This window comes from Paraburkholderia tropica (assembly GCF_900109265.1).
Lineage (GTDB): Bacteria > Pseudomonadota > Gammaproteobacteria > Burkholderiales > Burkholderiaceae > Paraburkholderia > Paraburkholderia tropica.
This window is the reverse complement of sequence record NZ_FNZM01000021.1, coordinates 115,010-167,740: the sequence shown is the minus strand read 5'-3', so window position 1 is coordinate 167,740 and position 52,731 is coordinate 115,010. Positions and strand designations below refer to the sequence as shown.

At 63.4% G+C, this 52,731-nt stretch carries 37 protein-coding genes (1 of these 37 running past the window's edge); 24 read left to right on the top strand and 13 right to left on the bottom strand.

What is annotated here, in order from left to right:
* On the bottom strand, nucleotides 1-229 hold a 229-nt coding region (locus tag BMY06_RS30600; RefSeq protein WP_143064445.1), incomplete at its 3' end, for a transposase.
* A gap of 151 nt (nucleotides 230-380) precedes the next feature.
* On the opposite strand from BMY06_RS30600, the gene BMY06_RS39060 reads away from it, so the two are divergent.
* The 3 genes from BMY06_RS39060 to BMY06_RS30595 all read left to right on the top strand — a co-directional run bounded on the left by BMY06_RS39060 (nucleotide 381) and on the right by BMY06_RS30595 (nucleotide 2,975).
* Entirely contained in the window at nucleotides 381-752 is a 372-nt protein-coding gene (locus BMY06_RS39060; protein WP_143808245.1) for a hypothetical protein, read from the top strand.
* 10 nt (nucleotides 753-762) lie between these two features.
* A complete protein-coding gene (locus BMY06_RS39055) occupies nucleotides 763-1,191 on the top strand; it encodes a hypothetical protein (protein WP_124261934.1) in 429 nt (142 codons plus the stop codon).
* A gap of 95 nt (nucleotides 1,192-1,286) precedes the next feature.
* The gene (locus tag BMY06_RS30595) at nucleotides 1,287-2,975 is read left to right on the top strand and encodes a ShlB/FhaC/HecB family hemolysin secretion/activation protein (protein WP_074986878.1); all 1,689 of its coding nucleotides are present in this window, start codon (nucleotides 1,287-1,289) and stop codon (nucleotides 2,973-2,975) included.
* A 325-nt stretch (nucleotides 2,976-3,300) separates the two neighbouring features.
* Here BMY06_RS30595 and BMY06_RS30590 read toward each other — a convergent pair whose 3' ends face one another.
* Nucleotides 3,301-4,095, bottom strand: a complete 795-nt coding sequence (locus BMY06_RS30590; protein WP_065062944.1) for an AraC family transcriptional regulator — start codon at nucleotides 4,093-4,095, stop codon at nucleotides 3,301-3,303.
* 188 nt (nucleotides 4,096-4,283) lie between these two features.
* Between BMY06_RS30590 and BMY06_RS30585 the strand changes: the two genes are divergently transcribed.
* The 6 genes from BMY06_RS30585 (at nucleotide 4,284) to BMY06_RS30560 (ending at nucleotide 12,960) form a co-directional block, all read left to right on the top strand.
* Entirely contained in the window at nucleotides 4,284-6,449 is a 2,166-nt protein-coding gene (locus BMY06_RS30585) for a TonB-dependent siderophore receptor (RefSeq protein WP_080180399.1), read from the top strand.
* Nucleotides 6,450-6,453: 4 nt separating this feature from the next.
* Nucleotides 6,454-7,455: an iron-siderophore ABC transporter substrate-binding protein gene (locus tag BMY06_RS30580; RefSeq protein WP_244144431.1), complete on the top strand. Its 1,002-nt coding sequence runs from the start codon at nucleotides 6,454-6,456 to the stop codon at nucleotides 7,453-7,455.
* Nucleotides 7,452-9,470 carry a Fe(3+)-hydroxamate ABC transporter permease FhuB gene (gene fhuB, locus BMY06_RS30575; RefSeq protein ID WP_080180400.1) on the top strand — a complete coding sequence of 673 codons (2,019 nt, stop codon included), beginning with the start codon at nucleotides 7,452-7,454 and terminating at the stop codon, nucleotides 9,468-9,470. Before BMY06_RS30580 ends, fhuB begins: the two co-directional genes overlap by 4 nt.
* 131 nt (nucleotides 9,471-9,601) lie before the next feature.
* Nucleotides 9,602-11,284: a cyclic peptide export ABC transporter gene (locus BMY06_RS30570; protein ID WP_065062946.1), complete on the top strand. Its 1,683-nt coding sequence runs from the start codon at nucleotides 9,602-9,604 to the stop codon at nucleotides 11,282-11,284.
* Nucleotides 11,285-11,312: 28 nt separating this feature from the next.
* Complete coding sequence (locus tag BMY06_RS30565; protein ID WP_074986884.1) at nucleotides 11,313-12,143, top strand: ATP-binding cassette domain-containing protein; 831 nt, start codon at nucleotides 11,313-11,315, stop codon at nucleotides 12,141-12,143.
* Between the two features lie 265 nt (nucleotides 12,144-12,408).
* Entirely contained in the window at nucleotides 12,409-12,960 is a 552-nt protein-coding gene (locus BMY06_RS30560; RefSeq protein WP_197520371.1) for a VapA/VapB family virulence-associated protein, read from the top strand.
* 27 nt (nucleotides 12,961-12,987) lie between these two features.
* Here the strand turns inward: BMY06_RS30560 and BMY06_RS30555 are convergent, their stop codons facing one another.
* Entirely contained in the window at nucleotides 12,988-14,847 is a 1,860-nt protein-coding gene (locus BMY06_RS30555) for a sensor histidine kinase (protein ID WP_161495556.1), read from the bottom strand.
* A gap of 20 nt (nucleotides 14,848-14,867) precedes the next feature.
* Nucleotides 14,868-15,551: a response regulator transcription factor gene (locus BMY06_RS30550; RefSeq protein ID WP_065063053.1), complete on the bottom strand. Its 684-nt coding sequence runs from the start codon at nucleotides 15,549-15,551 to the stop codon at nucleotides 14,868-14,870.
* A 421-nt stretch (nucleotides 15,552-15,972) separates the two neighbouring features.
* Between BMY06_RS30550 and BMY06_RS30545 the strand changes: the two genes are divergently transcribed.
* Both BMY06_RS30545 and BMY06_RS30540 read left to right on the top strand, forming a co-directional pair.
* A complete protein-coding gene (locus BMY06_RS30545; protein WP_074986875.1) occupies nucleotides 15,973-19,602 on the top strand; it encodes an autotransporter domain-containing protein in 3,630 nt (1,209 codons plus the stop codon).
* Between the two features lie 918 nt (nucleotides 19,603-20,520).
* Nucleotides 20,521-21,342, top strand: coding sequence for an alpha/beta fold hydrolase (locus BMY06_RS30540; protein WP_065062953.1), 822 nt, complete (start codon nucleotides 20,521-20,523; stop codon nucleotides 21,340-21,342).
* A 120-nt stretch (nucleotides 21,343-21,462) separates the two neighbouring features.
* Here BMY06_RS30540 and BMY06_RS30535 read toward each other — a convergent pair whose 3' ends face one another.
* The gene (locus tag BMY06_RS30535) at nucleotides 21,463-26,499 is read right to left on the bottom strand and encodes an AAA family ATPase (protein ID WP_425199340.1); all 5,037 of its coding nucleotides are present in this window, start codon (nucleotides 26,497-26,499) and stop codon (nucleotides 21,463-21,465) included.
* On the opposite strand from BMY06_RS30535, the gene BMY06_RS40295 reads away from it, so the two are divergent.
* The 3 genes from BMY06_RS40295 (at nucleotide 26,461) to BMY06_RS30525 (ending at nucleotide 28,656) form a co-directional block, all read left to right on the top strand.
* The gene (locus tag BMY06_RS40295; RefSeq protein ID WP_234775262.1) at nucleotides 26,461-26,709 is read left to right on the top strand and encodes a hypothetical protein; all 249 of its coding nucleotides are present in this window, start codon (nucleotides 26,461-26,463) and stop codon (nucleotides 26,707-26,709) included. The genes BMY06_RS30535 and BMY06_RS40295 overlap by 39 nt on opposite strands.
* A 486-nt stretch (nucleotides 26,710-27,195) precedes the next feature.
* Nucleotides 27,196-28,137, top strand: a complete 942-nt coding sequence (locus BMY06_RS30530) for a LysR family transcriptional regulator (protein WP_161495557.1) — start codon at nucleotides 27,196-27,198, stop codon at nucleotides 28,135-28,137.
* 138 nt (nucleotides 28,138-28,275) lie between these two features.
* Nucleotides 28,276-28,656, top strand: a complete 381-nt coding sequence (locus BMY06_RS30525) for a response regulator transcription factor (protein WP_244174723.1) — start codon at nucleotides 28,276-28,278, stop codon at nucleotides 28,654-28,656.
* Between the two features lie 175 nt (nucleotides 28,657-28,831).
* Here BMY06_RS30525 and BMY06_RS40290 read toward each other — a convergent pair whose 3' ends face one another.
* Nucleotides 28,832-29,443 carry a PA domain-containing protein gene (locus BMY06_RS40290; RefSeq protein WP_244144438.1) on the bottom strand — a complete coding sequence of 204 codons (612 nt, stop codon included), beginning with the start codon at nucleotides 29,441-29,443 and terminating at the stop codon, nucleotides 28,832-28,834.
* Between BMY06_RS40290 and BMY06_RS30520 the strand changes: the two genes are divergently transcribed.
* From BMY06_RS30520 to BMY06_RS30500, 4 genes are all read left to right on the top strand, one after another.
* Nucleotides 29,324-31,114 (top strand): PAS domain-containing protein, encoded by a 1,791-nt coding sequence (locus BMY06_RS30520; RefSeq protein WP_244144436.1) that lies wholly within the window; start codon nucleotides 29,324-29,326, stop codon nucleotides 31,112-31,114. The two genes, BMY06_RS40290 and BMY06_RS30520, sit on opposite strands and share 120 nt — an antisense overlap.
* Complete coding sequence (locus BMY06_RS30515) at nucleotides 31,111-31,770, top strand: response regulator transcription factor (RefSeq protein WP_065062962.1); 660 nt, start codon at nucleotides 31,111-31,113, stop codon at nucleotides 31,768-31,770. Before BMY06_RS30520 ends, BMY06_RS30515 begins: the two co-directional genes overlap by 4 nt.
* A 289-nt stretch (nucleotides 31,771-32,059) precedes the next feature.
* Nucleotides 32,060-32,989: a helix-turn-helix domain-containing protein gene (locus BMY06_RS30510; RefSeq protein ID WP_065062964.1), complete on the top strand. Its 930-nt coding sequence runs from the start codon at nucleotides 32,060-32,062 to the stop codon at nucleotides 32,987-32,989.
* A 274-nt stretch (nucleotides 32,990-33,263) separates the two neighbouring features.
* Nucleotides 33,264-33,659 carry a DUF3331 domain-containing protein gene (locus BMY06_RS30500; RefSeq protein ID WP_074986871.1) on the top strand — a complete coding sequence of 132 codons (396 nt, stop codon included), beginning with the start codon at nucleotides 33,264-33,266 and terminating at the stop codon, nucleotides 33,657-33,659.
* Between the two features lie 102 nt (nucleotides 33,660-33,761).
* Here the strand turns inward: BMY06_RS30500 and BMY06_RS40760 are convergent, their stop codons facing one another.
* From BMY06_RS40760 to BMY06_RS30480, 4 genes are all read right to left on the bottom strand, one after another.
* Nucleotides 33,762-34,004, bottom strand: a complete 243-nt coding sequence (locus BMY06_RS40760; protein WP_244144432.1) for a molybdopterin-binding domain-containing protein — start codon at nucleotides 34,002-34,004, stop codon at nucleotides 33,762-33,764.
* Between the two features lie 199 nt (nucleotides 34,005-34,203).
* Complete coding sequence (locus BMY06_RS30490; RefSeq protein ID WP_065062971.1) at nucleotides 34,204-34,509, bottom strand: hypothetical protein; 306 nt, start codon at nucleotides 34,507-34,509, stop codon at nucleotides 34,204-34,206.
* 196 nt (nucleotides 34,510-34,705) lie between these two features.
* On the bottom strand, nucleotides 34,706-37,732 hold the full coding sequence (locus BMY06_RS30485; RefSeq protein ID WP_143064444.1) for an ATP-binding protein: 3,027 nt from the start codon (nucleotides 37,730-37,732) through the stop codon (nucleotides 34,706-34,708).
* Nucleotides 37,614-39,149, bottom strand: coding sequence for an ATP-binding protein (locus BMY06_RS30480; RefSeq protein ID WP_074986868.1), 1,536 nt, complete (start codon nucleotides 39,147-39,149; stop codon nucleotides 37,614-37,616). Before BMY06_RS30480 ends, BMY06_RS30485 begins: the two co-directional genes overlap by 119 nt.
* Before the next feature lie 463 nt (nucleotides 39,150-39,612).
* Here BMY06_RS30480 and BMY06_RS30475 point away from each other — a divergent pair, with 463 nt between their 5' ends.
* The 6 genes from BMY06_RS30475 (at nucleotide 39,613) to BMY06_RS30450 (ending at nucleotide 49,926) form a co-directional block, all read left to right on the top strand.
* Entirely contained in the window at nucleotides 39,613-40,296 is a 684-nt protein-coding gene (locus BMY06_RS30475) for a response regulator transcription factor (RefSeq protein WP_065063058.1), read from the top strand.
* Nucleotides 40,293-45,284: an AAA family ATPase gene (locus tag BMY06_RS30470; RefSeq protein WP_074986867.1), complete on the top strand. Its 4,992-nt coding sequence runs from the start codon at nucleotides 40,293-40,295 to the stop codon at nucleotides 45,282-45,284. The genes BMY06_RS30475 and BMY06_RS30470 overlap by 4 nt, the downstream gene beginning before the upstream one ends.
* Nucleotides 45,268-47,529 carry a hybrid sensor histidine kinase/response regulator gene (locus tag BMY06_RS30465; protein WP_074986866.1) on the top strand — a complete coding sequence of 754 codons (2,262 nt, stop codon included), beginning with the start codon at nucleotides 45,268-45,270 and terminating at the stop codon, nucleotides 47,527-47,529. The genes BMY06_RS30470 and BMY06_RS30465 overlap by 17 nt, the downstream gene beginning before the upstream one ends.
* A gap of 5 nt (nucleotides 47,530-47,534) precedes the next feature.
* On the top strand, nucleotides 47,535-48,710 hold the full coding sequence (locus BMY06_RS30460) for a hybrid sensor histidine kinase/response regulator (RefSeq protein WP_074986865.1): 1,176 nt from the start codon (nucleotides 47,535-47,537) through the stop codon (nucleotides 48,708-48,710).
* A 179-nt stretch (nucleotides 48,711-48,889) separates the two neighbouring features.
* Nucleotides 48,890-49,402: a redoxin domain-containing protein gene (locus BMY06_RS30455; protein WP_065062983.1), complete on the top strand. Its 513-nt coding sequence runs from the start codon at nucleotides 48,890-48,892 to the stop codon at nucleotides 49,400-49,402.
* The gene (locus BMY06_RS30450; protein ID WP_074986864.1) at nucleotides 49,399-49,926 is read left to right on the top strand and encodes a DsbA family protein; all 528 of its coding nucleotides are present in this window, start codon (nucleotides 49,399-49,401) and stop codon (nucleotides 49,924-49,926) included. The genes BMY06_RS30455 and BMY06_RS30450 overlap by 4 nt, the downstream gene beginning before the upstream one ends.
* Before the next feature lie 44 nt (nucleotides 49,927-49,970).
* On the opposite strand, the gene BMY06_RS30445 is transcribed toward BMY06_RS30450, so the two are convergent.
* The 3 genes from BMY06_RS30445 to BMY06_RS30435 form a co-directional block, all read right to left on the bottom strand.
* Nucleotides 49,971-50,870, bottom strand: a complete 900-nt coding sequence (locus BMY06_RS30445) for a LysR family transcriptional regulator (RefSeq protein WP_065062987.1) — start codon at nucleotides 50,868-50,870, stop codon at nucleotides 49,971-49,973.
* A 113-nt stretch (nucleotides 50,871-50,983) separates the two neighbouring features.
* Entirely contained in the window at nucleotides 50,984-52,102 is a 1,119-nt protein-coding gene (locus tag BMY06_RS30440; protein ID WP_065062989.1) for a porin, read from the bottom strand.
* A 118-nt stretch (nucleotides 52,103-52,220) separates the two neighbouring features.
* On the bottom strand, nucleotides 52,221-52,731 hold the 3' portion of the coding sequence (locus BMY06_RS30435; RefSeq protein WP_074986863.1) for a VOC family protein. 197 nt of this gene lie beyond the right edge of the window; only the last 511 of its 708 coding nucleotides appear in the window; its start codon lies off the right edge, out of view; it ends in the stop codon at nucleotides 52,221-52,223.

Genomic DNA, 52,731 nt, shown 5'->3' with positions numbered 1-52,731 from the left:
GCGCGTCCGCCAGCTCTGATGCCGGAACGACTTCTTCGCCAGCCTTGACCGCCGAAAGGCTGCCGTCCTGGTACAGCTTGCGCCAGTGGAATAGCTGGTTCGGGTTCACGCCGTGCTGGCGAGCCACCAACGATACCGATTTCCCCGGCTCGAAACTCTCGCGCACCATCGACAGCTTCTGCTCCGCTGTCCAGCGCCGCCGACGCTCCGGGCCCGTCAACACGTCCATCACTTCCTGCCTGGTGTTAGTCAAAAACACAGTCTTATGCCTACCCGTTATTTTAAGTGGGTCGCTGTGTCCGGTGTTTCAGGGGGCTGCTCCAGTAACACCTGCTGTTGTGACGCCAGGAACTCCGGGTTATGTTCCTGACAATGCAACCTTGGCAAACAACGGTAGCGACAATTCACAGGTGCCTTCCTCCATCTTGGGCGAAGATGGAAAACTGCCTGCCGGGATCGGCGGACTGGGCACGCCAATTCCAATGGAGCCGACGGCTGACCCTAGCGCAACAGCAGAGCAATTTGCTACTGAGGCGTTTAATGGTCAAACTCCTGTCAAGGTTATAAAGAACATAACGGGTGAAGGTAGTTGGGTGGCAATCATGCCAGATGGTACGGCAATCACCTACCGTCCTGCAGGTCAGGCATCGGTTGCAACGGCAGATACAACAGCGACTGTTGAAATTAATAGTGCAGCCGTAAAAAATATCAATAATGGAAATGTTGCGAAGTTCAAATTTCCGAGTGAGTGAGAGTAATGTAATGAATTTCCCTGAAAGTGACTATCAACGGCAACTCATCGTAGCAAGTCTCGATGACTTTACGCCCAACGCAACGCTGCCGAATTTTCTCGGAGGGCAATTTGGAGCTACTCCCGAAAATTGGAGGCGAGCGGTTGTGAATTTTCTGTGCCTAAATGTCAACTGCGGACTCATCGAGGCTACGCATAGGCCAGAAATATCAGCGCACGATAGCGCGCGATTTCTTGCTGAATTATTGTCTAATGGAGATGTTGGGAACAATATTCCTGTTGATGTTCTGTGGGATGTTTTATATTTCAACGGAACTGATGAGCTCAAGAAGATTGTTGAGTCGGTTGGTATGTGCAGCTGGAATTCAATTTCTTCACCTCTGAATCGGGATTTTGTCGGGAAATTGACGGAAATTTACGAGAATTTCGTTAAAAAATAAAAGGTTATGTGGCGTGATTTTCACGCCCTAATCCTGCCAGTTTTATACCCGTGAAAATCCATACCAGGTTGGCGGCACTGCCGCTTACAGCCGCGATGTCGCTCGCTCATTCGCAGACGCCGCCCAACGCGGCGGTACACGTGGACGCCGAACAACAACAGCAAGTCCAGCAACGCCGCGAGGCCCAGCAGCGCGCGGCTGCCGTGGCGGCGCCGGTCGTGCGCTCGGACGCGCCGAAGGCTGACGAATGGCCTGCGCTACCCGTCGAAACGCCGTGTTTCCGTATTGAGGTATTCACGGTCGGCGTGCCGGATTCGCTGCCAGCCGCGACGCGCGTCAAGGGCGCGTCGGCGCTGCCGATGGACCCGTTCTCGTTTCTGCCCGAATGGCTCCAGCACTATAGCGGACAATGCGTTGGCAAAGAGGGCCTTGATGTGCTGGCCAAGGGCTTGCAAGGTGTTCTCCTGAGTCGCGGCTACATCACGACGCGCGCACTCCTGCCGACGCAGGATTTGTCCAAAGGAGTGCTGAAATTTGCGCTGATACCAGGTGTCACCCGTCATCTGAAGTTTGCTGACGCGAACACACGCGGCACGCTCAAAACGGCCTTCCCCGCGCGCGATGGTGACGTGCTGAACCTCCGCGATCTGGAACAGGGCCTTGAGCAGATGAAACGCGTACCAAATCAGGATGCGACCATGCAGCTAGTTCCTGGCACGTCGCCCGGTGAAAGTGACGTGGTCGTGTCCGTCAAGCGTTCGAAACCATGGTCGCTGGTCGTGTCGGCGGATAACTCCGGCACGCGCGAGACGGGCGACTACATCGGCAATGTGACGCTTGGGCTCTATAACCTGCTAGGCATCAATGACGTACTGTCAGCGGGCTATAACCAGGATTTGCAGTTCGGTAATCACAAGCTCGGAACACACGGCTGGAACGGTTCCTATGCGATGCCATGGGGTTACTGGACCGGCACGCTTTACGGCTACACGAACACGTACTATCAGCAGGTCGCAGGCGTCAATCAGACGTTTGTCTCCAGCGGCAACGCGCAGACCGTGGGGCTCAAGCTGGAACGCGTTGTGTATCGCAGCCAGTCGGACGTGACAGGCTTTGAATTCCAGTTCATCAAGCGGTTTGGCGCGAGCTTCGTCGAGGATACGGAGATTCCGCAGCAGCGCCGCGACAACACCTTTGTCGAGGCGGGCGTGACGAACCGTCATTACTTCGGCGCATCGCAGTTCGACGGTACGCTCGCGTATCGTCAGGGTGTCGGCGGGTTCGGCGCACAGACTGACACGCCGGATGGCCCCACGTACCGTTTCCGTATGGCGACGCTCGACGCGAATCTCGTAGCGCCATTCGCCATTGCAGGGCAAAACTTCCGCTACGTTGGCACGCTGCACGGGCAGTACACCGCAGACGAACTGAACTACATTGATGACCTCACTATCGGCAGTCGTTACACGGTGCGAGGTTTCAGCGGCGAAACGATGCTGGCGGCAGAGCGTGGGTTCTACTTGCGCAACGAAGTGCAGTATTCCATCGGCCAGAGCGGCCAGGCGGTCTATGCTGGGCTCGATTACGGCCACGTCTGGGGGCCGTCCGCACAGTATCTCGCGGGCACGCAGTTGGCTGGCGCGGTCATCGGCTTCAAGGGAGCGATTTCCGGGCGGTACGGAACGCTCAGTTATGACGTGTTCGCTGGCGCCCCCGTCTATAAACCGGCTGATTTTCCGGCGTCGCGAGTGACGCTCGGTTTCCTGGTGACAGGACAGTTTTAGGTCCGGTCCGCTGCACGCGCAGATTCGGGTTCGTGGTCGATCGGTCCACCAACCGATCGGATGATCGAAGAGCAGCAGTTTGCAGCCACTTATAGCTGCCGAGTGAGCTCCTCCTCATGGCCGAGTGCCGTCTCATGCACATCGCATAGAGTGACGCACTTCGAGTTGAGGCGAGAGTCCGCATGCGACCCAAAGCTGCCTCTCATGCGTTCATAACCCAATGACCGTTTACGGCTACAGCGCGGTCGTTCTCGAATGCCCAACTATTGCAGAGTGTTCTGTCTGGCGAACCAAACACACGTGTACGCTTGAGTCATCCGTTCGCTTATTCGTTGCTGGACGATGACATATATTGCTGCGGCGAAGCGCCAAACAGTCGCCGGAACATCACCGTAAATGCGCTCGGCGTGCTGTATCCGAGATCGAGTGCGACCGACGTGACCGCAGCGCCCAGCGCGAGCCGCGTCGTCGCTTCGGCGGCGCGCATATGCTGACGCCAGTGTCCGAAGCTCATACCCGTTTCCTCCTTGAAGTGCCGCGCGAGCGTGCGGCCGCTCGTGCCGATTTCGTCCGCCCACCGGTCGAGCGTGTAATCGGTGGCCGGCTCGGTCATCATGTGCTCGCAGATCGCGAGCAATCGTGCATCGCGCGGTAGCGGCAGACCTTCCTCGCCCAGCAGCGGCGCTTCTTCGAGCATCTTCAGGAGGAAGGGAACGGCCAGCGCGGTGCGGCTGTCTGGCTCGTAATCCGTGCCGTCGTGCAGCATGCCCTTGAGCAGTTCGCGCAGCAGCGGCTCGACGGGCAGCACCTTGCCGTTCGCCCACAGCCATCCGGTCGTGCCGGGCTCCACATTCACCGTGCAAAGATGCAGGCTCCCGACCGCGTGCAATTCGTGGTCGATGAATGATGGCAGCCACAGCCCGCGCGACGGCGGCAGCGTCCAGGTGCGGTTGGGCGTGAGCACACGCACCACGCCGCGCAGCGGGACGATCAAATGGCCGTGCTCATGCTGATGCCACAGTTCGCGCTCGCCGTCGTGGTAGGCGAGTGCGCGCACCGTGACCTGCCGCGCAAGTTGCCTGCGCTGGTGCGGATAGCGCTTGAGCAGAAATTCCTTCATGCGACTCCCGGAGTGACCGTTTAGATCCGGCCAGAAGATGGCTGAAACTGAACATTTGTTGTCAACCTGTGTGAAATGGTAGTCGCTATCATCCTATAGATCAACTGAGTGAGAAACATAGTGCGAATGCAAATGCAAACGCTTATCATTTAAATTGTGCCTGGCAAGGCACACAAAGGCTATAGAAGATGAAAATCGGGGATCTTTCCAACCCGCTCAAATTGAGCGTTATCGCTGCTCTGCTGGGGAGCAGCGTGCTGCGGGCGCACGCGGCCGACTCGACCGATGCCGCTTCCGCTGCAGCGGCGGCATCCGCGCCTTCGGCTTCGACGAACGGCAACGTGCTGCCCATGGTCAACGTGAAATCCGCCGCCGTCGAGGACCCGCAGGGGCCGGGCGTGGGCTACGTCGCGAAGCGCAGCAAGACGGGTTCGAAGACCGACTCGGCGGTGATCGACAATCCGCAGTCGATCTCAACGGTCACGCGCCAGCAGATGGACGATCAGGGCGTGCAGACGGTCGACCAGGCGCTGCGCTACACGACCGGCGTCTACACGCAGGACGGCACCGACGTACGCTTCGACCAGCTGCGCGCGCGCGGTTTCGACATGGACTCGTACATGGACGGCCTCGCGCTGTATCAGTCGCCGCGTTTCGCCACGCCGCGGATCGACACCTATCTGATGGATCGTATCGACGTGCTGTTCGGGCCGTCCTCGGTGCTGTACGGGCAGGGCAACCCCGGCGGCATGGTCAACTACGTGAGCAAGCTGCCGACCGACACACCGTATCACGAGGTCGAAGCAATCATCGGCAATCACAATAACTACCAGCTCGGTTTCGATTTCAGCGGCCCGCTCGACAAGGACGGCACGGTGCTGTATCGCATCACGGGGATTGGCCGCGATTCGGAAACGCAGGTCAGCGACATCAAGGACCAGCGCATTGCGATCGCGCCGTCCATCACGTTCAAGCCCGATCACCAGACCAGCCTCACGCTGCAGGCCGGTTATCAGCGCGACCCGAACGGCGGGCTGTTCAATCCGATCACGGCCAGCGGCACGATCTGGGACAACCCGAACGGCAAGCTCGGCCCGGACCAGTACTTCGGCGACCCGAACACCGACGGCATGCAGCGCACGCAGTACTGGTTCGGCTATCAGTTTCAGCACGCGTTCAACGACACGTGGAGCGTCTCGCAGAATCTGCGCTATCTGCATATCGACGAGCGCTATTACCAGACCTCGGTCACGAGCGGCCTGACCAACAACGACACGGCCTACATGTGGGGCAATGTCGATAACGAGCACTGGAGCCAGTTCCAGGTCGATACGCACGCGCAGGCGAAGTTCGCCACGGGTCCGGTCGACCATACGGTGTTGTTCGGCCTCGACTATCGCCGCGTGCTGGGCGGCGACGATACGGGCGGCGGCCTCGCCGGCACGCTGAATCTGTTCAACCCGGACTACGCCTCGCTGTCGACGATCACGCCGGACGAGCGTCTCGACTATTCGCTGGCTCAGGTCGGCGTCTATGCACAGGATGAAATGCGCTACCGGCACTGGGTCTTCACGGTCGGTATTCGCGAGGATTATGCGAGCACCAACCAGCAGGACGACAGCGCGGTCACGCATGCCACTGATCACGCGTTCACGTGGCGCGCGGGTCTGGCCTACGAGTTCGACAACGGCATCGTGCCGTACGTCAGCTATGCGCGGTCGTTCGAGCCGGTGCTCGGGTCGACGGAGAACGGCGCGCCGTTCGTGCCGACCACAGGCAAGCAGCTCGAAGTCGGCGTGCGTTATCAACCGAAGGGCTATGCGGGCTACTTCCGCCTGTCGGCCTACGACCTGCGCCAGAACAACGTGGCCACGACCGATCCCACCAACGCGAACTTCCAGGTGCAGACCGGTCAGGTGCGCTCGCAAGGGATCGAAGCCGAAGCGCACGCGAACATCACGGAAGAACTCAAGCTGATCGCCTCGTACACGTATCTGAACCAGCGCGTGACGCAGGACTCGACCTACGAAGGCAAGCGTCCGACCATCGCGCCGCGTAACAGCGCCGCGTTGTGGGCCGATTACACCTTCCATCGCGGGCCGCTGCGCAACTTCGGCCTTGGCGGCGGGCTTCGCTACATGGGCAGTTCGGAGGGCGACAGCGCGAACACGTTCCAGGTGCCGGCGCGCACGCTGGTCGACCTCGCGTTCCACTACGACTGGCAGAACTGGAGACTGGGTCTGAACATCAATAACCTGTTCAATCACGAATACATTTCGTATTGCACGAATACGTTCTACTGCTACTGGGGCGCGACGCGTTCCATCGTCGGCTCGGCGCGCTATACGTGGTAACGACGTGGTAAACATCGCCGACCTGTTCGATGAAGCCATCGTGGCGCGGCGGCGCACGGCTCGGGAACCCGACGCCGGGCGCCGCCGCGTGCTCGGCAGGCTGGCCGCGTGGCTGGTGGCGCCTGCTTGCCTGATGCCGCCTTCGCCCGCTGCATTCGCCAATGAAGTTGCGCGCGCAGCCGTCGGAGCGCCGCGCCGTATCGTCGTGCTCGACTGGGACCTCACCGAGATCGTGCTGTCGCTCGGCGTCGTCCCGGTGGGCGTGGCGCGGCCCATCTGGTACACGCAACTCGACGGCGATCCGCCGCTGCCCGACGAGGTCGTCGATACGGGGTTGCTGTATCAGCCGAATTTCGAAGTCTTGCAGCGCCTCGCGCCCGATCTGATCGTCATCACCGCATGGCACGCCATGCTGCGTCCGTTGCTCGAACGGATTGCGCCGACGTTGACCGTGACCTTGTATGCGCCGGGCGTTGCTGCGTCGCGGGGCGACGCCTATCTGAACATGCGCACGCAGACGCGCTACCTCGCACACGCGCTGGGCCGCGAGCCGCAGGCCGACGCGCTGCTGGCGCGTCTCGACGCAACCATCGTGCGGAGCGCCACGCAGGTGCGCGAATCCGGCGCAGCGCGCTGGCCGCTGTACGCGCTGCGGCCCATCGATGGGCGCCATGTGACGGTCTACGGGCCGCAAGGGCTGTTCGACGGCGTGATGCGCGAACTCGGTCTCACCAACGCATGGCAGGGCGGTACCGACGCACAGGGCGCCGCCGAAACGGATCTCGCCGCCCTGGCGCAGCGGCCCGAGGCGGGCGCGGTGCTGGTCGGCATGGCGTCGTCCGGCGTGCCGCCAGAACTCGCACAGAGTCCGCTGTGGCGCGCGCTGCCGTTCGTCAAGGACGGGCGGCTGCATTCGATCGGCAAGGCGTCGCCGACCGGCGGCCCCGTCTCGGCCATGCGCTTCGCCACGCAACTGGCCGGTGCATTGAGCGGAGCGAGATCATGAAGCGTATCGCCGACGAAGCGGCCATCGCGCCACTGCTTGCTCGTTTTCCCATTCGAGGACCCTGGCGTCTGCCCGCGTGGCTCGCGCTGTGCGCCGCGCTGATCGCGCTGCATACGCTGAGCGGCCATCTCGCGCCCGCGCACTGGTTCGATGCGAACCCGGACTCGCCCGTGGTCGCGCTCCAGCGCATGGTCGTGCATTACGCGTGGTGGCCGCGTCTGGCCGTCTCGCTGCTCGTGGGGGGCGCGCTGGCGCTGGCGGGCACGCTGTTCCAGCAGGTATTGCGCAACCCGCTTGCCGAGCCAATGACGCTGGGCGTCTCGGCGGGCGCGAGCCTCGCCATGACCGTGGCCGCGATCTGGGCGCCCGCGCTGCTCGCCAGCCAGCGCCTCGGCGTGGCGCTCGTGGGCGCCGCCCTGGCGATGCTCGTCACGCTGTGCCTCACCTGGCGCAAGGGCTTCGCGCCCGTTCCGGTCGTCCTGGCGGGGATGATCGTCAACCTGTACTGCGGCGCGGTCGCCGTGATCTTGACGATCGCGCACGAACGCACGCTCATCGCCGTATTCATCTGGGGCGGCGGATCACTGAGCCAGAACGGCTGGGACAGCGTGCTGTGGCTGCTGCCGCGCGTGACGGCGGGACTCGTGTGCGCCGTGTTGCTCGTGAGGCCGCTGACACTGTTCGCGCTGCCCGATGCGGGCGCGCGTCAACTCGGTCTCTCGCTCGCCTGCGTAAGGCCGCTGGCACTGGGCGTGGCGGTGGCCCTGGCGGCGTTCGCCACGAGCGCGGTGGGCGTAATCGGCTTCGTGGGGCTGGCGGGTCCGGTGCTGGCGCGCCTCGCGGGCGCACGGCGTCTGCGCGATCAGTTGCTCTGGGCGCCACTGACCGGCGCGACGCTGCTCGCGCTGACCGATCAGCTCGTCCAGTGCCTGCCCGGTCTGGGCGGCGAGTTGCTGCCCACTGGCGCGGCCACCGCATTGCTGGGCGGTCCGCTACTGCTCTGGCTCCTGCGCCGCCTGCCGCTCGACGGCGGCGGGGCGGGCTTGCTGCACGCCGAACCGGCCATCGCGCGACGCCGCCTCGCGACCGCCGTCATGATCCTGCTGGGTGCGCTCGCGCTCGCCGTGCTCGTCTCGCTGTGCTACGCGAACACGGAGACTGGCTGGTACTGGAGTGGCGCGCGCGAACTGGGCGCGGTGTCGCTCTGGCGCGTGCCGCGGCTGGTCGCATCGGCGGCGGCGGGCGTCATGCTGGCGATCGCGGGTACTGTGCTGCAGCGGACGAGCGGCAATCCGATGGCCAGTCCGGAACTGCTCGGCGTGAGCGGCGGCGCAATGCTCGGGCTGTTCGGCGCAACGCTGACGTCTGCCGCACCGACCGCGCCCGCGTTGCTCGGCGCCTCGTTTGCCGGTTCGCTGATCGGCCTCGCGGCGATGATGCTGTTTGCGCGCCGCAGCCGGTTCGCGCCCGCGTCGATGTTGCTCGCGGGCGTGGCGCTGACCGGGCTCTCGCAATCGGTGATCGCGCTCGCGACGGCCAGCGGCGGCGCGTTCGCCTTCCTGTTACGCAGCCTGACGCTGGGCTCGACCTATCTGATCGGGCCGGGCGTGGCCTCGGCGGCCGTGGTCTGGGCCGTGGCCTCGGCGCTCGCGGCGCTCGTCTGCGGACGCTGGCTCACGATGTTGCCGCTGGGCGCGGGCATGGCGGGCGCATTGGGCGTCGAATCGGGGCGCGCGCGCTTCCTGCTGATGCTGGTGGCCGCCATGGCGACGGCGGGCGCAACGATCGTGGTCGGCCCGTTGTCGTTCATTGGGCTGCTCGCGCCGCATCTCGCGCGGCTGCTCGGCTTTCCGCGCGCACGTGGCCAGTTGACAGTGGCGGCGCTGACTGGCGCGCTGGTGATGGTGCTCGCCGACTGGGCGGGCCGCAACCTGATCTTCCCGCAGCAGATGCCGGCCGGATTGCTTGCCGCCATGATTGGAGGTCCTTATTTGTTGTGGCTGTTGAGACGTTAGCCAGCGGCGAAGTCGTCTCGCGGACTTCGTCGCTTGCCATCGCGTGCAACCTGATTCGCAGAACAATGAATGGCCATCCGCCCGCGCCGTGCCACACTGCGCGGACGGCGAGACGGCCTCAGGAAATCCCCATGTCCATCTTTCTCTATCTCGTTCGCCAGTCGCGCTGGATGCTGATCACGGCGCTGGCCACCAGCATCGTGAGCGGCCTCGGCAACGCCGCGCTGATCGCGCTCATCAATGAAGCGCTTGGCGCGTCGAGCGACCGCCTGATCGAACTCGGCTGGCGCTTCCTGCTGGTGGGCGCGCTGGTGCTCGTCACCCGTACGCTCTCGCAGACGCAGTTCATGTATCTCGGACAGCGCGCCAAGGCCACGCTGCGGATGTACGCCGTGCGGCGCATCGGCGAAGCGTCGTTTCGCGAACTCGAACGGCAGGGCGGAGCGAAAGCGCTCGCCGTGCTGACCCAGGATCTCGATACGATCGTCGTGCTGTTCATCAGCCTGCCGACGCTCGCGATGCAGGGCGCGGTGATCGCCGGCTGTCTCGGCTATCTCGGGTTTCTGTCGTGGCGCATCCTGATGTTCGCCATTCCGATGATCGGCGTGGGCGCGGCCGGCTTCTGGTTTGCGAACAGCCGCGCGGTGTTCCATCTGCGTGCGTCGCGACGCCGCGAAGACGATCTGATCAAGCAGTTCCGCGCGCTGTTCGACGGAGCGAAGGAACTCAAGCTCCATCGCCTGCGCCGCGCCGCCTTCGTCGAAGAGACGCTGGCCGGCAACGTCGAAGCGGTGCGCGTGCAGCGCACGCGCGGCTATGTGCTGTACGCCGCCGCCGCCAGCTGGGGCAGCTTCATGCTGTTCGCGTTTATCGGCTGCACGCTGTTCGTCCTCAACCGGCTGTATCCGGTCGGCCCGCACGTCATGGCCGGTTACGCGATGGTGTTTCTGTACATGATCATGCCGATCGAAGCGTTGCTTGCCGCGATTCCGAATGTGAGTTCGGCGCGCGTAGCGCTGGAGCGCATACAGCAATTCAGCCTCGATCTGCCCGTCGAAATGGCGCGCGCCACGACGCCGTTGCACGCGTTCGATTCGATCGTGCTCGACGGCGTCACGCATCAGTACTTCCGCGAAAAAGAAAATGAAGTCTTCACGCTCGGTCCCGTCGATCTCACCTTCAAATCCGGCGAGCTGGTCTATCTGATTGGCGGAAACGGCAGCGGCAAGACCACGCTCGCGAAGATGATCGTGGGTCTCTATCCGCCCGAGCAGGGACGCGTGCTGGTGAACGGCGAGCCCGTGGGCGAAGCGCAGCGCGACGACTATCGGCAGCTGTTTTCCGTGGTGTTCAGCGACTTCTTCCTGTTCGACAGTTTGCTAGGTATGCGGCTCGACGGACTTGATCAATCGGCGCAACGCCTGCTCGAACTGCTACATCTCGATCACAAGGTGCGGATTGCGGACGGCGCGTTCTCGACACTCGAATTGTCGCAAGGCCAGCGCAAACGCCTCGCGCTGCTGGTCGCGTATCTCGAGGACCGGCCGTTCTATCTGTTCGACGAATGGGCCGCCGATCAAGACCCGCTTTTCAAGGACGTTTTCTATCGCGAGCTGCTGCCTGCGTTGAAAGCGAAGGGCAAGACGGTGGTCGTCATCACGCACGACGACCGCTATTTCCATCTCGCCGACCGCTATATCAAGCTCGATTACGGGCAGATCGTCGAAGCCGGTACCGGAGAAGAACTGCTCGCAAAAGACAGCGCAGCCACACGCGCTTCGTCCGTCGTCAAGATGTTTCGCACCAGCCAATGAGTCTTCCATGAACATGCACGCGCCTGACATGACCGATACCCACACGGCGGCGACCGCCGCTCGCCCCAACGAAGCCGACGCTAGCCCCTTGTTCTCGCTCGATCAGGTGACGTTCGAGGTCGGTGGGCGCGCGCTGCTCAAGCCGCTGACCTTGTCGCTGTCGAAGGGGCGCATGTATGGGCTGATCGGCCATAACGGCTCGGGCAAATCGACGCTCGTCAAACTGCTCGCGCGCCAGCAGCATCCTGGCGGGGGCGTGTTGCGTTTCGCGGGGCGGCCGATTGCCGATTGGGACAATCGTGCGTTCGCCCGGAAGGTGGCCTATCTGCCGCAAAATCTGCCGACCGCCGACGGCATGACGGTGCGCGAGCTGGTCGCGCTCGGGCGCTATCCGTGGCACGGCGCATTGGGCCGCTTTTCGCGCACGGACGAGAGCAAGGTGACGGAGGCGATGGAGCAGACCGATGTCGCGCGCTACGCGGACCGCGCCGTGGACAGCCTGTCCGGCGGTGAGCGTCAGCGCGTCTGGATCGCGATGCTGCTCGCGCAGGATAGCGACTGCCTGTTGCTCGACGAGCCGATTTCGGCGCTCGATATCGCGCATCAGATCGACGTGCTGGCGTTGGTGAGGCGCTTGAGCGAGGAGCGGGGACTCGGCGTGGTCGTGGTGCTGCACGACATCAATATGGCCGCGCGATTCTGCGACGAGCTCATCGCGCTGAAAGACGGCCGGTTGCTCGCGAACGGGGCGACCGCGCAGATGATGGACGCGCAAACGCTGAGCGCGATTTACGGTATTCCGATGATGACCTTGCCGCATCCGCATGGCGGCGCTGCATCGATCAGTTTTGCCTTGTAATGTGCAAGGCTGCGTTGGCAGAGGCAGGGAGCGTTGTGCGCAGGCGATTTATGTTCGCTGGCATTGACGAGACTGCGCGGGATTCGAGTGCCTTGGCGCTTTGAACTTGAGTCCGGGGTGGCCGTGATCGTCGGGGGGGAAGGTTGAGAAGCGGTCGGCGATCCTGAGCATTTCATGCTGCTTTTGTCTAATAAATACCTGGTTTGAGGTATGGCTCGCCGTCGCTCGAAGCCATACCGTATCCATCACGACGCTGCGACCGGCCGTGGAAAAACGAACCCGTTCCACGAAGGTGAGTAACGACCTTCAGCAAATTGGTCACGCGTTGCCCAACCAGGAGATCGTGAAAATGGAAAACGAATTGGTCAAGGCGGACCCCGCGGAACTCATCAAACTTTTTACCGAGTCCATGCGATCGGCATTGCCTGCCGAAGACATCGCGCTGGTGTCGTCCGGATTGCGCGCGGCACAAGAAGGTAAGCAATATCCGGCAAAGGCTAATGTCATCAGCGCCATCTTTTATCTGCGCTTTCATATTGAAACGACGGCGGACCGGAAATACGGCAATCCGATCAAAACGTTCACCGGAAATGCCGGCGGCATTTCCAGCCCGGGCGGCGGCGCATTGTTCGGTACCGTATTTACGAAAGACATCGAACTGCTTTATGCCGACACCCGCAGCTTTCAGTTCAATGCCAGTCCGGTCATGTTGAACGTGAACTTCTTTGGCAAGGGCAGCAAATTCCTTGGCAATTTCATGTCAGGTGGCGTCAGCACCGTAGGCGGAACGGGGGGCGGAAGCGGTCACTGGAAGTAAGCGCATCAGCGCGTCCAATGCGCGCGGTTAAGGCGGAGGCGGCGGATTCGCCGCCTCCACGTCGGGTTTGACCACGACGACGTGAGTCGATCCTGATGCGCTGGATACTTCGAATGTCGCGCCCAAGCGTGTGGCACGATGTGCCATGCTGCGCAGACCAGTCGAATAGTGCGATCCGCTTTGCCCATGCGTTTCGAATCCCACGCCGTCATCGGTGACGCGTAGCTCGAACGCGTTCTTTGTCGTACGCAGTACGATCTGCACGCGGCGCGCGCGACTGTGCTTGAGCACATTCGTCAACGCTTCCTGCAGTATGCGGGTGATATCGAGCACCTGCGCTGCCGAAAGATTGCACGGATCCGCGCCGTCGATTAACCAGCTGCATTCGATTTGCCGGTTTTCGAAAATGCGCGTCATCCGATGACGCAGCGGCCCGATCTGTTCCGCAAGCGAAGCGCTGTCTTCGGTTGAGTGAGCGGCCGCGTCAATCACGATTCTCAGATCGTCGCGAAGCTCTTTGAGGATGGAGAGAAAGCGATCCGACGAAATGTCGGCGGGCGAGTGTTCGAGCGCCGCGATACTCGACACCAGCGTGCCGCCCAGACCGTCGTGCAGATCGTGGGCGAGATTGAGGCGTTCTCCGAGCCGCGCATTCGCGACCTCGAGCGTATGCTGGCGCGTCAGCGTGTGCGCGAGTTCCTGCGTCGCGAGATCGACCCTGGAGCGCAGTTCGTCGTTGAACTGCTCGATCTTCCGGACGTTCTGGGCGAATCGCCAGGCAAGGGCAAGCGCCATGCTCAACATGAGCGCTTGCGACGTGAACACGGCGTAGTAGATGTTGGTATTCAGGATGCCGACAAAAACCAGCAGGTCGTGAACGCCGACGGCAATGAAAATCACCATGCAAACCGTCAGGATCTGCTGCTCGATTTCGCGGCTGCGCCACGAAAACCACAGCAGCAGACCGCAGCTTCCGATGAAACCCGCCATCGGTATGAGCGCCCAGAGTGCTCGCGCATCGGCAATCGCCGAGCCGGGCGTCACGATCAGCCAGCCGCTGCCGATCAGCACGATCGCCCAGAGCGCTCGCTCGGCGCGTGGGGCGCGGCGTCGGCAAAAACGCAGTACGAAGACCATGAAGCTCGCGCAATAAAGCAGAAACGCGATGGAGCTGAACTTCTCCCACGCATGCGTCGTTGCGAATGGCCACGGCGAGATCGCAATCTGGTTATAGGCATAGCACCACCAGGCGATAGACATCGCCGCGAACCATCCGTAAGCGGACTCTTGCCGACGCATGATCCACAGCGCGAGGAAGACGCCGCCCAGCGTGACCGTGATGGCGAGACCGAAGAACTGCAGGTCCTGGCGAAGCAGCAAGGCGTGCCGGTATTGCGCCATGACGGGCGCGGGGTCGCCGCGAACCACGTTGCCGAGTCCGGGACTATAGGCGGTCAGTCCCGACACGCGGATGAGCAGGGTATTGTCGCCGTCGCGCAGAACCGGGCTATCGACGATCCAGATGCGCGGCGTGTTCCATGCTCGCGATAGCGGTTCGGTCAGGTTCGTGTCGCGGCTGAGCAGACTGCCGTTGAGATACACCGCGCCCGCCATATTCAGGTAGTCGAGCAGGATGGCGCAGGGCCGGGCGGCGCCCGACTGACGCCAACTCAACCGGTACCAGACCACGCCGTCGAAACCGGGCCAGCGGCCGGCCCAGACGTCCGGCAAGGTGACGGGCGTCCATCCGGTTAGCGGCGGCGCGGGCGCATCCCAGCCGGAGCGGGCGGCTTCGATGCGATCGAAGCCCGATGTCGATGCGCCATTGTCGGGTTGGCAAGTTGCCGCCGCGTGCGCCGCGCCGGCATGTGTCGCGATGGCCAACACCGAAAGAATCAGGATGCGCCTCAGGGCAGCAAACCATGCGTGCGGGCTTCGAAGACCGCCTGTGTCCGCGAACTGACGGCCAGTTTTTTGTAGATATTGCGGATATGGCATGCGACGGTCAGGGTCGATAGAAAGAGCAGCGCGGCGATCTCGCGATTGGTGAGCCCTTTCGCCACGAGGCCGAGAATTTCGGTCTCGCGCGGGCTCAGCGGCGGCGCGGGAGGCGCGTTCGCACGAACTTCCGCGGCGCGCACGAGGCCCAGAATATGCCGCGCGACGAACGGATCGATCGGCGCGCCGCCGCGCAGTGCACTGCGAATGGAGGCCGCGATTTCGACATCGTCGCGTTCCTTGAGCACATACCCCGAGGCGCCCGCCTGGAGCGCCTGAACGATCGTCTGTTCCGTGCTCCACGCGGAGATTACCAGCATCGGCAATGCCGGGTCGCGAGCATGAAGCTCGTGTATGAGATCGACACCGCTGCCGTCGGGCAGGCCGATGTCGATCAGCGTCAGGGCGAACGGTTGCTCGGCGAGGATCGTGCGGGCCTCGGCAAGACTCCCGGCGATCGAGATTTCCTGCTCGCCATATCCCAGTCCTAAAAGAATCGACCGCAGACGCAACTGCATCAGGTGTTCGTCTTCGACGAGTAAAAGCGGGCTGGGCAGGAAGGATTCGGGGCGGTCGTCTGAAGCTGAGGTCATGGGGAACAGGTTGCCGACGAGACGCAACAGTTGGAGATCCCGTTGCTGGCGCGCAAGCCGGTGATGCCCGAAGGCGCGCGGAATCCAGCAGGGAGCCGGTGTTGCCGATGATACCCGGGCGGATGGACTTGCCGTCGCCTTTTCCGGTCCTGCGAGAGCAGCATGCGCGCGAAATACCTGGTTTAGACGATGGGACGATCGGGGCGGAGCTACTACCCTGCGCTCGACGGTTTTGCATTGAAAGTTTGCGCTTTTTCGCGCCGGTCCGCAGGTTGGCGGCGCGTTCATGACGCGCGTACGTGACGGCATAGGGCGTCACCGCAAGCCCAGACAAAGGCTGACACCGGCCGACGACGAAAACAAACACGGTGGGACGCGCGCGCAGACACCACGCGAGGCCACCGCCTACGGGGAACAAACCATGAACCACATCTACCGGATTGTCTGGTGCGCCGCCGCGAATGCGTGGCGGGTCGCATCGGAACTGGCGGGGAATCGTCGCGGGAACGGTCTGAACAGCCGGACGGGCGTGAGCGCGCGGCCGGCGATGCGTGGCGAAGTCCGCGGCGTCCGCGGCGCGTGTGTGCCGTCGCCTTTGAGAGGCGTGTGTGCGGTGCTCATGGCCGCGAGTTGCATCGCCGTGACGCCGATCGCGCGTGCGGACAGCACGGGAGGCCAGGGGAGCAGTGATGGGGGCGTTGGCGGGAGTGGCAACGGTGGCGGCGGTGGCGGCGGCCTGACTGGCGCGACTGGCAGCGCAAGCGCCAACGGCAGCGGTGGCGACGGCAGCATCTTTGCTTATGCGTCGCCCGGTATGACCGGTACCGTCGGTGTGGGCGGCGCTGCGGGCGCCTCGACTACGGGCAGTACGGCGATCACCGGACAGGCCGGCGGCGCAGGCGGCGGAGTGGGGAGCCAGGGGGCATTCGACGGCGGCGGCGGCGGCGGCGGCGCGGGCGTCGACTCGACCACCGCGTCCGCGAGCCTGATCAACGCAACCACCGTGACGGGCGGCGCGGGCGGCGCCGGCGGCAGCGGTACCTACGAGTACAACGGCGGCGGGGGCGGAGGCGGCGTCGGCCTGTCGATGGTCGATGGCAGCCTCACGAACAGCGGGACCATCGCGGGCGGCGCGGGCGGCAACGGGGGCGTGGGCGGCAGCGTGGGCGGCGGGGGCGGAGGCGGCGATGGTGTCGACGTGACGGGCACGGCCGGCACGGTCATCGTCAATACTGGCACGATCGCTGGCGGTACGGGCGGCAGTAGTGACGGAGGGCAGCAAGGCGGCGGGGGCGAGGGGATCGTCGGGGCGTCGCTGAGCATCACGAACAGCGGCACGATTTCCGGCGGCAGCGGCCTCGGCGGAACCGCCAACGCGATCGAATTCACCGGCGGCACGAACGCCCTGACGCTCGAAACGGGCTCGACGTTGACCGGCAACATCGCGATCGATGCGGGCAGCGTCCTGTTCAACCAGACGAGCGCGCAGACGTTGAGCAACGCGATCACGGGCGCGGGCAGTGTGATCGTGGGCGGCACCGGCACGCTCACGCTGACCGGCGTCAGCACGTATACCGGCGGCACGACGATCGACGCCGGCACGCTGCGGCTGGGCGACGGCGCGACGGACGGCCAGATCGCCGGCGCGGTGGTCGACAACGGCACGCTCGTATTCGACGAGGCGAGCGCCGCCACCACGTTTTCGAGCGCGATTTCCGGATCGGGCAGCGTGATCCAGGCGGGCTCGCAAACGCTGACGCTGTCCGGCAACAACAGCTACAGCGGCGGCACGCAGATTCAGTCCGGCACACTCGTCATCGGCAGCAGCACGGCATTGGGCACGGGTCGCGTGGCCCTGTCCGACGGCGCGGGGCTGATGTTCGGCGCGACGGGATTGAGTCTCGCCAACGACTTCACGTTGAGCGGCGTGTCGACCTGGACCGTCGCCTCCGGCGACACGGCGAGCGTGGCGGGAACGCTCGCGTCCACGGGCGGTCTTGCATTGGCGGGCGGCGGCACGCTCACCCTCACGGGCGCCAACACCTACACGGGCACGACGACGATCGGCGCCGGCACGCTCGCGTTGAGCGGCGCGGGCAGCATCGCGCAGTCCGCTGGCGTGATCGACAATGGCACGTTCGACATTTCGGCCACTACAGGCGGTGCGTCCATCACGGCGCTCACCGGATCGGGGGCGGTGGTGCTCGGCGCCCGCCCGCTCTCGGTGACGCAGGCGAGCGGCACATTCGACGGCGCGATCTCCGGTACCGGCGGCTTGAGCGTGACGGGCGGCACACAAACGCTTGGCAACGCCAACAGCTACAGCGGCGCCACGACTATCGCGAGCGGCGCGACGCTGGCGCTCTCGGGACAAGGCAGCATCGCGCAGACGAGCGGCGTGGCGGACAACGGCGTGCTCGATATTTCGGCGACCACTGTGGGCGCGGTTCTGAGCAACCTGTCGGGTACGGGCAGCGTGAGCATCGGAACGCGCACGCTCACGCTGTCCGGCGCGGACGGCGTGTTCTCGGGTAGTTTCACCGGATCGGGCAAGCTCATCAAACAGGGCGCGGGCGCGTTCATACTCGATGGCGACAGTTCGGCGTACACCGGCACGACCGAAGTGTCCGCAGGACTGCTGGAGGTGGGCGATGCCGACAACGCGCAGGCGGTGCTCGGCGGCGACGTCGACGTTGACAGCGACGCGACCTTGCGCGGTCACGGCACGATCCTCGGCGACGTCAGCAACGACGGCACCGTTGCGCCCGGCGGATCGATCGGCACGTTGACCATCGGCGGGAATTACACGCAGACGGCAACGGCCACGCTTGCGATCGAAGTCAGTCCGGGCGCCGCGTCGCAATTGCGCGTCAACGGCAGTGCGACGCTCAACGGTGTACTCGCGATCACCTACGATCCGGGCACGTACACGTCGACGCAATACACGCTGCTCACCGCCAGCAAGGGCGTGAGCGGCCAGTTTTCGTCGACGACATCGACGCTCGCGAGCGGCGCAACGCTCGGCACGCTGGAATCGTCGCTGACCTATGGCGCGAACGACGTCGTGCTCACCCTCGCGAGCGCCGCGCCGACGAGCGTGAACGTCACCGTGGTCGCGCCCACCGACACAAGTATCTACACGGCAGTCGGTACCGCGACCGTCATGAACGCACAGGGCGTGACGTCCGCCTTGATGGATCGTCTCGACGACCGGCCTGCCGGCGCGAGTGGGCGCAATGCGAGCGGCTGGGCGGTGGCAACCGGTGCGCAGACCGACGTGGATGGCACGGACGGCCGACCCGGATTTCAGGCGAATCAATATGGCTTTCTGGCCGGATTCGACCGCTCGGTCGATGACGATCTGATCGGCGTGGCGGGCGGTTATCAGCATATCGACCTGAGCGAACAGGCGACGGGCGATTCCGGTACCGTGGACGCGTTGCGCGGGCTGATCTATGCGCGGCGCTGGCTCGGGCCGGTCAGCCTCGCGGGGACATTGGGCTATGGGCTGGATTTCATGGCGCAAAAGCGTCCGTTCGCTGGCATCGGCACGGCGAGTGGCGACCACATCGGCCAGGAATTCACGGGCGCGGCACAGGCGGGCATGCCGATGGGTCTCGCAGGCTTCGTGCTGACGCCGCGAATCGGCGTACGGTATGCGTGGCTGCACGCCAATGGCTTCGATGAGAGCGGCGCGGGCGGTCAGGATCTCACGGTCGGCACCGACAATGTCCGCAGTCTCCAACCGTATGCGGAGGTCGCGCTGAAGCGGGCGTTCGGCGATGCGTTCAGACCGGTCGATGTGCAAGTCCGCGTTGGCTACGCGCGGGAGGTGCTGGACGGGGGACGTGCGATCAGTGTGTCGTCGCAGGATGGCACGCTGTTTACCGCGGCGGGAACGAGCTTGCCGAGAGGTTATCTGACCGCGGGTATCGGAATTGGCATGAAGCCGGCAAAGAACTGCACCGTGTCACTCGACTACAACGCACTGATCAACACGGATCATGCATCGGCTCAAGGCGGATCGGTGAAGGTGGACTGGCTGTTTTGACGGGTTGGAAGCGGGTTGTTCGATCGTGCCATCTGTCCGGCGGGTAACCCGGGTGCGGTTTCGATTCGCGCAGCAGGTTGTGGTCACGCGCCGTCAGCAAGGCCGCTTCGTCGCTTGCGTCGGCGAGCGCACGATATGCGTGGATTGATTACTGATCGAGTCAGAACGGTATGGTTCGCTGGCGGTCCCAGCAGAAGCAGCCCTGAAGGATGAGTTTGCTATCGGTGGCGATTTCTTATTTCTCCGAGATTTTCTGATTAGTCCACGTTAGGTCTGTAGAGTACTTTATTCGGATTACTCTATAGATTTGCTTTCTGGTCAGTGATCTGGTGATTCCCCATCCCGGACAGCGATGAAGCCGTGGAGCGCGCTGCACCAGCTTCTATAGCCTTTGATTTGGGATGGTGCAGGCGGAGTTCGCGTCAACAGCTTCGCAATTTCGGCGTTCACAGCCCAAGCGCATTTCATGAGAGCTCGCAGACAAGGCGGAAAGCGCATAGCGACCCGCAAGGGCCCTTCAGAATTCTAAAGAGCGGTCGTTGAAGCAATATAGATTCGAGGAACCGACCTTTTTAAATAGGTTGCTACTTTCGCCAGCGCTTCGCGCGAAGCTCGTTGAGCTTCGACTCCTTCGCGATCTTATCTAAAGCAGCGGTCACTGTGGCAGCAATCGGCGATGTTTCTTGCCCCCGAAAACTCGCTGAGCGATAAAACATGTCGATCAGCGGTTGCATGAGCGTGCAAATTCGCAAAGAAGCGGTGGCCCGCGCAACAGGCGTTCCGTCGACTGATCAATACTGCGTCGCAACGCCGGACGATCCGGCGGACCGTGCAACACAGCGCTTCATTCGTGGACACGAAACGCACACCGCAATGCGGCGCTGATGTCGCTCAATCCAGGGAAATAGGAGTTACATCATGACGACGCTCACACTCAAGGACGGCACGGAACTGTTTTACAAGGACTGGGGCAACGGGACGCCGATTGTCTTTTCGCATGGCTGGCCGCTGAACGCCGACGCCTGGGACGCGCAGATGCTGTTTCTGGCAGAGCGTGGTTTCCGTGTTATCGCGCATGACCGTCGAGGCCATGGCCGGTCGAGCCAGCCATGGGCGGGCAACGACATGGATCATTACGCCGACGATCTCGCTCAGCTGATCGAGCATCTTGATCTGCGTGACGCCGTGCTGGCCGGTCATTCGACCGGCGGCGGCGAAGTGGCGCGCTACATCGGTCGGCATGGCACGCAGCGTGTGAGGAAGGCCGTGCTGATTTCGGCGGTGCCGCCCATCATGCTCAAGTCCGATGCGAATCCGGGCGGCTTGCCGCTGTCCGTTTTCGACGAGATCCGCGCGGGCGTGCGCACGAATCGCTCGCAGTTCTTCAAGGACCTCGCGCTGCCGTTCTATGGCTTCAATCGGCCGGGCGCGAAGGCGTCGCAAGGCACCATCGACGCGTTTTGGCTGGCGGGCATGCAGTGCTCGATCAAGAGCGCTTACGACTGCATCAAGGCCTTCTCGGAGACCGACTTCAACGACGACCTCAAGAAGATGACGATTCCGACGCTCGTGATTCAGGGTGACGCCGACCAGATCGTGCCCCTTGACGACTCGGGCCGGCTTTCGGCGCAACGCGTGCCGACGGGCAAGCTCGAAGTCATCGCAGGCGCGCCGCATGGTCTGTGCACGACCCACGCCGATCAGGTCAACGCTGCGCTGCTCGACTTCATCGCGAGCTGATGCCGGCGTGCGCCTGTCGGCCCATGTGGTGCGGCAGGCGCAGCGTGTTGCAGCACCGTCGCTTGCATCGACACAGCAGATTGCCTGATATGCCGTTGGCAGCGAGACCGGCGAGCTCGCTCAGGCGATGGGCAAGGTCATTCGAAACTCGGCGCCATCGTCAAGACCGAAGGCATCGAGCGTGCCATGATGCGCCTCGACGATGGAGCGGCAAATGGCGAGCCCCATCCCCATGCCGGTGGACTTCGTCGTGTAAAGCGGCTCGAAGATTCTCTCCATCACGTGGTCCGGAATGCCGGCGCCGTGGTCGCGCACGGACATGACGACCTGCGCGCCCTCGACGAGCGTGGATATCGTGAGCGTGCGCCTGTCCACGGCGGTCTCGCTCATCGCTTCGACGGCATTCGTGAACAGATTCAGCACGACTTGCTGGAGCTGTATGCGATCGGCCTCGACCGTCGCGTCGGCAGCGTCGAGAAGGCTCACGACGCTGACCTGCCTCGCCTCCGCTTCGGGTTGAAGCAAGTCCAGGACATCGCGCACGACGTCGTTGACGCGCATGGGTGCGAGCACCGCAGGCGCCTGCTTGGCGAGCGCCCGCAACGCGCGGATGATTTCGAGCGCGCGCAGACTGGTGCGCTTGATCTGCATGAGCCCCGACGTCACTTCCTCCAGATCCGCGGGGGCACGCTGCAGCCAGCGCAGGCTCGCATCGACCGTGGTGGTGATGGCCGCGAGCGGTTGATTGACTTCGTGCGCAATCGAGGCCGCCACGTTGCCCATCACGGTCAGGTGAGCCGTGCGCGCGAGTTCATCGCGCGCGGCCCGCAGGCTGATTTCCGCATTCAGACGGTGATCGCTTTCGTCGACGAGCCGTTCATACAGCCGCGCCGTTTCGAGAGACACGGCCACCTGAGGCGCGAGCACTTCGAGATCCGTCACGCGCGTCGGGTCGAATACGCCGGGCGCGAGATTGTTCTCGAGGTAGACGACGCCGACGAGCGAGCCTCCCCGTAGCAGCGGCGTGCACAGCACCGAGCGCTGCACGCGCCCGGCGCCCACGCGGGATCGCAATGATGGGGACTCGAATCCGGCATCCGCGAATACGAGCGTGTTGCGGGTGCGAACGACGCTGTTGAGAACGGCCAATGGCAACGCATCGTCGTCCGGTGCGGCGTTGCCGTGCGTGATGACCACCTTGGTCGACTCCACGCGCGCCATCGCGACGACCTTGAGCCCGTCATCGTGCGAAAGCAACAAGAGTCCGTATTGCGCGCCCGCGTAGACCACGATGCCGTTCAGCAGCTTTTCGACCAGCCGTTCCGTGACGGCCTCGCCAGAAATGATCTTCGCCGTTTCGATGCCCAGATCGACGAACGGTTGCTGGCGCGAGGGCGCCTCGACCTCGGTCTGTTCGGCCGTGTTGCCGAGCAGCGATGCATGCCGCTCATGGAGCCGTTGTTCCGCGTTCACCGCGCCCCAACGGCGGTAGCAGGCGGCCGCCTGACGCAAGTGATACATCGCGGACGATTCCAGCGTCTGCGACAGGTAAAGCTCGCCGGCCAGTTCATGAGCGAGACCTTGCTCGTGAACGAAGCCCACCGTTTCCGCCGCCCGCGCGGAATGCTCGTAGGCGATCAGCGCAGCCATCACGTCGCCGCGAAGGCGCGCGATTTCCGCTTCGATCAAAAGAAGCTTGTTGCGAAACGTGGCACCGTTTCGATTGGCCCATTTCACGAACTGGCTTCGATGCCCGGAGAGTTCAACGAGAGCGTTTGTCGGGGACACGTTTTCTGCATGCGCGAAAGCGATCGCGCGATACAGCCTGGAATCGGCAACGTTGATGTGTGCGGGGACGGTCCAGGCGAGATCGGCGGCCTTATCCAGCAGGGAAAATGCCGCAGCAAAATCCCTGGCGAAAATCTTCGTCAGGCCGCCGTAGAAGAAGATAAAGAATCGGGCGATCTGGGAGACCGAGGCCAGGTTATCGACTTCGCGTTTTTCCAACCGTTGCGTGGACGCATTGTCGGTATCGATTTCGCTCGCTGGCGCTGCGCTCATCAAGGCCCGCGCAAAGTCGCGCTGCGCCTGGAGCACGGCTTCGATATCCCGATAGCGAATGATGGCCGTGAGTTCCAGGCCGCGTTCGACTTCGTCATCGACGATGGACAGATGCTCGCCCATGGCGATCAGGTCGGAAACGATGTGATTGCACGCATAGCACGCCATTCCGATGTCCCCCGAGGCGCGTCCGAGCGCTCTCGCCTGGCGCGCATAGCCGAGGGCAAACGAAAGGGGACGTGTCCAGACACTGACCTGGTCGATTGCGACGAGCGTCGCCACGCGCTGCGCTTCGAAACCGTGCTGGTCGATCAGCGCCAGCGCGGCCTGGCCGTATTCATAGCCTGCGTCGGGGGCGTCGTACATACCCGCAAAAAGGACGCCAAACCACGCCAGGCCGCTGGGAGACTCGGGCGTCACGCCATGTTCGATCGTGAGTTCGACCATCTTGGCGAGATGCAGAATGCCAACGCCGTCGGTGACGAAAAACGACGAAGTCATGGTGGCGAGCAGCCCCATGATGACCTGGATTCGCGGGTCATCGCAGCGCGGCAGGTGCCGCATGGGGTGGATCGTTTTGTTCTTGAGCGCGCGTTGGGCGGACTCGCAGGCGCGCCGCATCTGTTCTGCGGTTGGCGCGCGATGTAGATGGACATCGAGAAGCGCCAGCCCGGCCAGCGCGGCCGACAACGCGCCCTCGTAGTCGGACTGGACGGTCTTCAGGACGGCCTTTAGCCGGTGCACGTCGGCCCGATGAAGCGGCGTGAGCGGGTGCGCAAGCAAATCGTCCACGCCGCGTTGAGCGTCGACGAGGGCCGCTTGCGCCAGCGAGCACTCGCAATACTGCAGTTTCGCCCCATAGGCGAGATCGTAATGGCTCGACCACCAGGGTTCGTCCACCATCGCGAGCGCGATATTCGCATATACCGTTGCCTGGTCGAGCGCGGCCGCATTGCGCGCGCGTTTGCCCGCGAGGATGAGAATACCCACGTACGCGACGCGTGTGTCTGGCGACAGGGCGTCCATGGCGGCGCGCTCGATCTGGCTCGCGATCTCGAACGCGTACTCGGCGAGTCTGGACTGCCAATAGCCGATCATGGCCGAGGCGATGTGCGCGTGATGCAGCGGCTTCGACGCGGAGTCGATGCGCGAGTAAGCCGACTCCAATACGCGATCGTGCTGGAACGCGTAGGAGTCGGAATCCTGCACGAGCAGATTGGCGTCGACAAAAGGACGAAGCGTGTGATGCACCTCGTCATTCGACAGGCCGCTGATTTCAGCGAGCAATCCCGTTTCACAGCGAATTCCCACGCAGGCCAGACTTTCCAGCAGCTTCGTGCCTTCGGGCGGGAAACGTTCTATGCGGCGTACCAGCAGGTCGATGACGTTATCCGAGTAGAGCCGTTGCGCAATGCTCGTCTCATCCCACGTCCACGCGCCGCTCTTGACGCTGAATCTCAGTACCTCATCGTCGATGAGCATGCGCAGAAGCTGGCGGGAAAAGAACGGATTGCCGCCCGTCTTCGCATGCACGGCGCGCGCGAGCGCTTCGACGCGATCGGCCGATTCACCGAGCGTGAAGCCAATCAGCGCGGCCAGGTTCGCCACGGAGAGCGAGTGCAGCGGCACGTGTGTCAGATGCATCGTCGTGCTATCGCGCAACGCGTGTTGCCATTGCAGTTGACCGACCTGTTCGGCGGAAAACTCGCGGCACGCGCAAAGCAATAACACGTTTGGCGGCGGTTCTGCGGAGAAGGCTTTGAGGAAGCTGAGCGAGGCCGGATCGGCCCACTGGAGGTCGTCGACGAACAGCACGACAGGTGCGCCCGGCGAGGCGAATGCAGCGATCGTATTCAGCAGTGCGCGAATCAGGCGCGTCTGCGCGAGCGGACCCGCGACCTCGGCAAGCGGCGTGCACCGTCCGATGATGTGCTCGACTTCGGGCACGAGTTCGGCGACTGCCCGTCCCTGGCCTTCGAGGAGCGCGATCCAGCGCTCGCGAACGGCGGCCAGCAGGTCGTCATCCGCGCCAAGCAATTCGAGCGTCAGCGTGCGGACGATCTGCACGACAGGCGCATACGGAATGCCGGAGCGTTGCTTGTCGGCTTTACCGGAGGCATAGCGAAAGGCGCGGCGTCGTACGTCGTTGAACAGCGACTCGACGAGCGCCGATTTTCCGGATCCCGCGCTGCCGGAGATGAATACCAGCTCGGTTTTTCCGGTCTCGACCACGCGCGCGAGCGCCCGGTCGAGGTGGGCTTTCTCCGCGGCGCGGCCAAAGAGCATGCTCGACATGCTGAGCAAGCGCGATGAGACGGCGGCATCGGCGGCAAGAGGCGTTTCATGGCCATGCAAACGGATCGCGTCGCGAATGAGTTGCAGGTCCGCTAGCGCTTGCGTGGCGCTCGTGTAGCGTTCGAGCGGATCTTTCGCCATCAGCCGGAGCAACACGACGGACAGAATATCGGGCACATCGGGCCGATGCCGCGAAGGGTGCAGCGGCTCGACCGCAAGGCGCGCGTGATACCAGCCGGCCGCGCTTTCGGCCGTGAATGGCAGCGCCCCGGCCAGCAGCGCATAAAGCGTGACGCCGAGGGCGTAGAGATCGGCGCTCTTTTCGCGCTTATGATCAGGCTCCGCATCGATGATGCCAAGCTCGGGCGCGAGGAATGGCTGGGCGCTCAGCCGCTCGCGATACGCTTTGGGGGCTTCGGGATCGAAGCCGATCAGACTGACCGTGCCGTCGTCACCGAGAACGATGCACGCGGGCCGCAGGTCGCCGTGGCAGATTCCCGCGGCATGCGCGTCGCTCAGCGCGCGCGTTGCACCGATGGCGATCCGCAAGAACGCGTCGATCGTCAACTGCCGGGGATCGACATTCGATGCTAGCGTTGCCGTGGACGACAGCGGGTAGATGACGATGACGCGCTCGTCCTGCCAGAGCGTGGCGATTTGCGGCAATCCCCACGGCAAGCGGATTCGCGCACTCCATTCCAGTTCGCGCTTCAGGCGCTCGGATGCGGAAGCGGACGAATGCGTTTCATAGCGTGCGAGCCAATGGCGATCGCCGGCGCGCTCGGTGAGCAGGCCGGTCACGACACCGTCCGAGTGATCGAGTTCGTGCTTGTGGCACCCGTCGAACCAGGCGATGTCAAAGGGCTTTCTTGTGGTTCCCGCGCCGTCTGCATCGCGATCTTCGATCGACGTATCGGACGAGCGGGAAGGCGTGCCTTGCGTGGTCATTTTGCGGCCATGCGTATGTCGAGTTTCTGGACAATCGATAAAAAGCCGGCAGCCAGGGCGTGACAGTGTCTGACGCGCATCCGGCCGCGCTGCTGGTGTATCGATACTTCGCTACGTCTTCTTCATGAAGTCCTGCCGCCGCAGACAAGTCGTTACATGACCGTCGCGCGCTTCGCCTTGGATTGCATCGAAAATGTGGCGGCAAAGACTTCGTCGAGAAGAGCGCCAAAAGTAGCACGGGAAAATATTCGATGCGCGTAAGAGCCGACCGGTGCGAGTCACGCGTGGCTCTCGGGGCGACGGCCACGCATGCGGCGCGGGTCGCGCCCGGCGATGTTGATACGGGCCATTGTGCGCATTATTGGTGCAAGGGGAGCCGGGCGTTCGCCAGAATGCCGGACGAGCGGCGGATGACCGTGCGAATCTATAAACGCGCGGCCAATTCGCGCACGTCCCGCCGCCTGTCTGTCCATCATCGCTCCATCGCCAGCACGCGCAATCCGGCATGGTGCGCGGCGCTAACCACACGTGGAGGGACTCGCGATGGACATGTTCAAATCACTCAAGGCTTTTATCGCGGTGGGACAGTTGGGCAGCTTTACGCAAGCCGCGCGCGCATCGGGACTGTCCACGCCGGCGGTGAGCCGTGCGGTGTCGGAACTGGAGGGCGCACTGCGGGTGCAATTGTTCAATCGTTCGACACGCCGCGTGAGCCTCACGGAAGAGGGCACGCTTTTCTTCACGCCCTTGAGCCAGGGCATTCAGATGATCGAGTCGAGCATGAGCGCAGTCTGCCGCTCGAATACCGACCTGCGCGGCGTGATCCGGATTGGCGGAGCCCCGAGCATCAGCGCCATGCTCACGCGGTTGATCGCGGAATTCAGCGAACGGCATCCGGAGATCGAATTCGATGTGTCGATCGACGAGCGGCACAACGAAGTGCTCGACGAACAGATTGACGTCGCCGTGCGCGTGGGTAGCGAGCCCGAATGCCGCTGGGTCGTGCGCTCGCTCGGTCCGCTGCGGCTCGTGCATTGCGCCGCGCCTCACTACCTGCGCCAGCGCGGCGCGCCCCGAACGCCCGACGACCTCGGGCGGCATCGCTGCATTGGCCGTTGCGACACGCGCTCGGCAAGAGCGCGCACATGGGATCCGGCGGGCAGCGGCGAGAGCCCGCGTGGCCAGATCAACGCCGTGGCCACATTCAATGACGACGGCGCCATCATCCAGGCCGCCCTCGCGGGCGTGGGCATCGCGCAGATTCCCCAGTATCTCGTGCGCCGGGAACTCGACGCGGGGCGGCTTGTGCAGGTCTTGCCGGAACATACGAGCGAGCGCAGCAAGGTGATGCTCTGCTATCCTCGCCGCGCGCCCATGCCGATGCGGGTGCGAAGCTTCATCGACTTTGCCGTCAGTCGGGTGACCGAGGAACTCAACGGCCCGCCGGATGGCGCGCAGGCCGACATGACCGCGCGCCGCGTCCCGCACTGACCCAACCATACTTAGATATAGTTGCACCAGATCGAAATATAGTGTTATTGGATCGCACACCTGTCTAAGATAACGAACGTGAGCGGTCAGCCCTTCTATGCCCCGCCCGAATTGCCGTTTTGGACGAGGACTATTCGCTTGCAAACCCCCATGATTGTTTCCATTGTCGACGACGACGAAAATGTCCGCGTCGCAACGTGCAGTCTCGTTCGCTCCCTGGGTTGCAAGGTGCGGGACTACGCTTCGGCGGAGGCGTTTTTGCGCGCGGATGGTCTGAGGGAGGTGCATTGCGTGATCTCGGACGTTCAGATGCCGGGCATGGATGGGATCGAGATGCAGCGCAGGCTCAACGAAACGCCTGGCGCGCCGCCGGTCATCTTCATTAGCGCGTTCGGCTCGGAGGCGCGCCGCAGTGAAGCACTCGCCAACGGCGCCCTGTGTTTTCTCGACAAACCGGTCGACGGCGATGTCTTACTCGCATGCCTGGAAAAACTCGGTCAGAATGCGGATGGAGTTTGAGCGTCCCCGCTACGTATTGCGAAATGGAGTGGTCGCTCGCGGGCTGAACCGCCGGATCGTCGCAGCAGATGATTGCCGATGACCTGGTCGGCCCGCCGCTTTTAGGTGCAAACGTCTCTGGTGTCATGGCGAGTTTCAGTCCGGTTTTGAATACGGGTTCGCCTGATTTTCCAGTTCACATCCGAATGTTGGTGAAATGAGCGGCGCTCTTTAGCGCCGCCACCTGTTTCCGGCAAAGCCGCCCGTGAATGCAACCCTGATCCGATCGAACACGAAGCGAGCGCTCCCCGAGGGGCCGATCGTTTTCTGGTTCGCTGCAATCGTCGCGCTGACGGTTTTTAGTATCGACGCCTTTACGTCGCTCGATATTGCGGTCGCTGTTTTCTACGTGGTGGTCGTGCTGCTGGTGGCATCCAGCGGCTCCGATCTCGCGGTCATGGGCGCGACGGTCATCGTGGCGATGCTCACGCTCGCCGGTTTCCTGATTTCGCACGACAGCGATTACGCCGGCGGCGCCATCGCGCGCTGCGTGCTGAGCCTGCTCGCCATTGGTTCGACTTCGATACTTTCGCTGCGCAATCTTTCCAACACGGCACGACTGCTCGAACAGATCGACATGCTGAATCTGACCCACGACGCCGTGCTGGTCGTGGACCTCGAAGGGCGAGTGACGTTCTGGAATCACGGCGCGGAATCGCTGTACGGGTGGAGTGCGGAGCAGGCATTGGGGCAGCGCATTCATGAACTCACGCAGACGCGCGCCGCGTTGCCGCTCGACGAAATCCACGCGAAGTTGCTCGACAGCGGAAGCTGGTCCGGCGAACTGCAACGCGTTCGCCGCGATGGGCGTACGGTGACGGTCATGAGCCGCGTCGCGGTGTGGCGCGATGCGAAGGGCGCGCCCCGCGCGATCCTCGCGACGAACAACGACATCACGCTGCAAAAGCGGATGGCCAACGAGATCGAGGCGCAGCAGGCGGAGTTGCGCGCGGCCATCGACACGATTCCCGGCATGGTGTGGAGCGCCTCGGGCGACGGCGACGTGGTGTACGTCAATCGCCGCTGGCAAGAGTCCGGCGTCGATACGGAGGGCCGCGGCGCCGATCTCTGGGACGCCGTCGTGCATCCGGACGATCTCGGCGCGATGCGCCGCGACTGGCTGGACGCGCTCCGCTCCGGGAGTGCGCTCGACAATATGTCGCGCGTGCGCCAGAGAGACGGCGGCTATCGCTGGATGCACATCGCCGCCGAACCGCTGCGCGATGCAGACTGCGCCGTGCGCCGCTGGTATGGCGTCAATACGGACGTCGAGGCGCGCAAGCGTGCGGAGGATGCGCTCACGCGAAGCGAGGCGTTTCTCGTCGACGCGCAGCGCCTGAGCAAGACGGGCAGCATCGGCATCGAAGCCGTGCACGGCAAGATGATCTGGTCGGCCGAGGCTTACCGGATCTTCGGTTACGAGCCGTCGCCAGCGTTGACGCCCGGTCTCGCGCTCATACTCGAACGTACTCATCCCGAGGATCGCCGCCAGGTTGAAATCGCGCACGGCGCCGCAATGGCGACGCCGTTGGTCGATTTGAAATATCGGCTGATCATGCCCGACGGCGAGCTTAAATACGTGCATTACGTCGCGCATTCGGGACCGCCGCTTTCCACGGATCTCAACTACGTCGGCGCACTCATGGACGTGACATCGTCGCAACGCACGCAGGAGGCGCTGACACGTTCGATGGCGGAGCTCGCGCACGCCACACGCATGACCACGCTCGGCGAGATGGCCGCTTCGATGGCGCATGAGGTGACGCAGCCCATGGCCGCGGTGATCACCTCGGGCGACGCGGCGCTGCGTTGGCTCGGCAGGCCGGAGCCGGATATCGGCGAAGTCTCCCGATCAATCGGCCAGATGATCCAATCCGCGCGCCGGGCGAACGACATCGTGCGACAGATTCGCGCGATGGCGCGAAAGCGGCCGTCGGCGCTCAGCCGCGTCTCGCTGGTCGAGATGGTTGAAGAGGCGGTCAGCATGATGGCGCCGGAACTGGTACGCCACGGTGTGATCTGCGAAGTGCAGCCGCCGCCGGATGCGATTCACGTACACGCGGACAGCGTCCAGATTCAGCAAGTCGTCGTGAATCTCCTGTTGAACGCGGCGCAGGCGATGGCCGATCTGCCGGGCAAGCCGCACCGCATCGTCATTTCGATTTCCGCGCCGCGCGAGGGCAGTGTCGACCTTCGCATCGAAGATTCGGGCAACGGCGTACCCGAGGATGTTCGCGAGCGGCTTTTCACACCGTTTTTTACGACGAAAACCAATGGCATGGGCATGGGCTTGTCGATCTGTCGATCGATCATCGAGGCACATGGCGGCCGTATCACGCTTGAAGATTCATTGGCGGCAGGTGCCCGGTTTTTGATTACGCTGCCGTTGGATGCTGAAAAAAAGGAGAATAATCCATGAACCTTCAGCGCGGTGGCGCTGGCGACGCCGAGCCAAACCGGATGGTGTACGTCGTGGACGACGACGAGTCGATGCGCGATGCCGTCAGCAATTTGCTGCGCTCGGTTGATTTGCCGGTGCAGGCATTCGCTTCGGCGCGCGAGTTTCTTGCCTTCGAGCGCCCGGATGTCCCCAGTTGCCTGATTCTCGACGTGCGCCTTAAAGGACAGAGCGGATTTGCCGTTCAGGAACAGATCGCCGATGGCGCATTAAGCATTCCGATCATCTTCATGACGGCGCACGGCGACATCGCCATGACGGTCAGGGCGATGAAGGCGGGGGCGATGGACTTTCTCGCCAAGCCCTTTCGCGATCAGGACATGCTCGATGCCGTCGATCAGGCGCTCGCGGCAGATGAAAAGCGTCGTGCAGCCGATCGTTCTGTTTCGAATCTGCGCAAATGCTACGGTTCGCTGACGCAGCGGGAGCGCGAAGTGATGGCGCTGGTCGCCTCGGGGTTGCGCAACAAGCAGATTGCGGCGGAAATGAACCTGAGCGAAATTACGGTGAAGATTCACCGCGGCCAGGCGATGAGAAAGATGGAGTCGAACTCGTTTGCTGACTTTGTGCTAAAAGCCAAGACGTTGGGAATCGGATCGTCGGCGGAAGATTCCTGAAAACTGTTTGCTTCACGTCACCGTTTTTATTTTCGACGCCCGTTCATTTTTATATTTGAAAATGACCGGGCGTTTTCATTCGCGAGCGAAATTTTTCGCGTTGCCAAAAAAATATCGCGGCATTAAACAATAGTATGAGTGCGTAAAACTTATACGCGAGAGGCGCATTCTATTGTACGACTAGAATCGAATATTTGAGTCGGGTAACGTAGAGGCTAATCACACAACCTGTCTTGCTGCGTCGCGGGTCTGATCGATTCTGGATTGCGCCGACAAAGGAGAGCACCGTATGAATAGTTTATCCGACAGCCTCTCGCCACCGCGCACGGCGCGTTATCCCATCGAAATGGAACGTGAGTGGCGTCAGCCGGGAAGCGTGGAAGACGCATCGCACGAAATTCGGGTGCTGCGCTGGTCGAATCACTGCTCCGAACCTCTCGACGTGTCGAGCGACGGCGCGGCGCCGATGCATTGTGTCGCGCTGAATCTGAAATGTACCGTTGTCGATTTCGATTATGCGGCGCGTCCGTTGATTCGCGGTCGCGTGGCGGCGGGAGTAGCGCATATTGGCGCGCCCGGTGTCGCTGCGCGCGCCCGCTTTTCGTCTCAGTTCGACGTCCTGCACCTCTTTGTCACGCAGCGCGTTTTGAAGGAATGCTACGCGGACCTGTTTGGACGCACGCCCGGTGAAGAACTCACGCTTGGCGATGGCAGCTTGCTGCGCGACCCCGCGATTGAGCGGCTGAGTCAGGCGCTGGCGGTCTCGCAGACCCACGACGCGGCGCTGGGAAAAGTATTCACCGATAGCGTGAGCCTGGCCATTGCTTCGCGCCTTGTCGCGAGCCAGTATGCAGGCACGTCGCGCGGATCGCGAGGCGCCTCGGAGTTGCCGAAATGGCGCATGACCCGCGTGATGGATTATGTGGACGCGCATCTCGGCGAGCCGATTGGTCTGGCGGACATGGCCGACAGTGCGGGACTCACGCGCATGCATTTCGCCGCCCAGTTCCGTCAGGCGAGCGGTTTGCGGCCCCACGAATATCTTCTGCGCAGGCGCATTGAACATGCGCAGTCGATGCTGCTCCGCTCGCAACACAATGTGCTCGATGTTGCGCTTGCCAGCGGATTTCGTTCCCAGGCTCACTTTACGACCGTATTCAAACGATTCGTTGGCGAGACGCCCTGTTCATGGAGAAAAAATCACGATGGGCTTCGATAGCCAGATTGTCCGCTTTATGGCATGCAGCGCCGAGTATCTGTTTGGTCCGGTTTCCGCGGGTCAAGAGGCGTGCACCATCGAACGATCGCTCGCGCAATGCGCTCTGGAGTTGAGCATGCGCGAACCGAGGATGCACCCCTTGTTTTTGGATAACGGAGCGAAACGATCCTCGGAAGTTTCGGCGGGCTGACGGTCCGGGCAACAGTAAAGAATCTCTTTAAAAGCACGCGCTAAACATTCAACGGTATTGTCTACTCATGTAGGAGTGCAATATATGATTCCGCAGATTCAAACGATTGTCGATCCGTGGCAGATGACGGTTGGCTTGCTCGGCTTGTTGTCGAGGGAGAAATATGAAGGCGTTCAGGTGCCGTCTGCACGCAGGTACGTCGCGCGTCGATGCGCCGATCAGCCGGTCGCCGGCCTGACGGTTCAGCTCGTCGAGCGGGCCACCGCCACGCGTGTGACCTTGGCCTGGCGCGATCCGTCGCGTTGCGCATATTGCGATCAGGAGTGGTTTCGCACGCGGGCGCGTCGCAATGGCGTATGCGCGGTATCCGGTCGCTCGATTCGCCGGGGCGACGACGTCTATCGGCCGCGAGCCATGCGGCCACGCGCGATCAATGCCGACATGATGCTTCACTGCAACGTCGTGGAGGCGTTGTCCTGAGCGCGGATCGCCAACCAGAATGGAATCCACGCATCTGTGTATTCGAACTGACATTGATGCCCGAGGAGCCGATCCGGCTTTCTCGGGCATTCGCTCAACGCATCATCCGTTACTTTCCGCCGTTGGGCCGACCGGGCCGCGAAAGATCGCGTACTGGTAGAGGTGCAGCCAATCATGATCGGAAACACGAAGCCAATGCCGATCAAGACCGGTGCTGATCGGCGTTGAGCCGAAGGTTGCCATTTCTATCGGGTTTCGCGGTGCGGCGAAGCGTTCGAGCGCACGCTCGCGAAAGGGATTGAACGAGATGATGCTCGAACCGCTCACGATCGATTGCGGCGGCATGAAGGTCGCTCATCATGCGCGGACTGTTGGTGCCGAATCGGGCGTGCAGCGCATTTCCGTCGCTTCCCACGCGACCGCCTTCGCGCTTCTCTCGCAGAACTCGAACGAAGATGCGTGCTTCGGATCGGGCCACGCACAACCGGGGATAAGCATGAATAAGCACGAGTAAGCGAGAGTAAGCGCGAAAAGATGCGACTTGCTACGTCCAGTATTGGTAGCCATCTCTGCGGCTTCGCATGGACGGCGTTTCCTGAAGACGCAACAGGCGGCTTTGCTGCGCGCGCGTCGGTCTCGTCGACGAATTGAGCGGCAGCGTTTCGCGCCGAGGTGTGCGTGTGTCGTCGGCGTTTGTTGCACCGACTGCCACGCGTTCCAGTGGCAATTCCGTTTGTGCGCCGACCTTCATTAACGCGGTGCGCAGTCCCACGCCGTTCTGCAGCGATACGGCAACGATCAGGCAGGCACCGAGGGCGGCGAGCGAGGAGGCGAGAAAGCGAATGGGCACGATGTAGCTCCGTGAGCAAACTGAATCGTCGGGAATCGACGAGCGCCATTCTCGAGGGGCACGCACGCGTTCATTTTCGGATTGGCACCCGGTTGATGAAAAACGCACGGTTGCGGCTGGGGAGGGAGCGTTATGTTATTGCAGGCGGAATGGGGCAAGGGAGTGGCGTATTCGCCGAGCGTGCGAATACGAAAGATCAGGAAAGCGCAGGCGATGGCTGGGTACTGGCGAGTAGGGCGAACATCTCGCGCACCTCCGGCACCGCGCTGCACGCATCGAATCGATTCGCAAGCGCCGACAAGGCATTCCGCGCCTCGTTGGCTTCCTCATCACCAAGTGGCAATTTAATCAGATCGAGCGTCGCGCGCAATTCCCACATGCGTGCGCCCTGCGACTGTGCCATCGCGATCGCCTTCGTAAAACACGCCTTTGCACGCGTCAGCGCGTGCGCATCGTATGGGCGGTCGGTATCGAACGTGCGGGACATGGCATGCGCGCATAAACCCCGGCCGCGCAGGATTTCAGGCATAAAGTAAAAAGAGCCGTTGATCTCGCAGAATGCCTGTGCATCCTGCAAGCGATCGAGCGCATCCGAGGTCCGGCCCACGCTGATGAGCGCTTGCGCGCATTCGACGATCAGCGGCGACGTCAAGCGCCGGAACCCTCGCGCCAGCAGCGAGTCGAGCGTGCGCTCCAGCCTGGATAGTCCTCTGACCACGTCCCCATCGTGAATGAGGAGGATGGCGGCGAGGCATTCGCCGAACTCGTGCCAGATAGTCAGGCGGTGCAGCGTCGTTTGCGAGCGCATGATCGACAGATAGTGGCGCGCACGCTCGCGATCTCCCGAGATCAGCGCAAGCGGCGCCGCGACAACGCCGAGGACGTGCGTAAACCACGGCTCCATGGTCTCGGCGGGAATCAGATCCAGCGAGCGACTCGCGAGGCGCGCGGCCTCGCCGACGTCTCCTTCGAGCCAACGGATACGGGCCAGCCCCGCGTAGCAGACCGCGAGCGGGTCCACCGCGAACTGCCGGATCTCGGCCGCATCGTTGGGATAGGCTTGAACATGTTGCACGACGGCTTCGAGCGTCGCGGCCGCGCCATGATGATCGCCGGCGCAGTGCGCCGCGGTGGCGGCGAGCGTCGTCGCGAAGATGTGCTGCCACCGGCAATGCTTCTGACGCGCGAATTGTTCGAATTGCTCTGCATACCGGCGCGCGTCGCTGACTTTGCCGGAAGAGAGCATCGCATTCCACAATCCCCAGTAACTCCGCGCGCGCAGGCCGTCGTCTTCGATTCGCAGCGCATGCTCGTGCACTTCGCGCCAGAGTTCGCACGCGCGTTCCACCGGCCCTTCCAGATTCGGCAGCACGGCGGCGAGTGCGATTTTGAGGCGAATCGCGGCAGCGGGTGGCATGGCGGGCTCAGGCAGCGCCTGACGTGCCTGAAGCGCCAGCGCGGCGCGGCGGCCGCATTCGTCCAGCTTGGCGCGCGCCAGCAGCGCGCTCACCAGCGTGGACGAAAGCTCCACGCCTGTACGCACATCGCCATCGGGAGAAAAGGCCCAATCCACCGCGTTGCGCGTGTCGTCCAGCATGTCCTCGGGATGCTCGCCAGTGACGAGCGCCGGCCCGCTTCCGGCGGCTTCCTGGTTGCGGAAGCGCGAAGCCAGATCGCGTGCATGGCGTGCCGATACTTCCTTGACTTCGCCCGCCGAGAGGAGATGTTCGAGGGCGTAGGCGCGCGTCGACTCCGACAAGCGATAGTGAGCGATCGGACCGTCGAACGACACCTTGACGAGCGATTTCGCCAGAAGTTCGCCGATTCCGTCGATGACGGTGCTCACCGGCAATGTCGCGTCGCAAGCCACCGCGCACAGGGATTCGATCGAGAAGCGGCGGGTAAACAGCGCGAGGCGTCTCAGCAGCGTGCGGCTGCGTGAGTCGAGCAGCGCGAAGCTCCAGTCCAGCGTTGCACGGAGCGTGCGATGGCGCGGCATCGCCGTGCGAAAACCCCGTGAAAGCAGCGTCAATTGATCGGCGAGACCGCGATGGACGCCTTCTACGCCCAATGTCGGCACCCGCGCGGCGGCCAGTTCGATCGCGAGCGGCAAGCCGTCGAGCCGGCGGCAGATTTCGCCGATCAGGCCGATTTCCTCGGGGTCTCCGTGAACAGGGCGGCCTGTTGCCTCGACGCGCTTCATGAAAAGCTGCACAGCGGCTTGGCGGCGAACAGTCTGCTCGTCGGCTTCTCGCTCGGGGACGGCGAGCGGCTCAACCGGCATGAGTGTTTCGCGGTCGATCGCCAGCGCTTCCCGGCTCGTCACGAGCACATGCAACGCCGGGTAGTCGTCGAGCACGCGATGCACGATGTCGGCGACTGCCGCGATCATGTGTTCGGCGTTGTCGAGCAGAAGCAGCGAGCCGGAATTGCCGCTCGTACCGCTCGCGCCGTGCGCCGACAGTCGGGCCTTGACGGCGCGGGCGACTTCGTCGGCCGTCGCCATCGCCGCGAGTTCGATCACCATGACGTGACCGCCGCGCTCCGCTTCAAAGCGCTGCGCGACCGCCATCGACAGCGTGGTCTTACCGATTCCGCCCGATCCGATGAGCGTCAAGGCGCGCCCGCAGGTCAGCGCGCCGAGCACCGACGAAATGGCGTGGTCCCTGCCAATCGGCGGCGGAAGATTCGGCAGTCGTGCGGCGGGTGGTGTCGGGTGATCCCCGTTGCCCGGCACATTGCGTGGGCCGTTTGCGATTTCGCTGCGTGTACGCTCGTTCGCACGCGCGGCCAGAAGCCGATAGCCGCGTCCCGATTCGGTGACGATACAGGCGCGGTCATCGCCCAGCGCGCGGCGCAGCTTCGACAACTGCACCTGCAGATTGTTTTCCTCGACGACAACGCCGGGCCAGGCGCGCGCGAGGAGTTCGTGCTTCGTGACGAGCCCGCCGTCCGCTTCGATCAGCGCTTCGAGAATCGCATAGGCGCGCGCGCCCACCTGGACCGGTTCGCCGTTTCGCAGCAGGACACGCTCGCGGAGATTGACGCGCGCGTGGCCAAGCTGGAAGACAGCCGACGGCGGCTCGGAAAGCGAAGGCATGCGATCAGGACCGGAAGGAGACGGGTGACAAAACGGCTTGCTGTGCCGACGCGGAACGTGCGGCGCTTCGCAAGTAGTCCGCGCGACGTTCGACCATCGTTGCCAGTTCGCCCGCTTCGGCAAGCCTCTGCCTTCCGAACGATTTCGAAGGCGTGAGCAGGCGGTACGTTACTGCCGCGCCGTCGAAATGAATGTCGAGCAGTGAGTGATCGACCAGCTCGGACACACATTGCATCACCGCCGTTGGCGACATCCTGACATCGCTTGCGAGCGCACTCGCGGCCTGGGCGTCGAACGCGCCGTCGAACACAGAAAGCCGCTGAAACACGGTCTGTTCGCTCGACTCGAGCATGTCGAAGCTCCATTTGATCGACGCGAGCAAGCTCTTGTGCCGTGCGCATGCGGTGCGGTAACCGCCGTCGAGATAGGGCAGCGGATCGGCGAGATTGTTCAGGACAGGCTCCAGGCCGAGAATCGCTGCGCGCGATGCCGCCAGTTCGATGGCAAGCGGTATGCCGTCGAGGCAGCGGCAGATCTCGGCGGCTTGCGTCATGAGTTCGTCGTCGATGACCCGGTGCCGGCCGTCGTGCGACAGGCGGCGCAGAAACAAGGCGATCGCGGGCGATGGACTGCCGTTCGCGTCACAGGGCTCGGTCGCTTCGCCCGACACGGCGAGCGGCGTCACGCGATAAACCGTCTCGGCAGGAATGCGCAGCGGCTGGCGGCTCGTGACGAGAAAGCGCGGTGGGTTGGCGGAATGGCACGCGCGTTCGAGCAGTTGCGCGACGGGGTCGGCGACGTGTTCGGCGTTGTCGATCACGATCAGGCCGCGAATACGCGTGAGCATGGCGGCCGTTGTGTCGAGATCGGGCTCGCCGTCTTCGCGCGCCACGGGGCCAATTTCGCCGAACGCCAGCAGGACTTCGCCCAGCGAGCGTTGATCGGACACATCGACGAAGTGGACGTCGTCTTCGTTGCTGCCCGATGTGCGATGCGCGATTTCCAGCGCGATCGACGTCTTGCCGATGCCCCCGGGGCCCGCGAGTGTGAGCACGCGAGTGTCGCGCATCAGGGCGCAGATCACGTCGATCGCCGTCTCTCGGCCCAGCAGCGCCGGCCGCATCGGCATCATCGCCGTACGCAGTGTACGTTGGCTGTCGTCCTCGAAATTCGCTGCGGGCACCGGCGTGGACGGCGACGCAATCAACTGGTAGCCGCGTCGGGGGACCGTTACAATAAGCTTGCTGTCTTGCCCGATTACTTTGCGTATTGTGGAAAGATGCACGTGTAGTGCATTTTCGTCCACGATCGTATCGGGCCAGACACTGTCTATCAGCTCATCCTTGTGTACGACGCGCCCGCTCGCCTGTGCAAGCGTCGCGAGCAGGTCGAATGCGCGCGAGCCGAGTTCCAGCACGCGGCTACCCTGGCGAAGTACGCGCATGCCGATGTCGAGTTCCGTTTCGCCGAATCGTATGAACCGGGAGCCGAATTCATGCGCCGACGCGAACGTGCAAAGCTCAGAGGTCGCTGACGTCATGGTGGTTGCGTCCGTGTCGATCCGGGTGGCCCGGCGGGTTGGCAGACGGCGGGAAACAGGCGGTGCAGGGCTCCGTGACGAGCCTGCTCGCGGAGAATTGATGTCGGCTGAAGCATAGCCAGATTGTATTTTGCTGTCATTAACCGCGGATTAAATTTGGTTAATGTTCGGATTTAATTGAGGCCGTGACGGCTGGATGATGCCCGACTCGATTCCAGCGCGAATTTACCGCGGCGTTTTTCGGGCGGATTATTTTGAAATGCCGGAGCCTGTCTGCTTCGGCGGCGAAATGAAACGCCAGAGGAAACGCCAGAGCGGACATTAACGAAATTTAATGTGCGGCACAAAGACAGTCATTCGGATCGCAACCGATAATTCACCTTTCCGAAGCCTGAAGCCGCAAACCCCGGGTCATCGAAGCGCCTGCGCGTGTCGAATCGGCCGGACACCATGAATGGGCCAGATGAAGATCTTGTTAGTCGAAGACAACGTGCAGGTGGCCGGATTCCTGAAGAAGGGGTTGACGGAAGCCGGGCATGGCGTCGACTCCGCCGACAACGGCCGCGATGGCATGTTGCTGGCGCTGAGCGGCGTCGCCTATGACGCGGTGGTGCTCGACCGCATGCTGCCGGGCGGCGTGGACGGGCTCAGCATCGTCGCGGCCATGCGCGCCACCGGCAGCAAGGTGCCGGTCCTGATCCTGAGCGCGCTCGACGCCGTGGACGAGCGCATCCGCGGGCTGAAGGCGGGCGGCGACGACTATGTCGTCAAGCCGTTTGCGTTCGGCGAAGTGCTCGCGCGGCTCGAAGTCCTGCAGCGCCGCACGCAGACCGATCCCGTGACGTCGTCGTTGCGTTGCGGCGACCTGAGCATCGACGTGCTGTCACGCAAGGTCTCGCGCGGCGGCAAACCCATCATCCTCAAGCCGCGCGAATTCAAGCTGCTCGAATATCTGATGCGTCATGCCGACAAAGTCGTCACGCGCACCATGTTGCTCGAAAATATCTGGGATTATCATTTCGACCCGCAAACCAATGTGGTCGACGTGCACGTGAGCAAGCTGCGGCAAAAGATCGACGCGGGTTTCGACACCTCGCTGCTACGCACCGTGCGCAATGCCGGCTACATGCTCACGGCCGAAGCATGACGCGCGATCGGGAAGACGCAATCCGTCTCGGCGACGACGGCCTGTTCGTGCTCGCGCGCGTCGCCGATGGAGCGAGTGCGAATCCCGACGCGCCCGCGCGCCTTGTCGTGTTTCCCACGTCGCCGCAACCTTCGACGCATACGCTCGCGATGCTGGAAAACGCGTGGGCATGGCGCGCGCGTCTCGACAGCCCGCGTTTGACCCAGCCGCTCGATTTTGTTCGCGAGGGCATGACGGCCACGCTCGCGCTGCTGGATCCGGGCGGCGTGCCGCTGTCCACGCTCGATCTGCGCGCATTCACGCACGCGCAGATCATGACGATCGCCGCCAACGTCGCGCAGGCGCTCGACGCGTTGCATCGACGGGAACTGGTGCATAACGACCTGCGTCCGGAACACGTGCTGGTCGACCCGGCCACGCTTGCTGTCGCGCTGACCGGCTTCGGCCTGACCGCGAGTCCCACGCCCGTCGGCAACGTGGCTGCGCCGCCCTTGATGGTGGCGCAGGCGCTGCCGTATCTCGCGCCCGAGCGCACCGGCCTCGTCAACCGTCAGGTCGATGCGCGCGCCGATCTCTACGCGCTCGGCATCGTGACCGGCTGGATGCTCACCGGGCGCTTTCCGTACGCCGCGGCGTCGCCCGGCGAGTGGCTGTATTGCCATACTGCGAGCGTGCCGGTGCCGCTGCGCGACTGGCTGCCCGCGCTGCCGGAAACGCTCGATCTGCTGGTCGCGCGACTGCTCGCGAAGGCCGCCGAGGATCGCTACCAGACCGCTCGCGGTGTCGAGCACGATCTGCGCGAATGCGCCGACCGGCTGCGCGGCAGCGGTGCGTTCGCGCCGTTCAGGCTCGGCAGCGCCGATACCGACGATCGCCTGCTCATCCCCGACCGCCTCTACGGCCGCGCCGCCGAACTCGATGCGCTCACGCAGGCGTTCGAGCGCGTCGCCCGCGACGGCTCGACCGAATGCGTATTTATCTCCGGCTATTCGGGCATCGGCAAATCGTCGCTGGTCGAGGACTTTCACCGCAGCATGACGCGCGGGCGTTTCGCATCGGGCAAATTCGATCAGCACCGCCGCAACGTGCCGTACGCCACGATCGCGCAATGCCTGGAGCAATTGTTGCAGCGGATTCTGCGCGACGAGCCGCGCGAGCAGGCGCGTTGGCGCAAGCGCATCCAGCAGGCGCTCGGGCCGCATGGACGCCTGCTCGTCGATCTGCTGCCGTCGCTGGAACAGCTCGTCGGGCCGCAGTCTGCCGTCGCCGAAGCGCCGCCGCACGAAGCACTGACGCGCTTCGTCGCCGTGCTGACACGCTGCATCGCGGCGTTTGCCGGCGCGGGCCAGCCGCTCGTGTTGTTTCTCGACGATCTGCAATGGCTCGACGCCGGCACGCAGTCGATTCTTGAAGCGCTCGGCCGCGGCGCGGGCAACGATGCGTTGCTGATCGTCGGCGCGTATCGCGAGAACGAAGTCGGCGCGGCGCATCCGCTCGCGCATGTGATCGCCGATCTACGCGCGCGCGGCGCGCGTGTGAGCGACCTGTTGCTCGCGCCGCTCACGGTGGACGACATCGAGCGCCTCGTGCGCGACGCCACGCGCAGCGATACGGCGGCCAGCGGCCAGTTCGCGCGGCTGATGTTCGAGCGCACGGGGGGCAATCCGTTCTTCGCGGTGCAGTATCTGCACGCGCTCGCCGACGACGGCTATTTGCGTTTCGACGATACGGCGCGCCACTGGGTCTGGAGCGTCGAGCAGATTGCGCAGCGCGCGTTTCCTGAAAGCGTCGTCGATCTGATGATCGGAAAGATCGAGCGTCTTTCCGCGCCGACGCAACGGCTGCTGACCGATTTCGCCTGTGTGGGCGCCACGGCGTCGCGCACGGTGCTCGCGAGCGTGCACGACCGGACCGCCGCACAGATCGACGCCACGCTGGCGGAAGCCGTCGAGCAGGGGCTGGTTTATCGCCGGGCGCACGCCTACGCGTTCGTGCACGATCGCGTGCAGGAAGCGGCCTATGCGCTGCTCGGGCCGCACGAGCGGGTCGCCGCGCACGGGCGAATTGGACGGCGGCTCGATCTCGACGATGCCGATCCGGAACTCGATCGCACGATCTTCGATATCGTCAACCAATATAACCGCGCCCTGAGCGCCATCGACGACGCAGCGCTGCGCCTGCGCGTCGGCCTGCTGAATCTGCGGGCGGCGCAGCGTGCCCGCGCGGCGTCTGCTTACGCCACGGCGCTCAACTATCTGGTCGCGGGCAGCGAGATTCTCGACGAAACGGCGTGGCAAACGCATTATCGCGAGAAGTTCTCGCTCGAACTGCTGCTCGCCGAATGCACGTTCCTCGCCGGTAATCCGGGCGACGCGGAAAGCCGTTTGCGCGCGCTCGCGGCGCTGGCGCGCAGCATCCCCGAAAAAGCGGCCGTGGCGTTTCTGCGCATCACGCTGCATACAGCGCTCGACGAAATGAGCGTGGCCGTCGACATCTGCCTGCATTATCTGCGCGAAGTGGGCGTCGACTGGAGCGCGCATCCCGAGCGCGCGGCGGCGCACGCCGAATACGCAAAAGTGGCTGCGCGCGTGCGGGAGCGCTCGATCATGGCGATGCTCGATAATCCCACGCTCGCCGACGAAACGCTCGAGGCGACGCTCAACGTCTTCACGGCGGTGCTGCCGCCCGCGTTTTTCACCGATGAAAATCTCGTTTGCCTCGTGCTGGCGCGCATGGCGAACCTGAGCATGGAGCACGGCAACGCGGGCGCATCGTCGCTCGGCTTTGCCTATCTGGGCATGGTGGCGGGGCCCGTATTCGGCGATTATCCGGGAGGTTATGAGTTCGGCAAGCTCGGGATGGCGCTCGTCGACGAGAAGGGCCTCGATCAGTTTCGCGCCCGCGTCTACATGTGCTTCTCGTACCACGTCATGCCGTGGACGCAACCGATTGGCCACAGCCTGCCGATTCTGCAGCGCGCCTTCGAGGTCGCCACGGAAAGCGGCGATCTCACCTACATCGGCTTCAGCAGTTGCTGTCTCGTCACGACGCTGCTCGCCGCATCGACGCCGCTCGCGGAAGTGGAAGCGCGCGCGCTCGAACGGCTGCACGTCGTACGCGAGGCCGGTTTCGGCCTGATCGTCGATATCATCAACGCGCAGCTCGCCTTGATTCGCGATCTGCGCGGCACCTCGCCGTGGTTCGGCTCGCCTGACGCCGATTACGCCGACACGGCCGCGCTGGAAAATCATTTCGAGCACAATCGCGCGCTCGATATCGCCGCGTGCTGGTACTGGATTCGCCAGCAGCAAGCGCGCTATTTCGCGGGCGATATCGAAGGCGCGCTCGCGGCGGGCGCGCGTGCCGCGCCGCTCGTGTGGACGTCGTCGGGCCACTTCGAACTCGCCGAGTATCACTTCTTTTCGGCGCTCGCGGGCTTGCGTTCGGCGCAAACCGTCGACGCGGCGCTCGAAGCACACGTGAGCAAGGTGCAGGCGTGGGCCGCGAGTTGTCCCGCCAATTTCGAAGCGCGTGCGGCTTTGCTCGAAGCCGAGCTTGCGTGCGTGCGCGGCGCGGAAATGGAGGCGATGCGGCTCTATGAACGCGCGATCGACAGCGCGCGCGCGAACCGACTGCTGCACGTCGAAGCGCTGGCGGCGGAGCGTGCGGGTCACTTCTACCTCGCGCGCGGCTTCGCGGCGATTGCGCCCGTGTATCTTCGCCGCGCGCGCGAGGCTTACGAAAGCTGGGGCGCGAGTGCGCGTGTCGCGGCGCTCGACGCGGCGCATCCGCAACTCGCCTTCGACGCGCCGCGCGCCGTCACGCCGGACGCGGCTGCGAATCTGCTCGACGTGGAGTCGGTCGTGCGTGCGTCGCAGGCGATTTCGAGCGAACGCGTGCTGGACCGGCTCATGCACACGCTCATGACGATCGTGCTGGAGCACACGGGCGCACGCCGTGCACTGCTGGTTCTTCCGCACGAGGAGCGGCTGCACGTCGAGGCCGAAGCGCGCGAGGGCGGCGAGGTGCGCATCGGACGGCAGCCCGGAACGCCGCGCACCTTGCCGCTGACCATGCTGAACGCGTGTTTGCGCACGCACGACGCGCTGCTCGTCGACGACGCGTGCGCTCACAATCCGTTCGCGGCTGACGAATACTTTCAGGACCGCGTCTCGCGTTCGGTATTGTGTCTGCCGCTCGTCAAGCAGACACGCGTGATCGGCGCGCTGTATCTGGAAAACGAGCTCGCGCCGGGCGTATTCACGCCGCCACGCATGACGGTGCTGCGCCTGCTGGCGTCGCAGGCCGCCATCTCGCTTGAAAATGCCAGTCTCGAACAGGTCGAGGCCTTGCTCGAAGAGAAGGATGCGTTGCTCCACGAGGTGCATCATCGCGTGAAAAACAACCTGCAGTTGATCAGCAGCCTGCTCAACCTGCAGGGCGCGCGCGTGCCGGATCGCGCGGTCGCCGAACTGTTCCAGGAAAGCCGGAATCGGGTCCGGTCGATGGCGATGGTGCACGAAAACCTCTATCGCGCAGGCAATTTCGCGCGCATCGACATGGCGCCGCACATACGCAATCTGTGCGCGCATCTGGCGCGCGTCTACGAAATGAGCCAGTCGGGCGTGGTCCTCGATGTCAAGGTGGACGACGTTCAACTCGACATGAATCGCGCGATTGCGTGCGGCATGATCGTCAACGAGCTGGTGTCGAACGCGCTCAAGCACGCGTTTCCGCAAGGGCGGCGCGGGAACTTGCGCGTGACGCTGAGCCTCGACGACACGGTGGAGCATGCGCCTCGTCACGCGGATGCCGCGCCGCGCTGCATCCTGAGCGTCGCCGACGACGGCGTGGGCTTGCCCGTCGCGTTTGCCATCGAAGAGGTCGATTCGCTCGGGCTGCAACTCGTTCACGATCTGAGCCGCCAGTTGCGAGGCGTCATCGACATCTCCCGCCATGGAGGGACGTGCTTTGCGATCCAGTTCTGAGCCGGACGCGCGCGCAGCGTCCGCGACGCCTCCCGCGCGCATCCTGATCGTGGAAGACGATTGGGTGGTGGCGCGCGATATCGCCCAGCAGATGCAGCGCTGCGGACATAACGTGATCGGCCAGGTCGCGACCGGAGAGGACGCGCTGGCGCTGGCCGCGCGCGACAAACCGGGTCTGGTGCTCATGGACATCCGGCTCGAAGGCGCGCTCGACGGTATCGACGCGGCTCGGCAGCTCCGCGCGGCGCACGACGTGCCCGTCGTATTCCTGACCGCTTACGCCGACGAGGATACGGTTCGCCGCGCGACGCTCAGCGAGCCGTTCGGCTACGTGCTGAAACCGTTCGACGATCTGCAACTGCGTACCGTCGTGGACATGGCGCTCTACAAGCACGATGCCGAACGCCGCCTGCGCGAGAGCGAGCAGCGTTATGCCGTGACGCTGGCCAGCATTGGCGACGGCGTCATCGCAACGGACACCGATGGCCGCATCACGCTGATGAATCCTGTCGCCGAGCGGCTGACCGGATGGCGCGGCGACGCGGCGGCGGGACGTCCGCTCGCCGATGTGCTCGCGCTGGTCGACGAGGACACGAATGCGCCGGTAGCGGTCAGCGTGGCCTTCGCGCTGCTGGCGGGCGGCAACGTGCCGTATCCGGCGCGCACGCGGCTGGTGGAACGGAGCGGACGGACGCTGCCTGTCGAGATCCGCAGTTCGCCGATCGTGAGCGATGGAGGCGCGGTTTACGGCATGGTCTTCGCCATCCGCGATGCGACGGAGTCGAGACACGCGTCGCAAGCCGCAATCCTGCGCGAAACCAACGAACGCCTTGGCGTGGCGATGCGCGGCTCGAAAGTCGGCGTGTGGGACGTGGAGATTCCGCGCACACGTGTGCGTGCGACGCGTCTTCAGTGCTGGAATATTTCCGCGTGGCTCGGCTATGCGGAGCGCGATGCCGAGCTGGATTCCCTCCGCGTGCTGGAGCTGGTCCACGAGGACGACCGCGCGGTGCTGCGCCGCGCCTTTGCACGATGTGCGGCGCGACCGGGAAGCGGCTTCGAGATCGAGCATCGCGTGCGCAAACGTGACGGCACCTATCGCTGGGTGCTCACGCGCGGCACGTCGACGGCGCTCGCGGCGCGGGGCGGCACGCGCGTGTCCGGCACGGCGGCGGACATCACGGAACGCAAGGCGCTCGAGGAAACGGTGCGAGTCGCGCGCGACGACGCGGAAACCGCGAATCGCGCCAAGGACCAGTTTCTCGCCAACATCAGCCACGAACTCAGAACGCCGCTCAACTGCATCCTCGGGTATTCGCAGATCCTGCGGCAAGATACGTCGTTGGCCGATCGGGCGAAGACGCACATTGCATTGATCGAGCAAAGCGGTTCGCATCTGCTGACCTTGATTACCGATCTGCTCGACTTCGCGCGTGCGGGTGCCGGGAGCGTGCTGCTCGACGTCGGTGACGTGCTGCTCTCGCCATTCGTCGAAACGTTGTCAGACATGGTGTGCCTGCGGGCGCGCGAGAAAGGTCTCGCGCAGACCTGCGTGCTCGCGCCCGACACCCCGCGCGTCATTCGCGCCGACGAGAAACGCTTGCGCCAGGTGCTGCTCAATCTGCTCTCGAACGCGGTCAAATTCACCGACTTCGGCAGCATCCAGTTTTCGGTGAGTATGGCGCGCCGCGACGTGCTGCGTTTCGAGGTCCGCGATACGGGAATCGGCATTCGTGCGGACCAGCTCGAACGCGTATTTCAGCCGTTCGAACAGGCCGGCGACAGTGAGCGCAGGCGTGCAGGACTCGGGCTTGGCCTGTCGATCAGTCAGCATCTTGCGAATCGCATGGGCAGCGCGATCCGCGTGGAGAGTGTGCTGGGGCGCGGCAGCCGGTTCTGGCTGGATTTCGCGGTTGACGCAGATGTGGAGCGCGCGCCTGCCCGTGAGACCACGCGTGAACTGGCCGGCGCCACGCGCCGCGCCGAGGGCGAGCCCTCCAGGCGCGCCGAGCCGGCCAGATCGGCGGCGCCGTTCGAGCTGCCTTCGCGCGCCAATATGGAAGTGCTCCATGCGCTCGCGCTTCGCGGGTCGATGAGTGAAGTGGTACGGCACGTGCAGAACTTGTGCGAAGGCCCTGAAAATGGCCGCTATCGTGTGTTTGCAGGGCAAGTCCGTGCACTCGCGCAGACCTTCGAATCGCGTCAGTTGCTTGCACTGATCGAAAAGCATTTGAACGAGACTTGACGTCTATGCCCGACGAATTTCAAATCAGGCCGCCCGTCGTGCTGGTGGTCGACGATACGGCGTCGAATCTGGGCATCGTAGTGGACTTTCTGGAGGCAAGCGGTCTTCAGGTGTCGATCGCGCGCGATGGTGAGGAGGGGCTGAACCGGGCGGAACTGGTGCGTCCGGATCTGATCCTGCTGGACGTCATGATGCCTGGACTCGACGGTTTCGAAGTATGCCGCCGGCTCAAGGCGCAACCCGAAACGTGGGAGATCCCGGTGATCTTCATGACCTCGCTTTCGCGTGCCGACGACAAACACCGGGGATTTCAGGTTGGTGCGGTCGATTACGTGACCAAACCGCTTCAGATGGAAGAGTTGCTTGCGCGTGTGCAGACGCACGTCAAGTTGCGGCGGCTTCAGCAGGCACTACAAGAACGCAACGCTCGCCTGCACGAAGAGATAGAGCGCCGCCAGGTCGCGCAGGAAGCGCTGGTCGAGATGATCAACAGCGTGCGCAACTCGTCGAATGCCATCGCTCACGATCTGCGAACGCCGCTCTCCGAGCTGCGCGCGCGTATGGAAGTGATGATCTTCGAATTGCGCAAGCAGGTCGGCACCGACACGCTCGAACGCCTCGAAGGGGCGCTCGGCGATATCGACCGTGTGATCAGCATCTTCAACGCGCTGCTGCGTCTCGCGGAAATCGATGCGGGCGTCAGGCGCTCAGGGTTCGTTTCGAGTAACGTTGCGGACATCGTTTCGGAGGCCGTGGACTTCTATCAGCCGCTCGGCGACGTGCGGGGCATCGCGCTGTCTCTCACGTGTCCATTCGAACTCAATGCGATCGTCGACCCGCTACTCATTGCGCAGGCGATCGGCAACCTGATCGACAACGGGCTCAAGTACGCTTGCACGCGAGTGCATGTGAGCGTCAACGAGCGCGAAGGCGTGATCGAAATCGAAGTCGCTGACGACGGCCCCGGCATTCCGCTGTGCGAGCGCGAGAAAGTGACGGAGCGTTTCTATCGCGGCGACGCGAGCCGCGGGACGCCTGGCGTCGGACTTGGCCTGGCACTCGTGAAGAGCGTGGCGACACTGCATCGCGGAACGCTTACTCTGGCGGACAATGGCGGCGGCCTCGCGGTGACGCTGGCTGTTTCGAGCCGCCCGGTGTATCGGCTTGCGACCTCGCCTTGACGTACGGCACCGAGGGCGTTCCTCGCGGTTATACGAAGGTTTCGTTCGCTCCTGCCTTCTAGTGAAATCTCCATGCGACGGCATGATTGTCAGACCGTCAAGCCCGGCGATATTCTGGAACACATCGGTTGCCGCGTTAGGCGGTAACTCACTGAAGCCCATCAGGAGCGTTCCCGAACATGAACACGTCGCCTTCCGTACATCATGCTTCCCCGCTGCAGCCCGGTGCGCAAGCGCCGGACTTCACATTGCCCGCCACGCCGGACCAGACGATGTCGTTGTCGGAGTTGCGCGGCGCTCCGGTCGTCCTCGCGTTCTATCCAGCCGACTGGAGTCCGGTTTGCAGTGACGAACTCGGTCTTTTCAATGCCGCGCTCGACATGTTCAAGCACTACGAAGCACAGCTCGTCGCCATTTCCGTAGACAGCGCCTGGTCGCACGCGGCCTTTTCGACGCAGCGCGGCTATCACTTTCCGATGCTCGCCGATTTCGAGCCCAAAGGGGCAGTCGCCAGAAGTTATGGCGTTTATCGTGCAGCGGAGGGCGTGAGCGAGCGGGCGCTTTTCGTGATCGATGGCGCAGGCTTCGTGCGCTGGTCGGACGTCTCGCCCATCAGCATCAATCCCGGCGTGGACGGCGTGCTCGACGCCCTGCAACGCCTCGCCCCCACCACGCAACAGGTGCTGTCATGAGCAATCTCACGCCGCCCGTGCACGCCGCCGACCATATTCAGGGCACCGCTGATTCGCCGGTCACGCTTGTCGAATATGGTGACTTCGAATGTCCGTATTGCGGCGCGATGTATCCTGTAGTCAAGGCCGTTCAGCAAGCGATGGGCAATCGTCTGCGCTTTGTGTTCCGGCAATTTCCGCTGACTTCGATGCATCCGCATGCGCTCCATGCGGCCCAAATGTCGGAGGCCGCCGCGGCGGTCGGACGCTTCTGGGAGGCCCACGACCTGCTATATGAAAACCAGGGCGCATTGAACGATGCTGCGCTCTCGAATTACGCCGCGCACGTCGGCGTGAGTGCGAGCGACTTGAAATCGGCCTTCGAAGGCGCTTATGACGAACGGATTCAACGTGACTTCGACGGCGGCTTGCGTAGCGGCGTAAATGGTACGCCGAGCCTGTTCATCAACGGTCGGCGTTATGACGGCGATCGCGACGCCAGGAGTCTGCTCGAAGCCCTCGATGCTGCCGCGGCGGGCGCGTGAGCGGCGCCGATCCGGTGGTGGAGACACTGGGCGCCGAAAGCCTTCTAGGCTGAGAAACCCTCGACAAAGCGGATGAAAGCGCGAACTTTGCGCGAGAGGCGGCGGTTGGGAAGGTAGGTGGCGTACACGAAAGCCTCGCCCGCATCGGCCGTGATTTCCCAGTCTTCGAATAGCCGCACGAGGCGTTCGGCTTCGAGGTCGGGTGCCACGAGCCATCTGGGCAGCAACGCTACGCCCTGGCCACCAATTGCGGCTCCCGCGATCATGTCGAGGTTATTGGTCACGAGTTGACCGGTCACGATAACGGGCTCCGTCGTGTCGCCCAAGCGAAAATTCCAGCGCTGTCGTCGTCCCGGCTTATAGGCGAATTGCAGGCATTCGGCCCGAGAAAGGTCGGAGGGCGTGGCGGGGCGTCCATGCCGCTCCAGCCACGCAGGGCTCGCTACCAGAAAGCGTTTGCTTTTGCCGAGCGTCTTGACGATGAGGCGGTCGTCGAGGTCGGGCACGCCAACACGCAGGGCCACATCGAGGCGGTCATTCACGAGATCGAGGTGGACGTCCGACACGACGAGATCGATGGTGATCCTGGGATAGGCCTGAAGAAACTCGGGTATTCGCGTGGCGAGGTGAAGACGGCCATAGGTCGCGGAAACCGACACACGCAAATGCCCCGTGAGTTCGCTGCCGCGATCGATCACGCTGCTATCGGCATCGTTCAGATCGGAAAGCACCTGCCGCACCTGTTCGACATAAGCGCACCCCGCATCGGTGAGCGAGACGTTGCGCGAGGTTCTCGTGAGCAGGGGCGTGCCAAGCGATGCCTCAAGACCGTCCATGATGCGCGCGATTGAAGACGTTGTTTTGCCGAGCTCCTGTGCCGCCGCCGTGAATCCCCCGCAGTCCGCGACTTTCAGCAAGGTATGCAGGGCTAACAACTTGTCCATGTCGGTTCCCGATTGGCTTGTGGGCCCGTTCGATTCTAAGTCAACCCGGCGCCTGAACGAAAAGAGTCGAGCGAGAGAATGCAGCTCGGCTGCGGGGCCTTTCTTGCGTCCCCTTAGAACTTGTGCTTGATCCCCAGCGTGACGACGAGCTGGCGATTGCCGCTGGCCGGTCCATATCCGAGTATGGTTGCATGGTGAGCGTCGCCTGCGGCCTGCTGCATGAATGTGAGCATCGAAAGGTCCGTGCGTTTGGACAGCGAATACACGATGGCGAGGTTCAGTTCGTGCCACATGGGTATCTCGCGCGGGCGATCGTAGACGCCGCGCGTGAACACATACGCCGCGCCGAGCAGCAACCATGGTCTCAAGTAATAGCGCGCACTGACGTTGAAGTTGTTGAGCGTGAGGTGCGTGGCGTCGAGATAGTCGTAGTTGACGTTGCTGTACATCGCACCGAATATCGCCGACCCCGCCGTGTAGAATCCGCCGGTGCCGAAGATCTTCTGGCGGCTCGCGTAGGCGTGCGGGTCCGCCGCGCTGTGCGTAAAGATCAGATAGCTTGCCGAATAATCATTATCGACCGCGCCCGGCTGATTCGTCGAGCTATAAGGCGAGTCGTATTCCGCATAGGCAACGTTCCAGTTCAAACCGCCGTAGTCGTAACTCGCCCCAAAGCTGAACGCCCGATTGTTCGCAAATCCTCCAGGCGCGTTGCTCAACCCGTAAAGCGCGGTCGCCTTGAAGCCTTTGATGTTCGGCGTCACGTACTTGAGCGAATTCTGGATGCGGATATTGTTGAACGTGTTGTCGCTGTCGCCAACGCTGCCCAGCCAGCTCCACGCCGTGTTCGGCCCGAGGTAATCGACCACGGCGTCATATTGACGGCCGGCCGTGAACGTGCCCCATCTCGGGCTGGAAAGACCCACATAGGCCTGGCGTCCGAACAGGCGGCCACTTTGGCTCGCGCTGCCGGTGTAGGGATTGAAGCCATTTTCCAGCACGAATACGGCGCTATTGCCACCGCCCAGGTCCTCCGTGCCGCGCAGGCCCCAGCGGGGGCTTTGATTCTGCCCGCTCAGCGCTTGCCAGGTGTGATGGCCGGATTGATTCGGCGACCACGCAATGCCCACGGAAATGAGACCGTACAGAGTCACGGTGCTTTGTGCATGGGCCGCGCCGGCATGTGCGCCGGCCAGACAAATCAGTGCGAGTGCGTGCGTTTTTAATTTCATTCTGGATTCCGGTCATTCCGCGGACCAAAGCGCGTTCAATGGACGTGGCGATTCCCGCGTCCGCGCACGATTGCGCGGACGCTGCAATAACGCGTGAGCGTGTGGGGAAAACGGGAGATCAGGCTGCGATGGGACTGACCGGAGCGCGGCGAATCACCTTCTCGCCCGCGTCGGTCTGGACACCCAAGGCATAGAGGCCTGAATGCTGCTTGTTGTAGCGAATCTCGAACGGAAAGTCGCCGGGACGCGCGATATCGCCAAGCCAGCGCGCGAGCGCATCTTCATCCTCGCCAATTTCAATCCAGTTGAGGCCCTCGCCGCGCACCGACCCCGATCCCGGCACGACCGGCAGCGTTGCAGGATGCGGACCGTTCGTCATCTTGAAGTACAGGTTCGGCTTGCCGATGGGCCAGGCGGTCAACGCGCTGGGCGTCTGCAAGGCAAAGCTGCGATTGCCGTTCATCATCTGACGGCCGGCCTCCTTGCCCGTGGTGTTCGGATCGACCACGGTATGGTGGTGACGCGCGAAGGCCTCCAGTTCATCGAGCGTGTCCGCACGCAGGCACCATCCAACGAAGCAGTCGCCTGTTTGCGTTTGGCGCGCGAAGAATTCCGCAAGCGGTTGCCCG

What these genes read in the sequence shown, in the direction of transcription:
- BMY06_RS39055 (WP_124261934.1), top strand. Translation starts at nt 763, where the DNA reads ATGAATTTCCCTGAAAGTGACTATCAACGGCAACTCATCGTAGCAAGT.
- BMY06_RS30440 (WP_065062989.1), bottom strand. Translation starts at nt 52,102, where the DNA reads ATGAAATTAAAAACGCACGCACTCGCACTGATTTGTCTGGCCGGCGCA.
- BMY06_RS30510 (WP_065062964.1), top strand. Translation starts at nt 32,060, where the DNA reads ATGAATAGTTTATCCGACAGCCTCTCGCCACCGCGCACGGCGCGTTAT.
- BMY06_RS30590 (WP_065062944.1), bottom strand. Translation starts at nt 4,095, where the DNA reads ATGAAGGAATTTCTGCTCAAGCGCTATCCGCACCAGCGCAGGCAACTT.
- fhuB (WP_080180400.1), top strand. Translation starts at nt 7,452, where the DNA reads ATGAAGCGTATCGCCGACGAAGCGGCCATCGCGCCACTGCTTGCTCGT.
- BMY06_RS30460 (WP_074986865.1), top strand. Translation starts at nt 47,535, where the DNA reads ATGCCCGACGAATTTCAAATCAGGCCGCCCGTCGTGCTGGTGGTCGAC.
- BMY06_RS40760 (WP_244144432.1), bottom strand. Translation starts at nt 34,004, where the DNA reads ATGCCGCCGCAATCGATCGTGAGCGGTTCGAGCATCATCTCGTTCAAT.
- BMY06_RS30545 (WP_074986875.1), top strand. Translation starts at nt 15,973, where the DNA reads ATGAACCACATCTACCGGATTGTCTGGTGCGCCGCCGCGAATGCGTGG.
- BMY06_RS30595 (WP_074986878.1), top strand. Translation starts at nt 1,287, where the DNA reads ATGTCGCTCGCTCATTCGCAGACGCCGCCCAACGCGGCGGTACACGTG.
- BMY06_RS30550 (WP_065063053.1), bottom strand. Translation starts at nt 15,551, where the DNA reads ATGACCTCAGCTTCAGACGACCGCCCCGAATCCTTCCTGCCCAGCCCG.
- BMY06_RS30530 (WP_161495557.1), top strand. Translation starts at nt 27,196, where the DNA reads ATGTTCAAATCACTCAAGGCTTTTATCGCGGTGGGACAGTTGGGCAGC.
- BMY06_RS30470 (WP_074986867.1), top strand. Translation starts at nt 40,293, where the DNA reads ATGACGCGCGATCGGGAAGACGCAATCCGTCTCGGCGACGACGGCCTG.
- BMY06_RS30500 (WP_074986871.1), top strand. Translation starts at nt 33,264, where the DNA reads ATGATTCCGCAGATTCAAACGATTGTCGATCCGTGGCAGATGACGGTT.
- BMY06_RS30515 (WP_065062962.1), top strand. Translation starts at nt 31,111, where the DNA reads ATGAACCTTCAGCGCGGTGGCGCTGGCGACGCCGAGCCAAACCGGATG.
- BMY06_RS30450 (WP_074986864.1), top strand. Translation starts at nt 49,399, where the DNA reads ATGAGCAATCTCACGCCGCCCGTGCACGCCGCCGACCATATTCAGGGC.
- BMY06_RS30565 (WP_074986884.1), top strand. Translation starts at nt 11,313, where the DNA reads ATGACCGATACCCACACGGCGGCGACCGCCGCTCGCCCCAACGAAGCC.
- BMY06_RS40295 (WP_234775262.1), top strand. Translation starts at nt 26,461, where the DNA reads ATGGCGATCGCCGGCGCGCTCGGTGAGCAGGCCGGTCACGACACCGTC.
- BMY06_RS30480 (WP_074986868.1), bottom strand. Translation starts at nt 39,149, where the DNA reads ATGACGTCAGCGACCTCTGAGCTTTGCACGTTCGCGTCGGCGCATGAA.
- BMY06_RS30585 (WP_080180399.1), top strand. Translation starts at nt 4,284, where the DNA reads ATGAAAATCGGGGATCTTTCCAACCCGCTCAAATTGAGCGTTATCGCT.
- BMY06_RS30540 (WP_065062953.1), top strand. Translation starts at nt 20,521, where the DNA reads ATGACGACGCTCACACTCAAGGACGGCACGGAACTGTTTTACAAGGAC.
- BMY06_RS30445 (WP_065062987.1), bottom strand. Translation starts at nt 50,870, where the DNA reads ATGGACAAGTTGTTAGCCCTGCATACCTTGCTGAAAGTCGCGGACTGC.
- BMY06_RS30475 (WP_065063058.1), top strand. Translation starts at nt 39,613, where the DNA reads ATGAAGATCTTGTTAGTCGAAGACAACGTGCAGGTGGCCGGATTCCTG.
- BMY06_RS30455 (WP_065062983.1), top strand. Translation starts at nt 48,890, where the DNA reads ATGAACACGTCGCCTTCCGTACATCATGCTTCCCCGCTGCAGCCCGGT.
- BMY06_RS30570 (WP_065062946.1), top strand. Translation starts at nt 9,602, where the DNA reads ATGTCCATCTTTCTCTATCTCGTTCGCCAGTCGCGCTGGATGCTGATC.